This window comes from Nocardia mikamii NBRC 108933 (genome assembly GCF_001613505.1).
Lineage (GTDB): Bacteria > Actinomycetota > Actinomycetes > Mycobacteriales > Mycobacteriaceae > Nocardia > Nocardia mikamii.
This window is the reverse complement of record NZ_BDCM01000009.1, coordinates 230,123-287,793: the sequence shown is the minus strand read 5'-3', so window position 1 is coordinate 287,793 and position 57,671 is coordinate 230,123. Positions and strand designations below refer to the sequence as shown.

Genomic DNA, 57,671 nt, shown 5'->3' with positions numbered 1-57,671 from the left:
AGATTGCTGGCGGCTGCGGCCGCCGCCAGGTAGTCGAAGGCGATATCACCCAACCAGATTCGAAGCCGCACATCGCAGTCCGCGGGCCGCGTCGGTCTATCGCCGGTGATCGTCGCATGCTCGACAGCGCTATGTGTGCACATCGAGAACTCCCCTTCGCGGGCTGGAGCCGCTGCCGATCATTGCCGCCAGGCCGGCCGGGAGAGCTGTGGCCGGGTCATCCGCGTCATCGGGACCGGTGCGCGCCAGCCGCACGGCAAGCCGCAGGTGGCTACTATTTCGTGCTCGGTGGTGCCGTCGGGGTACTCGCGGGTGATCAGCGACGCCGATGCCGGATACCCGCAGTGTGCACATCCACCGAAGTAGTCCAGCAGTTCCTGGACGTGGGTGTGAATGGGTGACGGCATGCTCCGCTCCGCGTGGTTGATCGACCGAGCATCATTCGGTTCGGTGGTGGTGGTCCTGACCGAGGGCGGCGAGGTCGACGACCTCTACGCGGCGAGAAGGCGCGTTCTGTCGGTCACGAATTCACGGTATGCCTCGATCCGGCGGGTTGCCTGGGAGAGTTTCCTCCCTGCCTCCGGTTCGTGATCGCCCGGACGAGGTGGATGAATGCGTTTCGCGCACCGGCCTCGTGACCCCGATGCCAGGGAAAGATCTCTCCCCTCCACAGGGGCGGTGTGCGCTACGAGACTGGACGTGCACGGGCTCGCTGACTCAGTCATCACAACCCGGCTGCGGGGCTCGTCACGACATCGGAGGAGTCGCAACACCAGAGGAGTGAACACCATGGTCAATCACAAGATCGAGCACGTCAGCTTCCGCAATCGCGATATGTATTGGGACATCGCGGCGGATCTGCACTTCCCGCCCGACTTCGACGAATCACGGACCTATCCGGCGATCGTCGCCGCGCATCCGATCGGCAGCTGCAAGGAGCAGACGGCCGGCAACGTCTACGCGCCTGCGCTGGCCGAGGCCGGCAACGTGGTCATCGCGTTCGACGCGAGCTTTCAGGGGGAAAGCGGCGGCACCCCGCGGTTCCTGGAGGATCCGGCCCAGCGCGTCGAGGATTTCCATCGGGTGGTGGACTACCTGGTCACGCTGCCGTATGTCGACGCCGATCGTATCGGTGTGCTCGGCATCTGCGGTGGTGGTGGATACACCTTGGCCGCGGCCAAGACGGAAAAGCGGTTCAAGGCCGTCGTCTCGATCACCGGTGTGAACTTCGGCCGGATGCAGCGAGAGACCTCGGGGCAGGACGGCGGGCCGATCGCGGCGTTACGGGGCATCGCCGAGCAGCGCACCGCCGAGGCCCGCGGCGCGGACAGCGTCGCGAACGACATCCTGCCCAGCTCGGCCGAGCAGGCCCAGCAGGTGGGTGACATCGACATCATCGAGGCGTACGACTACTACCGCACCGATCGCGGCCGGGCAAAAAACGGCTGTACCACCTTCGAGGTCGCGCATGGTTCCACCGCGCTGGGATGGGATGCGTTCCACCTGGCCGACGAGCTGCTCGACCAGCCGCTGCTCATCGTCATCGGCGACAAGCAGGGCGGTTTCGGCGCCTACCGCGACGGTCACGAGATCTACGAGAAGGCCGCCTCTGCGGACAAGCAGCTCCTCGAACTTCCGGACGTCTCCCACTACGACCTCTACGACCGGCCGAAGGGCGCGGGCGAGGCGTTGAAGAAGGTCGTCCCGTTCTTCGCCGACAAGCTCTGATCTTCCGATGCCCTGACAACGCCGATTCACCCGGTCCGGGCCGACGAAGCGGCCGGCCAGTCCCGAGACTGCCGCCAGCGGTTCCGACGTGGTGTCAGCGCAGCGCCGCCGCGAGGTAGGGGGCGGTGGCGCTGTGTGGGGCGGCGGCCGCCTCGGCCGGGGTGCCGGTGGTGACGACACGACCGCCCTCGTTGCCGGCGCCGGGGCCGAGGTCGATGACATGGTCGGCCCGGACCACCACGCGCATGTCCAGTTCGGCGACCACGACGGTATTGCCCGCGTCCACCAGTTTCTGCAGGTGCAGCATCAGCCGGTCGGTATCGGCCGGATGTAGTCCGGAGGTGGGTTCGTCGAGAAGGTAGAGCGCGTCGCCGCGGTGGGCCCGCTGCAGTTCGGTGGCGAGTTTGACCCGTTGGGCCTCACCGCCGGACAGTTCGGTCGCCGGCTGCCCCAGCCGGAGGTAGCCGAGCCCGACGTCGTCCAATACGGTCAGTGAGCGGAGGATGTCGGTGTCACCGTCGAAGAACTCCCGCGCCTCCTCGACACTCATCTCCAGCACCTCGGCGATATTGCGTCCGTGCCAGGTGATTTCGAGTGTGCTCGCCTGGTAGCGGGTGCCGTGGCAGTCCGGGCACGGCGTGTAGACGCTGGGCAGGAACAGCAATTCGACCATCACCCAGCCCTCGCCCTCGCATGTCGGGCACCGCCCGGACGCGACGTTGAACGAGAACCGGCCCGCGTTGTAGTGCCGACGCCGCGCCTTCGGTGTACTGGCGAAACGGCGGCGGATGTAGTCGAACATTCCCGTGTACGTGGCGACATTCGATCGGGGAGTGCGCCCGATCGGCTTCTGATCGATGCACACCACCCGGCGAAGATCACCGACTCCGCCGACGATCGTGCCGTCGACAGGCTGCGACTCGGCGGACAACAGCAGGTCGTCTCCGATGTCGTCGGCGGCGGTGCCGACGGGATGGCCCAGGTGCTCACCGACCAGCGCCGGGAGTGCCTGACTGACCAGGCTCGACTTCCCGGAACCCGACACCCCGGTGACAGCGGTCAGGCACTTCAGCGGAAGCGACACCGACACATCGCGTAAATTGTTGCGGCGCACCTTCTTCAGTCGCAACCATTCCTCCGCGGGCCGCGGCGGCCGGGGTGCGGGCCGTTCGTGGTCGAACAGGTACCGACGCGTCGCCGATTCGCCGACGTCGTTCAAGCCCTCGGGCGGTCCGCTGTGCAGAATCCGGCCGCCGTTCTCGCCCGCGCCGGGACCGAGATCGACCAGCCAGTCGGCGGCGCGAATGATGTCGAGCGAGTGCTCGACGACGAACACGCTGTTGCCGCGGCGCTTCAGCCCCTCCAGGATGCCCAGCAGGGCGTCGCGGTCACGCGGGTGTAGCCCCGCCGACGGTTCGTCGAGGACGTACACGACTCCGAAGAGCTGCGAAGAGAGCTGCGTCGCCAGCCGCACGCGCTGCAACTCGCCCGACGACAGGGTCGGTGTGCTGCGGTCCAACGACAGATAACCCAGGCCCAGGTCGGTGACCGGACGCAGCCGCTCCAGCAGTTCGCTGACCAAACGCTGTGCGGCAGCGCGCTTTTCGATCGACATATTCGGTGTGCTGCGCACGTCCGGGGCCGCATCGTGTGCGGAACCTCCGGCCGCTACACGCTTGTCGACCGCCGTTCGCCGGGCCGACTCGTCGAGAACGGCGTCGGATCCGATATCGGTCGGGCGCCAGTTCTCGGCGAGTACCGACGACAACAGTTCGGCGAGGCGGGCCAGGGGAAGCGCGGAGAATTCGGCGATATCGAGCCCTTCGAACGTCACCGACAGGGCCTCCGGTTTGAGCAGTTTGCCGTCGCAGGTGGGGCACACCGCACTACTGATGAATCGGGACACCCGCTTCTTCACCGAGGCGCTCTTGGTGTTCGCGAACGTGTCGAGGACGTACCGGCGCGCACTGGTGAACGTGCCCTGATAGCTGGGCTCCATCTTCTGCTTCAGCGCGCGGCGTGTCTGCGCCGGGGTGAACCCGGCGTACACCGGCACCGTCGGGTGCTCGTCGGTGTAGAGGATCCAGTCGCGGTCCTTCTTCGGCAGGTCTCGCCAGGGCCGGTCGACGTCGTATCCGAGCGACACCAGGATGTCGCGGAGATTCTGACCGTGCCAGGCCGGCGGCCAGGAGGCGATCGCCCGGTCCCGGATCGTCATCGACGGGTCGGGCACCATCAGTTTCTCGGGCACCTCGTACACCCTGCCGATACCGTGACAGGTGGGGCAGGCACCCTGCACTGTGTTCGGCGAGAAGTCCTCGGCGTAGAGCATCGGTTGCTTCGGAGGGTAGTTGCCGGCCCGCGAATACAGCATGCGGACCAGACTCGACAGCGTTGTCACACTGCCGACCGAGGATCGCGCGCTACCGCCGGCGCGGTGTTGCTGCAGGGCGACCGCCGGCGGCAGCCCCTCGATCGAATCGACATCGGGAACACCGACCTGATCGATGAGGCGTCGCGCGTACGGTGCCACCGACTCCAGATACCGCCGCTGGGATTCCGCGAACAACGTGCCGAAGGCCAGCGACGATTTCCCGGAGCCCGAAACACCGGTGAAGACGACCAGCGCATCGCGGGGAATGTCGACATCGACGTCGGCGAGATTGTGCTCCCGCGCGCCGCGCACCTGGACACGGGCGGGAACGGCGATCGGGGCGTCCCCGCCGGGCGCCCGCTTCCGCGCGGAAGTACCTGTCATCGCCTCGCCTCCCGTCTTCGGTTGTCGATCCGGTGCCGAAAGGGTGCTCTGATTTCATCGGTTACCCGGGACCGGTCGCTTCTATCGTCGGCAAACCGCCCGTACGAGGCGCAGCCGTGAATCTCCGACACCAGCGCGGAATCGCCACGTCCGGATGGTTGCGTCACCGGCCGCGTGGTGCCCGTCGCTCTCCTGGCACCGGTGACGGGTGAGTGGTGCATCGCTGGGGCGAGCCGGAATGGGATCGCCGCGATGTACCACTCGTCGTGTCGACGGCCGGGTCAGGCCATGACGGAGACGCGGTCCGTGTCGGTGACGGGTCCGGTCCGAGAATCCGTGCGCGCGGCCAGCCGGACCGGCAGGCTGGTCAAGCCGTGAATCAACAGGCTCTTTCGCCACGTCAGATCGGTGAATTCGCCGTCGAGCGACAGATCCGGGAAAGTGGCCAGCAGCCGCGAGATCGCGGTCGTGGCCTCCATCCGGGCCAGGGCGGCGCCGAGACAGTGGTGGATGCCGTGGCCGAAGGCGAGGTGCCGGCTCTCGGGTCGTTCGAGGTCGATGCGGTCCGGCTCGGCGAACCGGGCGGGGTCGCGGTTGGCGGCGGCGAGCGAGATGAGGATGAATTCGTCCGCGTCGATGTGCTGATCGCCCAACGTGATCGGGGCGGTGGTGTAGCGGGCCGTGGCCAAGTGCAGCGACCCCTGGCAGCGCAGGATCTCCTCGACGTAGGCGGGTATCGCTTCGGGGTCCGCGCGCAACCGCTCGGCGATCGCGGGCTCGCGCAGGAGCTCGAGTACCGAGTTGCCGATCAGGTTGACGGTGGTCTCGTGCCCCGCTATCAGCAGCAGGAGCAGCATGGCGATGAGTTCGTGCTGGTCCAGGCGGTCGTCGTGGTCTTTCGCGATGATCAGTTGGGAGAGCAGGTCGTCACGGGGGTCGTCGGTGCGTTCGGCGATCAACGCCGTCAGGTAGGTGAAGTATTCGACCCCGGCGGCGGCGCGTTCCTCGTTGGTGGCGGTGTCGCTGACCACGTCGGCGGTCCAGGAACGGAAGTCTGCCTTGTCGTCGTCGGGCACCCCGAGCAGTTCGCAGATCACCGCGATCGGCAGCCGGAACGCGTAGCTGTCGATGAGGTCGACAGTCGTTCGCGGGCTGATGTGGTGGAGCAGGGTGTCGGCGATCGCGGTGATCCTCGGTTGCAGATCGCGGATGGCGGGGCCCGCGAACGCCTTCGCCACGAGACGGCGCAGACGCGTGTGCTGTGGCGGATCGGCGAACAGCATATTGTCGTTGATGGCGGTGTTGAACATCTCGGCCGCACCGTTTTTGGCCAGCACGGCCTGTCCCTCGGGCGACCCGATGCGCTTGCTGATGGTCGGTTCCGCGAAGGCTTGTTTCGCCACGTCGTGATCGACGATCAACCAGCCGACCACACCGTCCAATCGAATGCGATGGAGGGGACCGCGCTCGCGCAGCGCCCGATAGGTCGCATGCGGATCCTGGTAGAAATCGTCTGTCAGTTCGAGGATTTCCATCTCGGCTGTCACCGGCCACCACCGGCCGACGACACCATGGCCGAGCTCGAACATAGGTAGTGCACTGTCCCTCAGTCCTTTCGACGAACGTTCTGACTTGCGTCCGATGCGGTCCGGACCGAGTAGTCGGTCAGGTGTGCATCAGTGAGAGGTCGAGCAGTTTCGATCGGGTGAAACAGGGAGGCCCCGGCCACGGATTAGCCATGGCTACCGTCCAGTAAACATCTGAGTGCCCGAGTGGCTTCCGCGTGCACATCGCATCGAAATGCGCTGCTCGCACGCCAGGGCTGTTCGGAAGTCGTTGAAGCGGAGTCTTATTCGGAACCGGAAAGCGAAACAGATGGTAGCTCGGCGGCGTCGGCGAACGCCTCCTCGCCGCGACCTTCGATCAGCACGGTGTGATCACGGCTTCGCGGCGAAACATCACGACGCCCGTATGTCGGGGAGGACCGTATCGGTGTGCGTCGCATCAGTCGGGAAGTTCTTACCTGCGCATGCGTGGGGAAGAAGGGCATGGCTCCACTCCGGCGATTCACGAACCGGGCCGTGGTGAGGCTGCGCGCTCACGGCGCGCAGCTCCCGCCACTGTTGTTCCCCTTGGTTTTTCGCTCCAGGTATCAGGCTTCGGCAGCCGCGGGCAACAGGCCGAGCTGAGTCAGGAATGCGGCGTTGTCCCAGTAGCCGCGGTGTTCGACGACCTTGCCGTCCTTCACGGCGAAGGTGTCGATGAGGGGAAAGCGCACCGCGCGGCCGGTCGGCGGGACCTCTCCCTGCGGCGTGGCCAGCGGGCCGGTGTGAGTGCCCGAGAACGACACCTCGGCGACCGCCCCGTCACCGTCGTGCCAGATGTTGCGCACCGTGATGGTCAGATCGGGAAACGCCGTGATGAAGGTCTGGATCATGGCGCGCAGCTCGCCGATGCCCGACAGCGGGCCGGACGGGAATTCGCACGCCACGTCCTCGGAGAACGGGCTCGCGGCAAGGTCCACGTCGCCGGTGTTCAGTCCCTGGTAGTGCGCCTCGATGAAACCGCGTAGCAGCTCGCTCATATACATGCCTCCGTATCGGAAATGGTCGGCCGGAATCCGGACATCACGCACGATATTTCACATATTCCAGATATGGTGTCCGAGAAATTGGACACTCGGCCCGGTTCGTTCGGGCAGGTGTCTCGTCCGTGGAACGCACTCCGGTTCGGTACATTTCACACCTGTTGGCGGCCAGTGCCGATGCCGGCCGACGGCAATGACGCCGCGGCGGAAGACGTTCGGCGCCCCGGCGGCGAATCCGGGGTTCCGATCAGGTCGAGAGCGACCGTAAAGCGTTGGGGCGGTGGCGGTTCGACGCAGGCGAAAGCGCCTTCAACGGTTACGGACATGTCCAAATTCCTGGACACCCTGCATCCATCGTGCTGCGTAGCGTCGCCGAAAGCAGGGGCGCCATCACAGTTTTCGGCAGTCGGCGTATCGAGTCATTCGACGACGTCACCGCGCCGGGGGCATCGCATCCACCGACCGGTCGTGATCGCGGATTCCCGTACCTCCGGCTCCTTCCGCTGGTGGTCCTCTGCGCCCTGTGGGCGGTGCCGCCCACCGGAAATATGGAGGTAGAAGTTGTTCCACAAGGCAGTTCACGCGGCGCGCGGTGCGGCGGTGGGAGTGGCGGCGGCCGTCGCCGTCACCTGCTGTGGCTGGTCCGGTTCGTCCCTGGCGATGGCGGCCACGCCCGATCGCTATCTGATCATCGCCGGTGCGGCGTCATCCAATGTCGAGGTCCTACGGGTCGACGCCGCCGGCACTCTCTCGAATGTGGCGGGCTCCCCGTTTCCCGCGGGCACCGGCGCGCTGTCGCTGACCGCGACCCCGGACGGCCGCACCGTGTATGTCGCACATACGGTTTCGGGCACGATCAGCGGTTACCATCTGAACGCGGACGGTACCCTGTCCCGCATCCCCGGTGCCCAGCTCGACCTCGGCACGCCGGCCGTCGGCTTCACCATCAGTCCCGACGGCTCGCGCATGTTCGCGACCATCGGCGGCGCGACGAACGAAGTCCGCTCGTACCGCATCGACGCGTCGGGGGCGCTGAGCCCCACGGGAGCCCAGGCGACTCCGATCCCCGGGATCAGCGGCCTGACCATGCCGACCCTGTCACCCGACGGCCGGTTCCTCTTCCTGGCGAGCTGGCTGAACATGACCGTCTCCAGTTTCGCGGTGCAGCCCGACGGCGGCCTGCGCGCGATCGGCGGCCCGGTCTTCGCCGGCATGCAACCCACCCTGCACGGCGTCACACCCGACGGCCGGTTCCTGTACGTCAGCAACGAAGCGAGCGACGGGGTGGCGGGTTTCGCGATCGCTCCTGACGGGCGCCTTACGCCGACGCCGGGATCGCCCTATCGCGCCGGCTTCCTTCCGCACGGTGTCGCGATCACCGCCGACAGCCACCGGCTGTACGTACCCGCATCGATGGGCGGCGTGATCGGCGGTTTCACGATCGGTGGCGACGGCGCGTTGATTCCCCTCCCGGGCTCGCCCTATGCGGCTCCGGCGGGCACGATCCCGGGGCGGGTCGTCCTGGACGAGGCAGCCGGGAAGGTGTTCCTCATCGATGCCCTGACAGTGCACGGGACCACTCAGCTCCACTCGTACGCCATCGCGGGAGACGGTAGCCTGGCACCCTCCGGCGCCCCGGTGACCGACACCGGGCTCGTGTTCTCCGACGGCCCCGACGCGATTCTCACTGCGCCACAATAGAAACGGCGTCCGATACGGGCGGACCGCGGTGTGTGACGACAGCCACCCGCGGTCACCGCCCGCCGGGCGTCGACAACCGATAACATCAAATGCTGGATATATTTAATTCTCCACGCACATCGCGCTTCTCCGGATAGCATCCCGACCGGACGCCGCCGTCGTACTCGACCGGCGGTCCGCATCGGTTGCTCTACAGTCCGGAGTACGTTCATGACCACCTCGTCGCAGATCCCCGGTCCGAGCCGCTACGGCTCGCCGGTCGACAGCAGCGGCCCTCGAATCCCCTTGTACACCGCGGAGTTCGCCGCCGACCCGCATCGGATCTACCGTGAGATGCGTGAGCGGTTCGGTGCGCTCGTGCCGATCGACCTCGCGCCGGGGGTGCCCGCGACCCTGGTGATCGACTACCAGGTCGCGCGGCGGATCCTCAACGACCCCGATCACTTCCCGGCCGATCCGCGTCACTGGCAGCAGCAGATACCGGCCGACTGCCCGGTACTTCCGCTGATGGAATGGCGGCCCAACGCCTTTCGCAGCGCCGGAGCCGAACACGCCCGCTATCGCACTCCCACGGTCGCCGCGTTGCACGAGGTCGAGATGTTCTCGCTGCACCATACGGTCGAGCAGATCGCGGTGCCACTGATCAACGCGTTCTGCGCGACCGGCACCGCGGAGATCATCACCGAGTACGCCTATCCGCTCACCTTCCAGGTGGTCAACACGCTGCTCGGCTGCCCCGCCGATATCGGCCGCCGCGCGGCAGACGCCTTCACCGCGATCTTCGACGGCGCCGAGACCGACGAGGCCGACGCGCTGCTCGTCGCGGCACTGGCCGACCTGATCGCGCTGCGCCGCAAGGAGCCGGGCAACGACATCACCTCGCGGCTGCTGCGGCATCCGGTGCAACTGGACCAGGACGAGATGATCGCGCAGTTGGTGAGCTTCTACGGTGCGGGGATCGAACCGCTGCACAATCTGATCGTCAACACGGTGCGCACGCTGCTCACCGAAGACCGGTTCGCGGGTGGGCTGCTCGGCGGCAGCATGACCACCCGCGCCGCGGTGGACGAGGTGCTGTTCACCGATCCGCCGCTGGCCAATATGTGCACGACCTTTCCCCGGCAGGCGGTGCTGATCGACGGCGTGTGGCTGCCGGCGCACCAGCCGGTCGTCATCAGCATGGCCGCGTGCAACAACGATCCCGCGGTCGCGGTCGGCGAATACGTCGACAACAGTTCCCATCTGTCGTGGAGTGTCGGGCCGCACGCCTGCCCGGCGCGGTCGGTGGCCTATCTGGTCGCGCAGGACGCGGTCGACCAGCTGCTCGACGCCCTGCCCGAGATGCGGCTCGCGGTGCCGGCGGACGAACTGACTTGGCGCCCCGGCCCCTTCCATCGCGCGCTGACCGCGCTTCCCGTCGTGTTCCCGCCGTCACCGCCACTGCGCGTCGGCTGAATTCGACCGCCCGGGTGTGCATATTTCTGGACAGCCACGATCCGCGTCGCTGCCTACAGTCGAACAGCGTGCCCGGCCGGAAGGTTTCGCCGGGTGCCCGGAACCAGCTGTGCGGCAATGGATTTGTCCCACATCGAGGCTGTGTCACTTCACTCGGAGGAAATGATGGGTAAGTTCGGGAATACGCCGGTTCGGCGAAGGCGGCGACATCGCGTATTCGACGGCATCGCAACGAATGTCGGGGCGGTCGTGTGCACGGCGATCATCGCCCTCGCCGGCCCGGTACCGCATGCCTCGGCGGCGCCCGAGGAGCATCCTCGTTTTCTGATCACTGCCGGCACCGCGTCGATGGGGATCAGCGTGGTGAAGGTGGGCGGCAACGGTGCGTTGTCGACGGTGCCGGGCAGTCCGTTCCCGACCGGATTCGGCATCCTGTCGCTGGTCGTCGCGCCGGACGGGCGCACTGTATACGTTCCGCACGCCGGTGATCTGGGGGTCAGTGGTTTCCGGCTCGACGAGGCCGGTGCGCTGCATTCGATTCCGGGTGCGAACATCACGCTCGGCGGTCCGCCGACCAGCGCGGTACTCGCGCCCGACGGGACGCATCTGTTCGTCGTCGTCGGCGGTCTCCCGGGGCATGTGGAGTCGTTCGCGGTCGCGCCGTCGGGTGCACTGACCCCGACCGGCGCGCCGCCGGTCACGGTGGACGGGCTCAGTGCGGTGGCTATGGCTCGCGTCGATCCGAGCGGCCGGTTTCTGCGGGTGGCTCCCTATATCGGAAATACGATGTCCAATTTCGCGATCGGTCCCGATGGCGCCCTCACCCCGATCGGGGTCACCAGCGTCGAACTCGGCCCCGTCGCCCCCGGGTTCACACCCGATGGCCGTTATCTCTACGAGAGCAACGAATTCGGCTTCGACCTGTCCGGCTTCGCTGTCGGCGCCGATGGTCGTGTGACCCCCACGCCGGGCTCACCGTATCCGACCGGGGGAGTGCCGCACGGGGTGGTCGTCAGTGCGGACGGGCGTCGCCTCTACGTGCCCAATGCCGTCGGCCAGTCGATCGCCGGTTTCGACGTGCACCCCGACGGCGCGCTCACTCCGCTTCCCGGCTCGCCCTATCCCGCCCCCGCGGCAACCATGCCCGGCCAGGTGGCGCTGCATCCGGATGGGCGGCACCTGTATCTCGTGGATGTGCTGACCGCGCACATCACCAACCTGGTGCACACCTATCTGATCGGTGACGACGGACGCTTGACGCCGTCGGGACAACCGCCGATCGATACCGGGGTGGTCATGTCCGACGGTCCGGTGGTCGCGATGACACCGTAGACGGCGACAGCTCCGAGGGAGTCCCTACTTGCCCACCGCGCTGAGGTCCTGCTCGTCGATGGTCTTGAACGGCACATGCGTTGCGGGATCCAGGATTTGATCGATGTGCTGCTGCACCAGCTCCGGGGTGAGGTCCTTGCTCGTGAAGCCCTCGTTGAATCCGAGTACCAGCCGTTGCACTTCGCCGCCCTGGGCCTGCAGCACCTCACCGCTGATCGCGCACTCCTGGTGCGCCAGATACGCCACGACGGGGCTGACCAGCGAGGTCGGCAGATTGTCGCGCATGAACTGCTTGAACTCCTCCGGCAGATCCGCCTCGTCGGACATCCGGGTCGCCGCGGTGGGAGCGATCGCGTTGACCTTGATGCCCACCTCCTGCCCCTCGAGGGCCAGAGTCCGGGTAAAGGCGAAGATCGCGCCCTTGGCGGCGACGTAGGGAGTCTGCTCCGGGAAGCCGATCAGCGTGGGGGAGGTGGTGCTCACGACGCGTCCGGCTCCGCTGTTCACCAGGTGCGGCCACGCGGCCGCGGTGACCCCGGCGGTGCCGAAGAAGTGCACCTCCATGTGCTTGCGGATCGACGGGAGGATATCGGGGCCGAAGGGCTGCGCCTGGTTGATGCCGGCGTTGTTGACCAGGATGTCGAGGCGGCCGAACGCGTCGATCGCGGACTGCACGATGCCTTGCGGATTCTCGGTGACCGAGTCGAAGTTCGCCACCGCGCGACCGCCGGCGGCGACGATCTCGGCCACCACATTCTCGGCCGGAGTCGTGTCGGCCCCGGTGCCCTGAGCGGAACCTCCCAGATCGTTGATCACCACCGCCGCACCTCGCGATGCCAGGAACTTGGCGTGCGCGGCGCCGAGGCCACGCCCGGAGCCGGTGACGATGGCGACGCGTCCGTCGAATGACAACATGAAATCTCCTCAGTCCTTCGCCGGAAGCATGACCGCGACCATGGTCACGGGTTTATCGGTGCGGTTGCTCCAGGCATGTTTGATGCCGCGGTTGATGACGGTGTCGCCGGCGCGCAGCAGGGTCTCGCCGGTTTCGTAGAGCGCGTAGATCTCGCCGTCGAGGATCGTCGCGATATCGATGGTTTCGGTGGCGTGCAGGCCGACGATGCCCTCGCTCTCGGCATTGGCGTCTTCACCGTGCAGATTCCCGATCGACTCCGCGTACACCGCGGGATCGATCTCGCTGTCCGGTGGGAAGGTTGCCAATCGGACCACGAGTCCCTGAGCGGGCGGGTCGAGTTCCACGTCCGGCCGCAATGTGTCGTCGTCCTGGTACCGGCCCGGCAGCGAGTCGACCCGCCAGACATCGTTGACCGTGAACGCGGGGAGGGCCACCCGGGTGGCGGTGTTCTCGTCCATGACGACGGTCGACTTGCCGTCGGCGTCCAGTCCCGCGATGACTCGCCGTGCGGTCTTGTTCAGATGTTCGCCACTCATGACGTTCCTTCCCTGCGGATACGACCGTGCTCTCCATCACAAAATACTATATAAAATATGTAAGGCAAGTGCGTTGCCGGGGCGCCGTGGGCGCGCCTTCCTCGGAAGAGGGTGGCGGACTGCGGGGACGCGAAGTGTCCAAATATCTGGACATTCGGCGCGCCGGCGCGCGGACATCATGAGTGACGCAGGCCACCTGCACCACTCGATAGGAAGGCACCGACCACCGATGAGCACCACACCGGACCAGGCAACCGTCGAACTCGCGGAGAACTGGGTCAAAGCCCTGAAAAACATCGACCTGTTCCTCGAGATCAGCACCGAGGACTGCCAGGTGTGGCACAGCGCCGACGACAAATGGGTGTCGGTGGCCGAAGCGGTCGCCGCCGTCTACGAGCGTTCCGGCGACAACGGCGTGCCCGATTTCCAGGCCGAGGGCGTCACCTTCACCGAGAAGGGCTTCTTCAACGAGGCCACGACCGAGGTACAGATCAGCGGTCAGAAGATGAAACTGCACCTGATCCAGCTTGTCGAGGTACGCGACGGAAAGGCCGCGCGGGTCCGCGAGTATATCGGCCCGGAAATGGGCGTCCAGCCGTAAACGCAAGTCCGAGAACGGAAACGGCGCGTCGGCATCCTTCCCCAGCCGACGCGCCGTTCGCCTATCGCTGTCGCGGTTGCGCTACAGCGGCCACCGCGCGTGCACCGGCCCCGGTCATCTCACCGATCGCGATTGTTCTCTGCGACCCAGGCTGCGATCTGTGCGCGAGAGGTGAAGCCGAGTTTGGTGAGAATGTGTTCGACGTGGCCGTCGGCGGTGCGCGAGGAAATCACGAGTTCGGCGGCGATCTGCCTGTTGGTGAGGCCGCGGGCGACCAGGCCGGCGACCTGCCGTTCGCGTTTGGTCAGGGTCGCCGGCGAATGCGACGACGAGGCGACGGACTGCTCGCCGAGGGCATAGGAGACCACGTCGTCCATATCCATCTTCTGGCCGCGCCGGAATGCCGGATCGAATTTCCGTCCACCGAGAACGCGACGCGCTGTTTGCTCGCATTCTCGGTGGAAAGGCGGGATCGCGGGAAAGATCGTGGTGCCACTGCTCCTGGCCGGCCAGAGGTTGTCGACGGCGCCCAGCAGCACGGCGGCACGCTCGGCGTCGTCGTCGGCCACCACCCATGCCAGTGACTCGAGCATGAACGCTGCCACGATGGGGCTGTTCAGTCTGCGATTGAGCTGCAGTGCGGAGCGAATCAACTGTTGTGCGCGATGGTTGTCGCCGCGCTGCCAGGCGGCCACACCGAGTCCTCGAAAGGCCCCACAGCGATAAGACAACTCTCCGGACGATTCGGTCACGGACAGCAGCGTGCGGCAGCTGGCGTCCATGCGTGCCATATCGCCACGCACCTCGTAAGCCCAACTGAGGTAGGCCAGTGCGTTGACGTACGCGACCGACATTTCCTCTGAGCGCAGCGTGTCCACCGCGCTGTGCAGCGATGTGCAGGCGCGGGCGATATCGCGGCGAGCCAGGGCGACAAGGCCGTCGGCGTGGTCGATGTGCGCCCGGAGCATGGGGAGCGAGCTGTGTTCGAGGAGAGCGCGCGCCTTCTGCAGCGAACTCTCCGCGGCCGGCAAGTCGCCGTGTACCACAGCGAGTTGGGTATCGGCCCGTAATGCTTTGGCGCGGTCGAGGATCGACCCGGCATCCGAGCGGGCGAGGGCACGGTCGAGCCAGGACCTTCCCTCGCCGTATTGGCCACGAAAGAACCAGAATTCATACAGGGCCGCGGTGGTGCGCAGCGCTGTCCCAGCCGTCTCGGCGGTCTCGTCGGTCTCGGCGGAGAGCAACGCATCGAGCGCTTCGCGCAGGTTGGCTTGTTCCCGGCCGATGCGTGCGATCCACTCCGGTTGCCGGTGGCTGAGCCACCCCGCTTCCGCGGCCACGGCCAATCGCTGGTACCAGTCGCGGTGCCGGCGGCGCAGTTGCGGGTATTCGCCCGACTCGCGCAACTTGTCCCGGCCGTAATCGCGCAACGTTTCGAGCATCCGGAAGCGCACGAGCCCGTCGATCTCTTCCCGGACCAGAATCGACTTGTCCACCAGAGCGGACACGACATCGAGTGTGCTGTACGGAGTCAGGTCCCAGCCCGATACCTGCTCGGCGGCGTCGAGTTCGAAGGTACCGGCGAACACGGCCAGCCGGGCCCACGATCGCTGTTCGGCGGGCGTGCATATCTCGTAGCTCCAGTCGATACACCAGCGCAGCGTCTGCTGGCGTGTCGGCGCGGCGCGGCTTCCGTGGGTGAGCAGTGCGTAGCGGTCGTCGAGGTGTTGCACGATCTGCTGGGGCGAAAGCGAACGCAGCCGGGCGGCGGCGAGTTCGATGGCCAGCGGCAAGCCGTCCAGGCGGGCACAGATCTGGGCGACCGAGGACCGATTCTGCTCATCGAGCCGGAAGCCTGGCACCGCGGCCGCGGCGCGCTCGCAGAACAGCGCCACCGCGTCGAAGCGAGCCATTCGATGAAGTGGGGGCTCTTCGTCGCCGGCGGGGGCCGTCAGCGGCGCCACCAGCACCACCGACTCACCGGCGATGTTCAGCGGCTCGCGGCTCGTGGCCAGAATTCGCAGATCCGGGCAGCTGCGCAACAGCGTGTCGGCCAATTTCGCGGCCGCCTCCACCAGGTGCTCGCAGTTGTCCAATATCAGCAGCGTTTCCCTGGAACGCAGGCGGCGGATCAGCACATCGAGCAACACCGCGTCCGGCTCGTCACGGGCACCGAGGGCCGCCGCCACCACGTCGACCAGGAGGGTGGGATCGGACACCTCGGCGAGCTCGGCGAGCCACGCTCCACCGGCGAAGCCGGATTCCCGGCTCGCGGCGGCCCGCAGGGCCAGCCTCGTCTTCCCGACACCTCCGACGCCGGTCAGCGTCACCAGCCGGGATGCCGAGAGCACGTTGCGCACCTCCGCGAGCTCGGCGCGACGGTTGATGAAACCGGTCACCTCCGCGGGCAGGTTTCCGCGGCGCGCGCTCGTGCCCGAAGTCCCCGACTCCTCGGCGTTCAGGCCGGGCCCGGCCCGCAGTGCCATGTTGTCGACCGGGTATCCGAGCCGCTGTTGCACCCGCCGGATCGCCTCGCCGAAGACTGCCGCCGAAGGACGGTCGCCGGGGTCGCGATTCATCGCCGTCGCCACGAGGGCGGCCACCTCCGCGGGCAGGCCGTTGTCCCGGAGATCGGGTACCGGCTGTGTGGTGATCCGCCGGAACTGCGTCACCACGTTCTCGCCGCTGCGGCGTTCGAAGGCGGCATGTCCGGTGAGCGCGCTGAACAGGGTGGCGCCGAGTCCGTACACATCCGAGGCCACGTTCGGTGTGGCGCCTTCGAGTACCTCGGGTGCGGTGAACGCCGGTGACCCGGTCAACGTACCCGCGGCGGTTCGGAACCCGCCGGCGATGTGGGCGATACCGAAGTCGGTCAATGCCGGTTCGCCGTAGTCGGTGAGCAGGATATTTCCCGGCTTCACGTCGCGGTGCACGATATCGAGGTGATGCGCGCTCTCGAGCGCACCGGCGATCTTCACCCCGATCGAGAGTGCGTCGCGCACGGTGAGGGGGCCGTGTTCGCGGATCCAGCGATCCAGTGAATCCGCCGGATGGAAGGGCATCACCAGGAACGGATGCCCACCTGCGGTGGAACCGGCCGCGAGAACGGTCACGATGTTCGGATGCCCGGTCAAGCGGCCCATCGCCTGCTGCTCGCGGATGAACCGCGCCCGGTTGTCGGCGTCGAATTCGGCGGTCAGGACCTTGACCGCGACGGTTCGGTCCAGCGCCGCCTGCTCGCACCGATACACCACGCCGAACCCACCGCGGCCGATCTCGACGGCATCCGCGAAACCGGCGTCCTCCAGTTCCGCCGCGAGAGGTGTGGCCACCTCAGGGCGGGTGTGCAGCGCTTCGTCGTCGGTCATCGGTCACATGCGTGTCCAGCCGGTCCCCGGACGCTGGGCGTCATTCACCTTTCTTCATCAGGGTCAGCGTATCCCCGCGCCCGTGTTTCGTGGCTGCTCCGGCGGCATTACAGCGGCCACTGCATGTGCTTGATCTCGAAGAACTCGCGCAGCCCCTCCTCGCCGCCTTCCCGGCCGATCCCGCTGTATCCCGGTCCGCCCCACGGCGCGTCGGCGCGCATCCCGCCGCCGCCGTTGATGGTGACCGTGCCCGAGCGCAGCCGCCGACCGAAGGCGAGGGCATCGGCGGTCGGACCCCACACATTGGCGTTGAGTGCGTATTTGGCGTCGTTGGCCATGCGGACCGCATCGTCGAGATCGGTATAGGGCATCACCACCCCGACAGGTGCGAACAACTCTTCCTGGGCGATCTCGGCCGCGTTGGGTACCTGGGTCACCAGCGTCGCCTCGAGGAAGAAGCCCGCGTCCAGCCCTGCCGGCCGGCCACCGCCGGTCGGGAACCGCGCACCCGCGTCCCGCGCCCGGGCCAGGAATCCCTCGACTCTGTCCCGGTGCTCGCCGGTGATCAGCGGGCCCAGAATCGTGTCGGGGGACAGGGGGTCGCCGATGGTGAGGCCGCGCAGGAATGCCGCCGATCGCTCGACGTATTCGTCGAAATCCGCCTGCGGCACCAGAGTTCGGGTGGTGGCCCCGCAGGCCTGGCCGCTGTTGCGGGTGAAGCGCAGGGCCGAGGCGGGTACAGCTCGTTCCAGATCGGTGCCGGGCAGCACGATATTGGGGGATTTGCCGCCGAGTTCCAGTACGACCTTCTTCAACGTCGGCGCGGCCAGGGCGAGGATCTTGCTGCCCACCGCGGCCGACCCGGTGAAGGTCACCATATCGACCTCGGGGGCCTCGACCACGAGTGTCGTGGTTCCCGGTGGTCCGAACACCAGATTGACCGCGCCGGAGGGGAATCCGGCCTCCTCGAACAGTCGCACGATCGCCGAGGTGAGCAGGATGGCGCGCGGTGACGTGACCAGTACCGTGGAGCAGCCCGCCGCCAGCGCGGCGCCCAGTTTGTACGCGCACATCATCACCGGCACGTTGTAGGCGACGATGGCGGCCACGACGCCCGCGGGTTCGCGCACCAGCATGCTGCCGGAGACGATCGGATCGTGGTCGAGTGGCAGTGGCTGTTCGTATCCGTCGCGCGGGCCCCGTGCCGCGGCATCGGCGAACCACCGGAAGAATTTCGCCGGCAGATCCACATGCAGGGTGGCCGCACTGCTGACGGGGGTGCCGATCTCGGTGGCGGCCAGGGCGACGATGTCGTCGCGGCGCGCTTCGAGCAGATCGGTGAACCGGTGCAGCAGGGCGCCGCGGTCGGCGGGGCTCAGCCGGCTCCATTCGCCGCCGTCGAAGGCGCGCCGCGCGGCTGCCACTGCGGCGGCCACCTGCGCCGGGCCCGTCGACGGGGTGAGCGCCAGCTGCTCGCCGGTGCTGGGGTTGATCGAGGCGATCGGCTCGCCGTCCCCGGCGATCCAGCGACCGTCGATATAGCTCGCGGCCTCACCAATCAGGGCAGTCATGATCACAATCCTTCGCGAAAAGCGTTCGTGTACAGAACAATTCGGTCAACCCGCCATATATCCACCGTCGACGACGAATTCGCCGCCGGTCGCGTAACCGGCACGGTCGGAGAGCAGCCAGCAGGCCATCTCGGCGATGTCGTTCGGTTGCGCGAGCCGCGCCGACGGGATCCGCGCCATGATCGTGTCGCCGCTGCGGCGCTTGGCGTCCTTCATCAGATCGGTGTCGGTGTAGCCGGGGCAGACCGCGTTGATCCGGACGGTGGGCGCGTACTCGATCGCCGCGGTCTTGGTCAGGCCGACCACGCCGTGTTTGGCGGCCGAATATCCGGCGGTGGTCTTGAAGCCGGTGAGGCCGGCCAGCGACGCGGTGTTCACGATCGCACCGCCGCTCTGGGCTTCCATCTGCTTCAGTTCGGCGCGCAGGCACAACCACACGCCCTTGAGGTTCACGGCGATGGCCTGATCGAACGCCGTCTCGTCCCATTCGCCGACACGACGACCGCCCTGGCCGATCTGCCCGCCGCTGACACCGGCGTTGTTGAAGGCGCCGTCGAGGCGGCCGTAGTGCTCGACCGCGGCGGCGACCATCGCGTCCACGGAGTCGCCGTCGGTGAGATCGGCCGGAATCGCCACGGCCGCACCGCCACTCGACCGCACCTCGTCGGCGACCGCGCGCACGCGATCGTCGGAGATATCGGTCAGCGCCAGCCGCGCGCCTTCGCGCGCCGCGAGCAGAGCGGTGGCCCGCCCGATCCCGCCGGCCGCGCCGGTGATGAGGACGACTTTGCCGTCGAGCAACAGCCCTGTCATGGGTTGGTTCCTTTCGATGTGTCTGCCGCGCCGCATCTTTTGTGTGGTGACGACGCGGCTTGGTTCGCTTGCCCCCCGCGTGGCGCCGCCGCGGACCGCGGGCTTCGTCCGCCACCTGTGCCGGTCGGCGGGTCGCCGACCGGCAGGGGCGTCATCGGTGCCGCCGGGGCGCGCCGATTCGCCGGACGACGTGCCCTCAGCCGACCCGTGAGGCGGGCCAGTCACGAGTCGGTGACCGCCATGCGGGCCAATGGTCTTCGGGCTCGGGGCGAGTCACCGAGACGTGATGCAAGCACTGCTGGCACTTCACCACCATGCGGGCCCCCAGGTAGTTGGCCACGGGATAGCGGGCGAGATCGGCTGCGCCGCAGGCGGGACACTCGCCGTCGACGGGAGTGCGTTCGACGTACACGCGTGGGGTTTCGGGGCGGGGGAAGAGGAGTCGATCGACTGACATGGGGATACCTCTCTCAGATGATCCAGGTGGTGGGGTTGGCGACCGGCACCTGCCAGCGGCCCTGTTCGCGTTCGGCGGCCAGATGGGCCCGCCGTCGCGTGGTGGCAGCCTCGTCCACCTCGCCGTCGGTGATCACGACTCCGTAAGCGGCGGCGGCGAATTCGGCGCTCACCAGCCGCTTGCGGACATCGGCGGCGACCCGAGCGGTGTCGCGTGCGAGTGGATCGCCCCAGCCGCCGCCACCGCCGATGACGAAGCGGATCGCGTCGCCGGCTTTCACCAGCAGGTTGGAGAACTTGCCGGACGTGTAGCGGGCGCCGCGGCCGAATTCGCCGTTGTTCGGGTCGGGACGGCCGTCTTCGTCGAACATGCCGAACAGCGGTTCGGCGCCGCGCAGATCGAGCGGATTGCCGTGCGTGCCGAGATCGAAGTCCGCGATGTACCAGCCGAAGGCAGAGGTGCCCGCGCCGCCGCCCTTCGAGCCGGGCGCGCCGCGGCGCAACCGGTCGGCGACGACGGTGACCAGAGTGTCGGATTCCGCGTAGACCGAATAGACCGACCCCAGGCCGCCGCGGAACTGTCCGGCACCGGCGGTGTCGATGACGATCTCGTGTTGCACCACGACCAGCGGGCTCTCGATCTCGACATGTTCCTGCACCGAGGTGCGGCAGTTGCCGATCGGGACGACGCAGAACGAGACGCCGTCCTCCTTCCACGTGCCGCCCCAGCCACCGCCGGCGAGACCATAAGCGCCCCAAGGGGTTCCCTCGTGTCCCGGCCGGCTGTCGATACCGCTGAAGCCGACGTAGAGCGCGGTGCCGGTATCGGGTGCGAACGATTCCTCCACCGCCTGGCTCAGCGCCTGCGACACCACATTGATGGCGCGGGGTCCGATATCGGCGTGGCTCGAGCAGCTCGACGGCGGCAGCACCTGCACCACACTGCCCGCCGGCAGCAGCACGTCGATCGGGCGCAGGGTTCCGCTGTTGACCGGCGTCGACGGATCGACCATCAACTTGACCGCTTCGATACAGCGTCCCGCCTCACACCAGGCCGTGCCGCAGTTGCCCAGCGGCTGGCGGCCGGAACCGGAGAAGTCGATCTCCATGGAATCGCCGCGCACCCGCACGGTGACGTTGACCGGGATCGGCTCGTCGGTGACGCCGTCCTCGTCGAGGAAGTCCTCGGCAGTGTAGTCGCCGTCCGGGATGCTCGCGATCCCGCGTCGCATACTCGCCTCGGTGGCGTCGATCGCGTACCGTCCCGCGGCGCGCACCTGATCCAGCCCGCCGCGGGTGATCAGCTCCTGCAATTGGCGTTCGCCCACCACCAGGCAGCCGTGCAGTGCGCGCAGGTCACCGAGGACCAGTTGCGGGACGCGGTTGTTCTCGAGCAGGAAGTTGAAGGTCGGGCGCACCGGTACGTCGCCCGCGTAGAGCAACGTGGGCGGTAGCTTCAACTGTTCCTCGAAATGGGTCTGGGCGCCGTTGGAGAAGCCGCCCGGGATCGGCCCGCCGAGGTCCACCAGATGTGAGGTCGACTGCAGCAGGAATTCGACGCGGCCGTCGACGAAGACGGGACGGAACAGGTTCACGTCGGCCTGATGCAGCGAACCGCGCCACGGGTCGTTGGTGAAGATGACGTCGCCGGGCCGCATGGTGTCGATATCCCAGTCGTCCATCACGAAATTCGCGATGTGCGGGGCGATGAAGGCGTGCTGCATACAGCCCTCCCACAGCGCGGCGGCCTCCCAGCCCTCCTCGGTGCGCATGTGGATGACGACCGTGCAGTCGAGGATGTCGCGGCACACCGGCGAAAACGCGCTGCGCATCAGCGAATCCAGCATTTCGCGGGCGACCTCGGTGAGCCCGTACCGCAGGATGTCGAGTTCGACGTCCACGGCGGGACCGGTGGTTTCGGGGGTGGTGACAGTCATGGGATCGTTCCTCAGCTCTGCGGCTCGATGATCAGATTCAGGTCGTCGTCCAGCGACGCGGTCCGCCCGGGCAGCACCAGCGTCGTCGCGTACTTCTCGGCGATGAGCGCGGGACCGTGCACCTTGTCGCCGCGGCCGAGGCGTTCGCGGACGTGGATGGGAACCTCGACGGGTTCGGTGGTGCCCGGCACGGTGAGTTGCGTTGTGCGCAGGAAGGATTCGCCGTCCTCGGGTACGGCCTCCGGCTTGCGGTTCTCGCGGGCGATGATCGCGGTCACCTCGACCGTGGACACCACGACCGGGATCTCGGTCGCCGCGAAACCGTAGGATTCGCGGTAGAACTCGTGGAACGCGGGGACGAGCGCGGCCGCGGCCTCGGCGGTGAGCGTCGCGGCGGGGATGGGCATCCGGTTGTCCCAGGTCTGGCCCCGGTACATGGCGAAGACCGCGCGCTCGAAGCGGATCCGTTCGACGTCGGCGCCCTGGTTCTTCAGCTCGTCGCGAATGCGATCCTGCAGCGCGGTGAACGCGGCCTCGATCGCGTCGGCGTTCGCCGGCTCCAGCGGCGTCATGATCGACTGGGCGCGGGTGACCATCAGATCGCTGCGCAGCAGCCCCAAGGCGGAGAACTGGCCGGGGCTGGTCGGAATGATCACCTTGTCGAGACCGAGAATCTGCCCGACGCGGTCGGCGAGCATCGGCCCGGCCGAACCCGAGGGCTGCAACGCGAACTCCCGCACGTCGAGCCCGCGATAGACCGATATCGTGCGTACCTTCGCGGCGATGTCCTGGCACGCGACTTCGTATGCGGCAGAGGCCAGTTCGACGGCGGACATGTTCCACTGCGCGCCGGTGCGCGCCAGTGCCGCCAGGGAGGCGTCGACGTCGAGGCTGATCGCGCCGTTGGCGAACAGGTCCGGCTGCAGTATCCCGAGCGCGGCGCAGGCGTCGGTGAGGGCGGGTTCGGTGCCGCCGCGCCGGTAGCACACCGGTCCCGGATTCGATCCGGCCGAAGCCGGGCCCACCGCGACGTTGCCGAGTGCGTTGGGCCGGATCAGGCTGCCCGCGCCCGAGCCGATGCTCTCCACATCCACCAGCGGCATGGTCAGCGTCAGCCCGGTTTCCAAGGTCCAGGTGTCGGTGAGCGGGGTCTTGCCCCGCCGGATCGCGGCCACATCGGTGCTGGTGCCGCCCACGTCGATGGTGAGCAGATTCGGTGCGCTGCCCTCGTTGGCCAGCTTCACACTGCCGCTCACTCCACCCACCGGGCCCGAAACAAGTTGGAACACAGGCGCTTTCCCGGCGTCGGCGAAGGTGGCGACACCGCCGTTCATCATCATGATCCACAACGTGCCGCGATAGTCGCGCTCGGACAGGCGGTGCATGAGGCGGTTCAGATAGCCGACGACGGCAGGCCCGACGTAGGCGTCCAGGGCCACGGTGGTGGTGCGCTCGTGCTCCTTGGTGACCGGATACAGCGCGGAGGTCTGGATGTAGGCGTCCGGCATTTCCTCGGCGACGATTTCGGCGGCGCGACGCTCGTGCTCGGAATTGATATAGGAGTTGAGCAGACAGACGGCCACCGACTCGGTGCCCCGCCCGGCCAGCTCGCGCGCGGCCGCACGGACCTCGTCCTCGTCGAGTGCCAGCAGCACCGAGCCGTCGTGGCGCAGTCGTTCGCCGATTCCGTAGCGCGATTCGCGTGCGACGATCGGCCGCTCCTGGTGCGGGCGCACCCAGGTGGGGTCGTAGAAGCGGTCGCCGAATTCGCGGTGCATGCGGCCGATGTCGAGCAGGTCCTTGTGCCCGCGGGTCGAGATCAGCCCGGTCGGAGCGCCGGTGCGGCTGAGCAGGGCGTTGATGCCGACGGTGTGGCCGTGCACGATTTCGGCGATCTCGGGGATCCCGAGGTCGATGGCCGTGATGCTGTCCAGCACCCCGACCTCCTGCTCGGGCGTGGACAAGACCTTACCGTCGCGGATCTCCCCGGTGGTCTGATTCAGGCCGATGATGTCGGTGAAGGTGCCACCGACATCGATGCCGACGATCCAGTCGGCCGCTTGCTCAGTTTGCGTCATATTTGCGCCTCCAGTGCCATGTGCTGCAGCGGCTGAGCCCCTGCGAGGGCGCCGCTTTTGTGGTGCAGCTCACTGTCTCGTGAAGCGCCGTTCACAACATCCGGCGTGGGTAAGGGATTCGTACGACCTTCGGCCGAACCGGCCGGCGGCGGGTCAGACGCACGCTGCCGAGCCCGCCCGGGCGGAGCTGCGCAGCCAGATCGATACGGCCTCGGCCCGATTGGCCGCTCCCAGTTTGCGCAGGATGCGGGTGATGTGGGTTTTCACCGTGCCCTCGGAGATGGTGAGCCGGCGGGCGATCTTCCCGTTCGAGTCGCCGGCTGCCATCAGCCGCACGATCTGCGCCTCCCGGCGCGTCAGAACAGAATCGTCGTCGCGGCTCGCCGCGATGGATTCGATGACCGCCGGGGCCGGGGCGCGCCATCCGGTCAGACCGTCGATCTGCGTGCGGATCGCCGAGAGTCCCTCCAGCACGGTGACTCTCGCCAGGTGCTGGCTCAGTCCGTCGGCGAAGGCCGACAACACCATCCGGTCGACCTCGCCGAGTATCCGCCGCTGGTGATAGCAGTCGCCGTGCACCAGTCCGACCACATTGCCGTCGACCAGCAGCGGTGCGATTCCGTACGACGACGATTTGGTGATCTGTGCGAGGGGGCGGTTGACCCGGGGATTGTCCTGGACTTCGGAGACGAGGACGGGCCGCGCGTCGACCACCGGGTCGTTCTCGACCAGGCCGCGATCCAGCACGGGCGGGTTCTCCCGGCCCACCGCGACGATTTCATCGGCCCAGCGCTGATCGCGCACGACGCACATCGTGTGCAGCCGCCACGTTCCGTCGACGGTGGACACCAGCGCGCGATCGAATCCGAGACCGCATGCCGCTTCGGGAGCACGAGCCAGCAGAGTATCGACCGACCGGGCCGTGCCGACCCGCGCGAGTGCGCTGCGCACGCCCGCCAGGGCGCGAGTCCGGTCGGCGAGTCGCAGCTGAGCGTGCATCGCCTCCGCCTCGCGGATCCGCCCGAGCAGCCCGATCAGGTCGGTGAGGCGATCCGGCGTGGTGGCGCCGCCGCCGGCTTCCCGCAGCGCCTCGGTGGTCACCAGATCCCAGAGGTCGCTCAGGGCGGAAGCGTCCGGTGGTCGTTCGGCGTCGATCGCCGCCTCGAACGGCTCGCGGTCGAGCGCGTCACCGGTGGCGCGGGCGATCTCGGTCACCGCCGCCGCCAACTCGGCGGAACCCCAGTGGATCGATGAACTGCTCATATGCGAACTCCCGTGATCTACCTCACTTCAATATAATATATCCAATATTGGAAGGGGAAGGAGTGCGCCCGGTCGAGCGGTACGTATCGTGGGCGCATGGCGGCATCCCCGAGCGCGGCGCTGGCCCGCAAACTCGGCATTCGGCCCGGCGCCCGCGTGCTTCTGACCGACGCGCCGCGCGGATTGACGCTCGAACCACTCCCGCCTCAGGTGACGGTGCATCGGCGAGCGGGCCGCGAGCCCTACGACGTGATCGTCGGCTTCTGTCCCGACTACGCGTCCCTGAATCGCCGATTCGGCACGTGGCGCACGCTGCTCGCGCAGGCGGGTGGACTATGGATCGCCTGGCCCAAGAAATCCAGCGGAGTCGTCACCGACCTCGGCGATGCCGTCGTCCGCGAATTCGGCTCGGCCGCTGGACTCGTCGACAACAAGGTCTGCGCCATCGACGACACCTGGTCCGGTCTGCGCTTCGTCCTCCGCCTGGCCGACCGGGCCTGAGTGCGGGGGAGCGGACGGTGATGCTCAACCGGCCGGAGGGATCGGCACGATCTGCAGTCCGTCGACGAAGGTGTCGATATCGGGCTGGAACATGTCTCGCTCGGCGGCCGTGACCTCGACCGACATCCGGATCGGATACAGCATGTCGCCCGAAAGATATTCGAATCCGATGAACTCGTGGTAGTGATCGACTCCATCGTCACCGGACGCGGGCAAGATACCGGTGCTTCGGGTGCCGCCCCGACCGCATACCTGGACGGGCTGGGATCGCCACTGCCGCCACTTGCCGGCGATCGATTCGAGCACGATCGTAGTGTCGGTAGCGCTGCGTGGCGGGGAGATGCCGAGGATGACGGTCGCACTGCTCATCCGTCCCGCGTGCCGATCGACGCGACGCAACACCAGATCGTCGCCTTCGACCGGGGCCACCTGCCAGCCACGCAGTTGCGGAAGCCGGAGCGTGAACGGCATATCGGGACGTGCCTCGGTGGTGAAGACGGCTCCGTTCGCCGCACTGGCGTCGCAGGCCGTTCGAATCGTCGGACCCGATGTCGTCTCCGGCGAATCCGACCCTGATTCGCCACATGCCGCCACACTCATCACGACGATGCCGGCCAGAACCAGACGCCGAATCCCCACCACAATCGCCACCCTATCCGGCCGACCGTCCTCTGACGCTGCCCACTGTGGATACAGGACACCGGCGAACGCCTCGGTGGGTGTCGGACGATGCGGACCGAATTGCGTTGTCCCGCAAAAACTGTAGCAGCTCGCCACATCCGTGTACCCCGTCGGCGTCCAATTCGGGGAGTGTATGTTCTTGTCAATTTGTCGGCTCGCGGTCGGTGTGCGGGTTCGGCGTGGGTTGTGCGAGTTCTATCCAGTAGCGTCGCGCGGGTCCGTATCGGGTGTCGCGAACCTGGTCGAAGATGCCGCCGACGCGCTCGATCGTTTTCGCTGATGCGACGTTGTCCGAGGCGCATACGACCAGCACGCGATCGAGGCCGAGTGCTCGTGCGTGGTTGAGCATCCTGACCAACGCCCAGGTGGCAAGCCCGCGCCGTCGCGCTGTCGGTCGAATGCCGAAGCCGATGTGCCCGGCCCAGTCCACATGGTCGTCGAAGCTGTGTCGCAATGCGATCCCGCCGAGTACGCGGTCGTCTTCGACAATCCACCGGTATGTCGTTTGTGCGTCGCTGGTCAGTCGTCGCACCCACGTTGTGAAGCCGGGTTGCGAGTCAACTTCGTCGGCGGGCGTCAACCCGAACCCGTCTTCATGGACGCCGGGGCCCCACTCGGTATGCGCGTCGAGCCAGGCGCGGTGCAGGTGTGTGCTCGGCGCGATCAACTCTGGCATGTGCCGACTCTATCGAGCAGCTGCTCAGGAAGGTTTCATAATCGGATCGCGATAGAGCTCTCAGGTTTTCGGCCTGGCGTAAAGAATGTCGTAGCGTTGCGCAAACGTCCACCAATACGTCGAGAATCGCGAAAATTCAGCGAGGTTCGCACGATTCCTTCGCCATCTCGATCTACGAGGAGCTACCCGATTGTCATCGGCGGGTTGAAATTCCCCACTCGCGGCCCCTTGGCGGGGCGCTATCTGGCCGCCGGGGCTAGCGCGTAGCAAGCTATCGTGTGGCGGAATCTCGCCGAAATCCGGTATTTCGGGATGTCGGCATCGCGTAAAGATGGGGTTTACGCCGTGGGTGTCTCGGCGCGGCTGATTGCGCGGGGGATTTCGAGGGCGGCCAGTTTGTCTGGGTTGCGAATACCGTAGCCGTTGATGATCTTGTCGTCGGCGATGTCGAACACGAGAAGGGCTTCCGGTTTGTCGTCGATGTAGCACGCAAGTGCTGGTTGGCTGTTGCAGTTCACCGTCTCGATTCGTACCTGCGGTCGTCGCTGCGCGTATCGGAAGACCGCCATGAGAATCGCGCCCACCCGTTCGGCGCCGACCATGATCAGCTCCGGTAGCGCGGTCACCTTGCCGCCGCTGTCGGTGGTCCAGGTGATATCGGGCGCGAGTAGCGACAGCAAGCCATCCATGTCCCCGGTGGTCGCGGCCGTGATGAAGCGTTCGGTGACCGCGGCAGTTCGGGCGGTGTCGACGGGGGCGTACCGCTTGCGCCGGGCCTGCACGTGGTTGCGGGCGCGGCGGGCCGTCTGATGCACAGCGTCGACGGACTTGCCCGTCGCGGACGCGATTTCGTCGTAGTCGAAGCCGAATACGTCGCGCAGCACGAAGACCGCTCGCTCGATGGGAGTGAGCGATTCCAGCACCACCAGCATCCCCATCGAGACCGATTCGGTGAGCACCACATCGCTCGAGGCGTCGCCGTCGGTGAGCAGCAGCGGCTCGGGCAACCACGGGCCGACGTATTCCTCGCGGCGACTGGCGCCGGCCCGCAACACATTCAGCGCCTGGCGGGTGACCAGTTGGGCCAGATAGGATTTGGTGTCACGCACGGTGGTCAGGTCCACTCGCCGCCACCGCAGATAGCTGTCCTGCAACACATCGTCGGCTTCGGTTGCCGAGCCGAGGATTTCGTAGACGATGGTGAACAGCAGCGGTCGCAGGTGCACGAAACGCTCGGTGTGCTCGTCGATAGAGGTCACGGCTTCACGATCCCCTCCGGCTCGGCTACACGCAATTCCTTGCGCCTGCCCAAGCCCATGAAGGTGGGGATCGCACCGGGCTTGCGGGCCTCCTTGCGGATGGTCCCGATCGGCCCGGCCAGACCAACCCGCTCCTTGATCTGTCCGGCCACGCGCCCGCCGAGGTACATCGGCACGGGCGTGTCGTCACGACGGCTGAACTGCATCACACCCGCGCGGCCGCCCAAACCCACGGTGCACGCCACGAAGGCCACATCCAGCACGCTGGGCTCGGACCCCGCGATGCGGGCCAGCACGTTGCCTGCGGCCTGCGCGCCCAGGGGCTGAGCGGCATAACAGCTCATCCGCAGCGGCCGGCCCGAGGGCGCGACCGCGTCCCCGGCGGCGACAATGCGATCGTCGTCGATACTGGTCAACGTCTCATCGGTCAGCAACCGGCCCTGTTCGTCGGTGCGCAGCCCGCTGCGCGCCGCCAGCTCGGGCACCCCGAATCCGGCGGTCCAGATCGTGATCGCGCTGGGCAGCACATCGCCGTCGGCCAAGACGACCCCGTCGCCTCGCACCTCGCGCACCCGCGCCTGCTCGCGCATCTGGACTCCGTTCTCGGACAGCCACTTCGCCACCGACCGCCGGGCCGGATCGGAGAATTTCGCCGCCAACATACCGCCACCCACGAGCGTGACGGCGCGGCCCTGCTCGGCGAGTTCGGCGGCGGTCTCGATACCGGTGAGCCCGCCGCCGACGACGACGATCGGCGCCTGCGCGGGCAGTTCCCCCAGCGCGGCGCGCAGCCGCTGTGCGTGTTCGTATTCGGCGATCGGATAAGCGAACTCGGCCGCACCGGGCACCGACACGGGCACCGCGGCGGTGCTGCCGACCGCGTAGACCACATAGTCGTACCCGAGCGTGCGCCCCGAGCCCAGTTCCACCGTGCGAGCGGCGGTATCGATACGGACGGCATGATCCACGATCAGCCGTACACCCGCGCCGAGCAGCGTGTCGTACCCGACGGCGGCCTCGTGGGTACCGGCCACGAACTGGTGCAACCGCATCCGCTCGACAAACTCCGGGCGTGGGTTGACCAGCGTGATCTCGACATCGCGACGCAGCCGCAGCCGATTGGCCGCCACGGTTCCGGCGTAACCGCCGCCGATGACGACCACCTTGGTGATGGAGTTGAAATCAGTCATACCCCCGAGACACGCCCCGCCCGCCAGATCTGACATGAAGTGACACTCGTCACCTTCGCGACCCCGCCGCCACCTACCCCGTCGAGGTCGTCGATCCAGGCCAGGGCATAGTGCACGCACATCGGCTACCGCTCGATCGAAATACATTGCTGACAATGTGCCCGGCCAAGCGAACGGGCCGCCCACGGGGAATCAGAACTGGCCGTCCGCGGGGAATTCCAACTGGCCGCTGTCACCCGATCGGGGCGCCGAGGATGGACATTCGCCGACTTCTTCCGCGCCGGGCTGGTGCGGATGTTGCCCAGTTCGAGGCAGTGCGATCGATCCTGCGTGAGGCGAATCGTGCGGATCCCGAGACCCTGGCCGCTATCGCCACCGAGTTGCGCGCGCAGGCGGCACGTGTCGCGAGGCGTCGCGGCCCATCTTCGTTTTCCGGATTCATATCGGCGGTTTGCGGATAGTGACGCCGGTCTCACCTGCCATAGCGTCGGTGCACCGGCGCAAGAGTGCCGGTCACCGACTCGACAGTGGAGTTGAACGGAATGAGCCAGTACCGGAACGACCAGGCGCCGCGCCTGGAGCGGGAGCTTGTGGACGGGGCGTGCCCTCACTGTGGCGGGGAGTTGCGGCGCTATCCCGTCAATTCGGAGGGCGGCTGGTTCGACGTGGTCAAGTGCCAGAACTGCCTGCGCTCCGTCAGCCGGGTCCGGGGACCGCGACTCGGCCCGATTCAGCTCCTGTCCGACCAACTGTAGTGAAAAGGGATCAACGATGATCGCAGTCGATGTGGGCGGCACGTTCACCGATGTGGTGGCATTGCGCGACGGGCATATTCACACCGCCAAAGTGTCGACGGACTATGCCGATGTGACCAAGCCGGTGCTGCAGGGCGCGGCGCTGCTCGGTGTCGAGAATTCCGCGGTGTTCAATCACGCCAGTACGCACGGTCTGAACGCCGTGATCACCAGACAGCTGCCGAAGATCGGATTCCTGGCGACCGAGGGCCATCGCGACATTCTGGATATGGGCCGGGTATGGCGTCCGGCGGAGGCCATTCTCGACCCACGGTGGCGGCGCAGTTTCGGCGATGCCGCCCGGCCGCTGATCCCGCGGTATCTGCGCCGGGGAATTCGCGAACGGATCACCGCCGACGGCGGCGTGCTGTTCGGCCTCGACGAGAATCAGGCCCGCGCCGAACTCGAGGTGCTGCGCAAATGCGGTGTCGCGGGAGTGGCGATCTGCCTGATCAACGCCTACGTCAATCCGGCGCACGAGCTGCGGCTGCGTGAACTGGTGCGCGAGGTGCTCGGTGACGTCCCGTGCTCGGTGTCGAGCGAAGTATCCCCGCTGGCCAAGGAATACGCTCGCGCCTCGACCACCGTGGTCGACGCCTTGATGAAACTCATCTACGCCGACTACACCGCGAAACTCGAAAAGGGTTTGGCGGAACTGGGTTTCACCGGTCAATTGAATTTCGCCGACTGCGCCGCGACCCTGGTGCCCTCGCAACGGGCGATGGAACATCCGTTCCGCATCGTCTTCTCCGGCCCGGCCGCCGGCACCGTCGCCAGCGCTCATTTCGGGGCGCTGATCGGTGAATCGCAGTTGCTGTGTGCCGATGTGGGTGGCACCTCCTGCGATATCAGCGTGGTGACCGGCGGTGAGCCGTATGTGAATACGACGTTCGAACTCGAACACGATCTGGTGGTCAACGCACTCGCCAACGATGTCACCGCGATCGGCGCGGGCGGCGGCAGCCTGGTGAGCATCGGGCAGACCGGTGCCATCCAGGTGGGCCCGGGCAGCGCCGGTTCGACGCCGGGTCCGGCCTGCTACGGCCGCGGCGGCACCGAGCCGACCACCACCGACACCTGCCTGCTGATCGGCATCATCGACAGTGAAACCTTCGCCGGTGGCCAGGTGAGCCTCGATCCGGAGCTGTCGCGGCAGGCGTTCGAGCGGCTGGACTCGGAATTCACACTGGCCCAACGAGTTCGGTACGCCTACGAGATGGCGGTGCACAATATCGCCGAGGGCGTGTTCAACGTCGCGATCAAGAACGGGGTGGACCCGCGCGATTACAGCCTGGTCGCCTACGGCGCCGCCGGTCCGATGCTGCTGCCCGCGGCGATGGACGCCGTGCACTGCAAACAGGTGATCGTGCCGCCGAATCCGGGCCTGTTCTCGGCGCTGGGCCTGCTGTCGGCGGATCAGGTGTTCACCGTGAACCGCAGCGCGTACACGGTCCTCACTCCCGAGGTGGCGCCACGCATCGACGCCCTGTTCACCGAGATGGAAGCGCAGCTGCGTGAGCGGCTCGAACACGACGCGCAGGTGAGTTTCGAGCGCAGCTTCGACGGCCATCTGGTCGGTCAGAGCTGGGACACCCCGTTCGTGCCGGTGCCGGGCGGCATCATCGACGACACCGCCGTCGCGACCATGATCGCCTCGTTCCACGACACCTACCAGGAGCGTTCCCGCAACCGGTTCGACATGGTGCCGGTGGAGGGGGTGACCTTCCGGGTCCGCGCGGTCCTGGATACCCCCAAGGTGAACTACCCGCCGGTCCCCGAACGTGGCCCCGACGAACCGTTGATTCCGGCGCGGGTCGTCACGCTGCGTTATCTCGGTGATCTCGATACCGACGACCTCGAATCCGGGCAGCAGGCCGCGGTCTACGACCGCGACGCGCTGCGTGCCGGCGATCAGCTGGACGGTCCGATCATCGTCAACGAGGGATTGTCCACCACCCACGTCGGCGCCGGTCAGCGCATGACCGTCGGCCGCTACGGCGAACTCGTCATCCGAAGGAAGTGAAGGCCGTGAGCGCCACCAACCCCATCGACCACGCACGCATCCGCGAGTTGTCCGACGAGCAGTTCCACGACGCCTACGGGTGCGACCGGTTCACCGCGTCGGTGATCGTCAACCGGCTGAAATACGCGGTGGGACATATGTCTACCGCCTTCCTGCGGGAGGCGTTCTCGCCGATCATCCGCGACTGGTACGACTTCGCCTGCACCATCAGCGGGCCGCCGGAGCAGGACTACCGGATGGCGGTGGTCAGCAACAGCCTCACCCCGTTCCTCGGCACCATGCCCGACGCCGGCCGCAACGCTGTCGAGGAGTTCGGGCCGGAGAACCTCTCACCCGGTGATGTGCTGATCTGCAACGACCCCTATCGCGGCGGCACGCACGTCAACGACGTACTGTTCACCCGCCCGGTCTTCGTCGACGGCGAGATCGTGTCGTTCGTGAATATGCGTGCGCACCAACTGGATATGGGTGGCACGGTTCCGGGCGGGTTCTCCGCGACGAAGATGAACGTCTTCGAGAACGGGCTCGTCATTCCACCGATGCTGTTGTGGTCGAAGGATCAGCCGGTGCGCTCGGCGTTCAGCCTGATCTTCGACAACACCCGCTGGGGCGCGATGCTGATGCCGGACTTCAAGAGCATGCACCAGCAGTTGCAGCTGGGGGAGCGGCTGATCCGGGAGAACATCGAACGATACGGCCTGGCAGCCTATCTCGGCACCTTGAGCTATGCCTGCGACACGTCCGCCGAGAAGATGCGGGAGGCGATCGCACGGATTCCCGACGGCGACTACACCGGCCGGGCGAGTGTCGACGCGGACGGGCTCGACGACACCGTGGATTACACCGTACACGTCACGCTGCGCAAGCGGGGCGAGCTGATCGAGGCCGATCTGTCCGGCACCTCGGCGCAGGCCCGAACCTGCATCAATTGCGGTGTGCTGGATGCGAAGACGGCGCTGGGCGTGGCGTTGACGATGCTGCTGGATCCCGAGATCCCGTTCACCTCCGGTACATGGCGCAACATCGATCTCGTCGCGCCGCCCGGCACCTTCCTGACGGCGATGCCGCCCGAGGGTGCGCCGATGATGTTCTGGGAGTCCTCGGGTGCGTTGATCGCGGCAATATTCGACGCGCTCAACCCGATTCTGGGCGCCGAGGGTGTCGGCGGCGACTACGGCTCCACCAATACCCACAATGCCAACGGACTGCGCCCGGACGGCACCCCGTGGACCAGTGCCACCCAGTGCGGCGGCGAGCACGGCCCGTGGGGTGCGACGAAGGAGGCCGACGGCGACAGCTACACGGTGCTGTTCAACCTCAACAACCTCGATCCCGCCACCGAGACGATCGAGCACGATTCGCCGGTGGTGATGCTGCGCAAGGAGCATGCGATCGACACCGGCGGCGCGGGTGCGCACCGTGGCGGCGCGGCGAACCTCAAAGACACGCTGTGGCTCACCGACGCCGATCACTACCTGTCCCCGTTCCGCACCAAGGAACCCAGCGGCGTCGGCGCCAACGGCGGACAGGCCGGGCCGACCGGTGCGATCTGGATCTTTCCGCCCCGAGACGGTGGCGCACCCGCCGATCTGATCGGCATCGGCCCCGACGTCTATGCGGACAGCAATCCTGTTGCGGGCGTGCTGAATCCGCAGATCAAGGCCCTCGATCCCGACAACGGCTCCTACCACTACTTCGCCAGCCAGAAGACGTGGAGGACGAAGGCGGGGTCAGTCCTGCGTTGCCTCACCAACGGAGGCGGCGGCTGGGGGTCGCCGTTCGACCGCGACCCGCAGAAGGTGCTGCGCGATGTGCGCGACGAATACGTCAGCGTCGCCGGTGCGGCGCGCGATTACGGCGTCGTCGTACTCGGCGATCCGCACAACGACCCCGAGGGACTTCGGATCGACGAACAGGCCACCGCCGCGCTGCGCGCCGCCCGCTGAGCCGCACGCCGAGTGCTCGCCCAGCGGCCCGAAACAAACCGCACCTGACGAAACAAGGAGTAATTGATGGCTGCCGCAGCCGTACCCACGCCGAACGACCGGAATCTGTTCTTCGCGTGGAGCACCTACACCACCGACTACGAGACCTACGCCAAGTGGTACGACGAGGAACACATCCCGCAGGTGATGGACGCACCGGGAATGCTCGGTGCGCAACGATTCCTGATCGCCGACACCAAACCCATCCCGGGTTCGAAGGCGCTGGACTTCGGCCACCTCGCGCTCTACGAAATGGAAGGCAGCGCACAGGGTTTCCGCGAGGAGGTCAAGCGCAAGCTGATCTCAGGGGAGATGGTGCTACCCGACTACATGGTGCAGCCGTTCAAGGCGCTGTTCGCGAAATCGGTGAGCAAGCCGCAGCTTTCCGAGCAGTTCGGCAGCACCGAATCGCTCGACGACCGGCATCTGTTCTTCGCGTGGAGCCGCCACACCGGCGACGACGACACCTTTGCCACGTGGTACGACGAGGTGCACATTCCGCAGATCATGGCCGCTCCCGGCGTGATCCGGGCCGAACGGTTCGAGGTTTCGGAGGTGAAACCGCTGCCCGGTGTCGATGCGGTGGATCTGGGGCATCTGGCGATCTACGAGACGATCGGTGATCTCGAGGGCTTCCGGGCCGAGGTGAAACGTCAGCTGATGTCGGGGGAGATGGAGATTCCCGACTTCATGATCAGCCCGTTCGCCACCATGTTCTGCAAGCCGGCCAGCCCGTTCTTCGTCGCGAACGGTTCGTGAGGCGCGTCGTGAGTGCTGTCGATGTCGCGGGAGTGACCGTCGCGCATCCGGATTCGGTGTTCGTGGGCGGGGAGTGGATCGCCGCCGACGGACCGGTGCACGACGTGGTCTCACCCGCCACCGAAGAGTCCGTCGCGCAGGTTGTGCTGCCCTCGTCCGAACAGGCCCGCGCGGCGTTGCGGGCCGCTGACGCGGGACGGGCCTGGGGCCGGGTGCCGGTCGAGACCCGGGTCGAGATCTGCGCCCGATTCTGCGCTGCTCTGGAGGCGCGGTTCGCCGAGCTCGGCACGGTCTGGGCCGCGGAGGCCGGGATGCCGATCCGCTACAGCGCCACCCTGCACAAGTTCGGAGCGGCCGGTGCGTGGTCGGCTGCCCTGGAATGCGCGGTCGACGCACTGCGTGACGACACCCGCAAATCGATGCTCGGCGAGGTGCTGGTCCGCCGCGAACCGGCCGGGGTGGTGCTGGCGATCATGGCCTACAACGGTCCGCTGGTCACGATGGGCACCAAGGTGATTCCGGCTCTGCTGGCCGGTTGTCCGGTGATCGTGAAGGCCGCGGTGGAGTCGCAGCTGATCATGCGGCTCGTCGCCGATTGTGCTGTGGGAGCGGGCTTTCCGCCGGGTGCGTTGAGCATCCTGTGCGGTGATGTGACGATCGGGCGGCTGCTGACCGCCGACCCGCGGGTGGACATGGTGTCGCTCACGGGCGGACGGGGCGCGGCCCAGCAGATCATCGAGGCGACCCGGTCGCGATTCGCACGCACGCATCTGGAACTCGGCGGGAAATCCCCGGCGCTGATCCTCGACGACGCCCCACTCGACCGCGTCCTGAAGACGCTGGTGCCTGGTGCGACCAGCGGGACCGGCCAGGTGTGCGCGGCCCTGTCGCGGGTGCTGATTTCCGAGCGCCGCCACGACGAGCTGATCGACGCGATGCGTGCGGCGTGGCAGGGGCTGCGGATCGGTGATCCGCTCAACGCGGAGACCCGGATCGGACCGTTGGTGAACGAAGCGGCACGGCGTCGCACCGAGGGGTTCGTGGACCGGGCGATCGGCGCCGGTGGGCGCGTCGTCACCGGCGGCCGGCGGCCACGGCACACCGACACCGGCTGGTACTACGAGCCGACCGTCGTCACAGGGCTGCCACCGGAGGCCGATCTGGTGCACAACGAGGTGTTCGGGCCGGTGACGGTCGTGCAGACCTATCGCGATCTCGACGAGGGCGTGTGGCTGGCGAACGACACCAGCTTCGGCCTGGCCGCGTCGGTCTACACCGCCGACCGGGCCGCGGCCCTGGACGTGGCTTCCCGCATCAGGTCGGGGTCGGTGGCGGTCAACACCTTCGGTCCCGCGGTCAGCGCACCGTTCGGCGGTGTGAAGGGCTCGGGGTGGGGGCGCGAATCGGGCCCGGAGGGGATCGCGGAATTCACCGAACTCAAGCAGATCGTGATCGGCCCGGGCGTCTGAGGTGGAGAACGAGGAAATGACGCCGATACGGCGGGCCCGCAGCGTCGCGGGTCGATGGAAGGACGGTACGTCGTGAACTTCACCCGAGTTCTCGACTCGGTAGTCGATCAGATTCCCGCGACCGGGCGGGACCGCACGGCGGTCGTGTTCGACGGCCGGGAGCGGATCACCTACGAGCAACTGCTCGACAGCTCCCGCCGCTATGCGAGCGCCCTGCGCGAACTCGGCCTCGGCAAAGGCGATCGACTCGGGCTGATGCTCTACAACGACGCCGAATATCTGCCGCTGTGCTTCGCGGCGATGCGGCTGGGCGTGATCGCCGTGCGGCTCAACTTCCGGCTCGCACCTGCCGAACTGGGTTTCATCCTGAACGATTCGGGGTGTAAGGCGGTCGTGATCCACAGCAGCCTGCTCGCCAAGGTGGATCCGGTGCGTGCGGAGCTGTCGGTCGAAACATTCGTCGTCCGAGCCGATTCCGCGGACGAGACGCCGGACTGGGCGCATCCGTTCGACGTGCTCGGCGGCCACGCTCCACTGGCCGACGCGCCGGAGGTCGCCGCCGGCGACCCGATGTCGCTGCTCTACACCTCCGGCACGACGGGTCTGCCCAAAGGCGCGGTGTGGACGCACGCCAACACGGTGGCCGCCGCGACCGGGCAGGCACTGCGGTGGCGTTTCTCGCCGCAGACCGTCGCTCTGGTGCCGGGCCCGCTGTACCACGCGGGCGCCGTCGAGGCGGTCACCGCGCCCGCGCTGCTCATGCACGGCCGGGTGGTGACGTTGGCCTCGGGCAACTTCACCGTCGATCACCTGCTCGAGGTGATCGAGCGGGAACAGGTGACCGACTGCCTGCTGTTCGCGTTCATGCTCAACGAGATGCTGCACCTCGACGACCTCGAGCGGCGGCTCCCGGAGTCACTGCGGCACTTCATCATCGGCGGCGACACCATGATGCCGTGGATGGTCGCGGAGGTCCGGCGCCGGCTGCCCGGTATCCGCCTGACCCAGGTCTACGGACTCACCGAGGGGGGAGCCATCGCCACCACCCTCGACGACGAGGACTTCGATTCCCAGCCCGACAGCATCGGGCGTCCGCTGCCGCTGGCCGAGGTGAAGGTGTGGAACGGGGACGGTGACATCGCGGCCGGTGAAGCCGCGGTCGGCGAGGTCGGCGAGATCGTCGTCCGCAGCGGTGCGGTCTGTACCGGCTACTGGAACCGCCCCGACGCCAATCGCGATACCTTCATCGACGGATGGTGTCGCACAGGCGATCTGGGCTACGTCAACGCCGACGGGTTCCTGATCCTCGCGGGGCGGGCCAAGGACATGATCCGCAGTGGCGGTGAGAATGTGTACCCTGCCGAGATCGAGAGCGTCCTGACCGCGCATCCACAGATCCAGGACGCGGCGGTGATCGCTGTTCTGGACCCGAAGTACACCGAGGTCGGCTGCGCGGTGCTGGTCGCCGAAGCGGGTGTACACCTGGACGAGGCGGCGCTGCGCGCGTACTGCCGAGAGCGACTGGCGTCCTACAAGATTCCGAAGTATTTCATCGAACAGGACGAACTCCCGCGCAACGCCTCGGGAAAGATCCTGAAATACACGCTGCGCGCGCGATACGAAAACGTCGGCGCGACAGCCGATTCCCAGCAGGAGAACACAACCCCGCAGACCGGGCGCGGCGTCGCCGAGACCGGTGCGGTGGGAGGTGCCGGCGGCGATGTCGTCCGGGCCGATGACGACAGTGAGGCAGTCCGATGAGCGGCGTACGCAGCAAACCCGAATTCGCACTGGTGACCGGTGCGGCCGGCGGGGTCGGCACGGCGACGGTGCGCCGGCTGGTCGCCGACGGCGCGAAGGTCGCGGTGACCGATATCGACGCCGACCGGCTCGCGGTCCTCGCCGAACAGACCGGCGCGCTGGCCCTGCCTGCCGACGGTACCGACCCCGACGCGATTCACGAGGTCGTGGCGCGGGCCGCCGCCGATCTGGGCGGCATCGATACCGTCATCGCCACGCAAGGCGCCGCGATCTCCGGTACCGCGAATCCGAAACACGCCGCGGCATACCGGAAAGCGCTCGACGTCAACGCGCACGGCTCGTACTACCTGGCCGGGGAGGTGATGCCGCACCTGATCGAACGCCGCGGGTCGCTGGTGTTGTTCGCCTCCACGGCGGGCCTCATCGCCGGCCCACCCGGAACCGTCGGCTACACGGCGGCGAAGGCGGCGCTCATCGGCATAACCCGCTGGCTGGCAAGGGAATACGGCCCGAAGGGCGTGCGGGTCAACGCGGTCTGCCCCGGCTGGATCCGGACCCCGCTCGGCGAGGGGGCGATGGCGTATCTGGCTCAGCGCGAAGGCATCACCCTCGACGAGGCCTATGCGCTGACCACGAAACACGTACCGTTGCGCCGTCCCGCCGAGCCGGAGGAGATCGCCGCGGTGTGTGCGTTCCTGGCCTCGGGGGACGCCTCCATCGTCACCGGGCACGTGCTGGTTGCCGACGGGGGAGGGGCCGCGGTGGACGCCTCCACCATCGTCTTCGACGAAAACTGAATCACATCAGCGCTATTCGCTGTCAACGCACCACAGCTCGACGGACGAGACCGCCGAGCTGCGGTTGCGTTTGCTCAGCTTCCGGCCTCGAGCGGAGCGGCGGGAGCGCGAGCGTTCGTACGCCGCTCGCTTCAGCGCCGCACCCGGCCGAGCGTCTCCGACGGCGTCAGCGCGAAACGCTCGCGGTACTGCTGGGAGAAGCGGCCCAGATGGTAGAAACCCCACTTCGCGGCAACCTCGGTGATCGAGACCGCGGCACCGGAGGCCAGCTCGAGATGCACCCGGTCGAGGCGCACGCCACGTAGATAGGCGGTCGGCGACATACCCACCACATCCTGGAATCCGGCCTGCAGAGCGCGCGGGCTGATGCCGGCGCGCGCCGCCAGATCGGCGGTGGTGATCTCCGCCTCCGGATGGTTGTCGATGAAGTCCATGAGTTCGCGGATCTTCGACCGCCGGGTGTGCGCCGGTTTGCTGTGCAGCAGCGGACTCAGCTGACTGGGCACCGCCATCAGCAGTTGGGTCATCAGCGCGGATTCCAGCTCCTGGCAGGCGCTGGGCACGGTGGCGAGCCCACCCGGCCGGTTGAGTTCGGCATAGAGGAAGCCGGTGGTGGCTATCAGGGCCGAGCCGAGTCCGCTACCCAGATCGAAATCGACATCGAAACGGATCCCGTCGTCGACCGGTACGCCGGTGAGCTTGGACGCGTGGGCCTCGAGCAGTTCCTTGGGAATCTTGACGTGGTACTGCCACGAACCGGCGCTCCACGCGACCATCACCGGATAGCGCGGGACGAACACCGCTCCGGCCTGCCCGCCCGCGATGGTGCGGCGAACGCCGTTCTGGGCGACGACGCTCTCGCCGGTGACGGGAAGATTGACGTGATAGCACAGCTGCATCGGCGGACCATGGATGATCGCCTCGGTGCCGTAGCTCATGCGTGCCACGGTCAGCCGTGGCGCGGGGGCGAGATCGAGCTGGAAATCGAGTTCACGCGCATTCGCCAGCTGTACCTCGTGCCGGGCGAACGTCTTGGTGACCTGCTCGATGGCGGCGTCGACATCGCCGGTGTGGAAACTCAGCCGGGGGTCGGTGTGCAGTTTCTCGGGCACCGTGTCCTCCTCGCGACTCAGCCTACCCGCGCCTCTCGGCGGCTGTGGAGCCGGTAAAATATATTATATCTAAAAATCGGTGTTGTGATCCGAATCATGTGATTCGGCGCCGGAGTCCGCGCGTGCGGCCGACGGCGCGGTGGTCCGCGAAATGACGGCCGCCAGCGTGAGCAGAACGCCGACCAGCACGAGGATCACCGTCCACGCCGGCAGCCAGTACGCGAGCGCCGCCCCGACCGCCAGCGCGCCCGCCCCGGCCAGGCGGGTCCGCCATCCGCTGCCCATCTCCCACCGGAAGAAGATGGCCTGGGCCAGGAGATAGAGCATCGGCCCGGCCAGTACGAGCACACCGGCCGTGCCCGCCGATTCGCTGACCGGCTGTGCCAGCAGCAGTTCACTGCCCGCGGCGAACACCACCAGCCCGGCGACCACGCCGTAGATGGTGTTGATGCCGACGTGCACCGCGCGGATCGGGTTCTCGATTTCGGCGGCATGGCTGACCACGAGTTCTTCGGAGCGGCCAAAATACACCGCCCACAGGCAGACGAGCGCGGTGGCGCAGCCCAGTGCCAGCACGAGCACCACGGGTTCGCCACGATGATCGGAGATCACCCGGCCCAGCGTCAGAACCGTCTCGCCCAGCAGAATGATGAGGAACAGCCGCATCCGTTCCAGCATGTGTTCGGCGTCGAAGGGCAGATGTGCGGTACGCACGGCTCGGCCCCGCACCGGATGCGCCGTCCAGGTGCCGACCAGGTCGATCGCGGCACCCGCCGCCCAGCAGTAGAGCCGGATATCGGGTCCGAGCGCGGCGCCGGCGATCCAGAACGGCGCCGAGACCGCGAACCAGATCAGCACATGGCGGAAATGGGTACGCAGCGGGGGTGTCGGTGCCGCCATCGCGGCACAGGCGGCCGGTCCGCCCAGTGCCACCAGCATGGGCACGACGAAAAGCCACGGCCCGTCGTCGAAGGCGTGGGCGATCCCGGCATTCATGAACAACGCCAGGCCCATCACGGCAAGGGTGATCGTCCGGGTGGCGCGCCGCTCGATATCGAGCAGCGTCACCTCGAAACTGGTGAAGGCCCACACCCCGCACACCGCGACCAGCACCACCAGCGTCTCCGCGGCACTGCGCCAACTCAAATGTGCGGTCAGATGGTGGGTGAGCTGGCCGATCGCCAGCACGAACACGAGGTCGAAGAACAGTTCCAGCGGCGAGACCTCGCGCCGGGTGGGTGTCGCCCGCGTCATCAGTCCTCCTCGGCCGCCGAAGTTCCGTCCGTCGCCGAGCCGGCCGACAGCGGTCGAGGCCACCATCGGCTCCAGAGCAGCGGGCTGATCACGATACTTCGTTTCGTCGGCGCGGCGAACGAGTCTGCCGATACCACCCGCCCGCGGTGCCGTCGTGCGGTAGCTGCTGATCTGCGACTCCTCGGCATTCAGGAAAGCCTCCGCACGCATAGGCGTGCGGAGGCTTCGACGTGAGTTCGGAGGACGCGAGGCCGACAAGTCCGGCTGGATTACCCGGCCCGCAGCAGCGCGGCGAATTCCGCGGCCGGCTGGTCGGGATCGCCCGCGGTGATCGCCCGCAGCAATTCCGCACTGCCGTCGGCGCCCAGGTCCGCGACCGTGAGATCGCGGAACTTGACGTCGAGATCCTGTTGGGACATGGGGTTTTCGGCGGTGCCCAGGGGGCTGTCGACGAAGATCTTCTCGCTGGTGCCGTCGGTATAGGTGACGGTGATGTCGCCGACCCACTTGCCGGGGTAGGCGGTGTCGAGTTCGGGTTTCACCTCGATCTTCACTCGTCGGGCGAGGGTGGCTACCTCGCTGCCCGCGCTCAGGTCCAGGTGTCCGGCCAGGTATTCGTGATGGGCACGGAAGCCGTTGCCCAGGCCCAGGACCGACAGTGCGAACTGGAACGGCAGACTGTACTGGAGATGTTCGATCGTCCGGGGCGCGTAGGCGTTGGCGTTCTTGTTGCCGATGATGATGTCGCCGCCGGTTTGGATGCCGAGCTGGATGCTCTCGATATCGGCGGAGCGGCCGGAGATTCGGCGGGCGCCGTCGATGTAGGCGTGGTTGATGCCGCAGCAGCAGTAGGGCTTGATCCACACCTTGGTGATCTCGTAGGCGCCGTCGGGGGAGAAGGCCGCCGCCGCGCCGTCGGCGACATCGCGGCCGACGAAGGTGCGGTAGAAGCCTTTGCCGCCGCTCAAAAACGTTGTGGGCCCGGTGATTCCGGCGGCCGCCATTTCGGCCGCTCGGATCCCGTTGCGGGTGCCGATTCCCGAGTGCAGGCGCTTCACCGAGCCGCCGGTCGAGGTGTATTCGGTGGTACCCGAACAGTGGCTGAACGCGATCGACAACGCGTGCAGTGTGCGTTCGGTGTCGAAGCCACGCATCTTCGCCACCACCGCCGCGGCGCCGAAATTCGACAGGACGCAGTGGGGGTGGAAGCCGCGTTCGAGCAGTTGCGGTGCGGCCAGCACGCCGAGGCGGGTGTAGACCTCGTATCCGGCGACGATGCCGGTGATCACCTCGCGCATCGTGGCGCCCAGTTCCTCGCCGACCGCGAGTGCCGCGGACACCACACAGCTGCCGGGGTGGCTGGAGCTGGCGCGGTGCGCGTCGTCGTATTCGAATCCGTGCCCGTAGGTGGCGTTGACGAAGGCCGCGTCGGCGGCGCTCATCGCGTCGCCGGACGCGGTGACGTGTGCGCCGCCCGGCGCGTGCGATGCGCGGGTCAGCTCCAGGACCGCCTTGCTCCACGGCAGGGACGCGCTGCCCACCTGCAGGGCCAGTTGATCCTGCATCAACTGTCGCGCACCGGCGAGGGCGTCGGCGGGGATGGTGTCGAATTCGAGGTCGGTGACCAGGCGGGCCACGGCCTGCTCCAGTGCGGGAATGTTCTGCATCGGTGTACCTTTCGGGTCAGGCCAGGGTGTCCAGCAGCGGCTGCGGCAGGCCGTAGGACTTGATCTCGACGTAGGCGTCGAAGCCCTCCGGTCCGGCCTCGCGGCCGATCCCGCTGTTCTTGAATCCGCCGATCGGGGCGTGGAAGCCGACCCCGTTGCCGTTGACTTCGACTGTGCCGGTGCGGATTCGACGCGCGACCGCCAGCGCGCGTTCGGGGTCGGCGGCGAAGACCGAACCGTTGAGCCCGTATTCGGAGTTGTTGGCGATAGCGATCGCCTCGGTCTCGGTGTCGTAGGTGTGCACCGTCAGCACCGGGCCGAAGACCTCTTCCTGCGCGATCTTCGCCGCCGGATCGACATCGGCGAAGACGGTCGGCTCGACATACCACCCGCGGTCCAGACCGGTGGGGCGGCCGCCGCCGATGACGAGATTCGCGCCGGATGCCTTGGCGCCGTTGATATATCCCTCGACGCGGGCGCGATGGGTCGCGCTGACCATCGGGCCGATTTCGGTGGCCGGATCGAAGGGATCACCGACGGGCATGGATTCGATCATCGCGACCATCCGGTCGATCAGTTCGTCGCGGCGCGAGCGCGGCACCACGATGCGGGTCTTGTTGCTGCAGACCTGGCCGCTGTTGCGCAGTGACAATGCGCGGATGGCGGGGAGGACGACGTCGAAGTCGGCATCGTCGAGCAGCACGGCTGCGGACTTTCCGCCCAGTTCCAGGGTCACCCGTCGCAGATCGTGACCGCACAGCGAGGCGATACGCCGGCCCGCTCCGGTGGATCCGGTGAACGAGACCTTGTCCACCCCGGGGTGGCACACCAGATGTTCGCTCACCGCGCGGCCGGCGGGGACGATATTGAACACCCCACTGGGCAGGCCCGCCTCCTGCAGCATCTCTGCCAGCAGATAGGCCGACAGCGGAGTTTCCGGTGCCGGTTTGTGCACGACGGTGCATCCGGCCAGGAGTGCCGGAGCGATCTTGATCATGGTGGTGAGCAGCGGTGCGTTCCACGGCACGATCGCCGCGACGACTCCGACCGCTTCCCGGGTGACCAGGGCGTTTCCGGTCGCAGAGCGCCGGGTGTCGGTCCACGGATAGGACGCGGCCAGGTCCAGGAACGCGTCCAGGAGCAGTCGCGGGCCGATCGCCTGCATGGTGTTCGACAGCGAAATGGGACAACCCATCTCGGCGCTGACCAATTGAGCGATCTCCTCGGCCCGGTCGGCGAACTGCGCGCTGAGTTTGCTCAGCACCGCCATGCGCTCGGCGAGATCGCTCCGCCCCCAGGGGCCGGAGTCGAAGGCGCGGCGCGCGGCACCGACCGCGGCGTCGATATCGGCCTCCACGCCCTCGGGGACCCGCGCGATGATCTCCTCGGTGGCGGGGGAGATCACGTCGATGATCCGCTCCGACGCGGGCGCGACCCAGCCGCCGTCGATGAACAACTTGTCGTACGGCGCCTGCCGGACGGCTGCCTGTCGGCTCATTACTGACTCCTTGTACTGCGCGCGAGCGCCGCAGAAGCGGCGTGGTGCGGACCTGGATCGCGCGAGGTGATGTGGGGCACGGCAGATGGCCCATGTGATCCGGATAATACAAAGTATATGATGCTGACTCGGCTACTCGAGGTCGGGCATCGGATCGTCGCGGTGAACCCGACCGTCGCCGCTCAACTGGGGGAGACGTCGCGAGTTCAGGGGAGCCTCTACCGAGTCTCGAAACAATATATTATATTAAAGCGAACATAGTCTGGAGGCATGACATGCAGCACAAGCCGCTCGACGGGATCCGGATCCTGGAGGTCGGGGGTTACATTTCCCTGCCGTTCGCCACATCCATCCTGTGCGCGCTGGGAGCGGAGGTGGTGAAGGTTGAAAAGCCCGTGGTCGGCGAGGACTTCCGGCGCTTACAGAACGATGGCAGCCCCTACTTCCGGCAGTACAACACCGGTAAGCGCAGCGTGTCCGTCGATTTGAAGAAGCCCGAGGGAGTCGCCCTGGTCAAGGCGCTGGTGCCGCGTTTCGACGTGATCCTCGAGAATCTGCGCCCCGGCAAGCTGGCGGCGATGGGACTCGGTCCGGAGGACTGCCGGGCGTTGCGACCCGATATCGTCTACGGCTCGGTCACCGGCTTCGGCGGTGGTGGCCCCTTGGCCAACCGTCCGGCCTACGACACGATCGGACATGCCTTCGGTGGCCTGTACTCCCTGTTCGGCGATGCCGGGCATCCGCAGCTGGCCGGCGGGCTGAGCGCCGACCTGGTCACCGGCCTGAGCACGGCTACCGGCGTGCTGGCCGCCTTGGTGGGCCGGTTGAAGACGGGCGCGCCGCAGCATGTGGAGACCTCGATCATGGAGGCGGTCAGCTGCCTGACCGTCGACGGCATCACCCAATCCTTCGAACTGGGTGCCGATCCGAGCCGGCAGAGCCGCCATCCGCAGGCGCAGAACTTCTGTGTCGAGACCGCCTCCGGCGAGTTCCTGGCGATTCACCTGTCCTCGTCGCAGAAGTTCTGGCGCGCGCTGTGCACCGCCATGGATCGGCTGGATCTTGCCGAGGATCCGCGCTTCGCCGAGTACCGGCCGCGCGAGGCCAACTACTTCGAGCTGGCGCCGATCGTCGCCGCGGAATTCGCGCGCAAACCCGTCGAGCATTGGGAGCGGGTCCTGACCGCCGCCGATGTGCCCTTCGCGCCCGTGCTCTCGATGACAGGTTATCTCGAACACGAGCAGGTGAAGTGGCTGGAACTGGTGGAGAAACAGTCCGACGGGCTGGCGCTGATGCGCCCACCGTGGAAGTTCGACGGCGAGCGGCCGGATCGGCCGGGCACCGCACCCCGGGTCGGTGCGCACAGCCGCGATGTCGCCGCGGAAGTGTATTCGCCCGAGCGGATCGCGGAACTGGTCGAGGCCAAGGTGCTCTACGCCGAGGACTGATACCGAAAATTCCTGTCTTTCAACAACAGTGAGTGTGTGTATGTCGAGCGATCGTGCGGACGGAGACCTCGTGAGAATGGACGGCTCCGCGGAGTTGGAGAAGCTGCTGGATTCGCGGTGGAGCTGCCGCGCCTATGAGGCGCGCCAGGTGCCCCGAGGCGATATCGAGCGCCTTTTCGCCCTCGCCCAGAGCTCGGCGTCGTGGTGCAATACCCAGCCCTGGCAGGCCATCGTCACCTCCGGGGCGGCCACCGACCGATTCCGCGAAGCGCTCAGTAGCCACGCACGCGACCACAACGCACTCCACTTCGATTTCGCCGCGCCCACGGAATATCGCGGCGTGTATCGCGAGCGCCGGCGCGCCAGCGGCTGGCAATTGTACGAGGCGGTGGGGGTGCGGCGCGGCGATCGCGAGGCTTCGGCGCGACAGGCATTCGAGAACTTCCGCTTCTTCGGCGCCCCGCACGTCGCGATCCTCACCACCGATGCCGAACAGGGTGTCTACGGCGCGGTCGATACCGGCCTGTATGTCGGGACGCTGTTGCTCGCCGCGCACAGTATGGGAATCGCCTCTCTCGCGCAGGCGGCGCTGGCGCAGTATTCGCCGTTCATCCGCGACTACTTCGCCATTCCCGACGACCGCAAGATCGTCGTCGGCATCTCCTTCGGCTATCCCGACCTCGACCACCCCGCCAACAGTTATCGCACCGCCCGCGCCCCGCTGGAGGAGGTCGTGACCTGGCGGGACTAGTCCGCGAGGCGATTTCGGGGAAAGTGACCCGGAACGATGTTCCAATATAATATATAATGTTGTAAGCTGGGTTCGACCGCGGGAAACCGGGGAAGCACCCACATCGAACCGAAAGGACTCGCCATGCCCGGCCTCTACTTCGAGGAGTTCGAACCCGGAACCGTCATCGAGCACCCGACGCGGCGCACGGTGACCGAGACCGACAACGTCCTGTTCAGCACGCTGACCCTCAACGTCGCACCGTTGCATCTGGACGCCGAGTACTCCAAGAACTCCATCCACGGCCAGCGTCTGGTCAACAGCCTGTTCATCCTCGGGCTCGTCTCGGGTATCACCGTTCCCGACACCACTCTGGGCACCACCCTGGGCAACCTCGGCTTCCAGGAGGTGAAGTTCCCGGCGCCGGTCTTCCACGGCGACACCATCCGGGTACGGACCGAGATCGTGAGCAAGCGGGAATCCAAGAGCCGCAACGATTCCGGCATCGTCAACTTCCGGCACCAGGGCATCAACCAGCGCGACGAGGTCGTCTGCGACTGCCTGCGCGCCGGCCTGATGCTCAAGCGCTCCGCCGTGCCGGAGCCCGCGACCGCGTCCTGAATCCGAAGACCAGTCGCGCTCAGAAAGGATGTGCCCGATGCGAGGACCAGGTCCCGCCGATTCGACCCGACCGTCGGTATGGATGCCCACCGACGACGTGCGTGCCCGCAGTCGCCTGTTGACGGCGATGACGACGTGGGGGTACGGCAGCCTCGCGGCGCTGCACCGGGCGTCGATCGATGATCCGGAATGGTTCTGGCGGGCCGCGATCGACGATCTCGGCATCGAATTCGCCGAACCGTTCGAGCGGGTCCTCGACGACAGCGCCGGCACCCCCTTTCCGCGCTGGTTCCCGGGCGGACGACTCAACCTCGCCACCCTGTGCGCGCACCGGCACGCCGCCGGACCGTTCGCGGACAAGACCGCGGTGGTCTACGAGGGTGACAACGGAACCCGCCGGACACTGACCTATGCCGAACTCGACGCGCAGGTGCGGCGGTTCGCGGCACACCTTGCCGCGCTGGGTGTTTCGCAGGGCGACCGAGTGGTGCTGTTCGCACCCGTCGTGCCCGAAACCATCGTGGCGTTCCTGTCCTGCGCGATGATCGGCGCGATCTCGGTCCCGGCCTTCACCGGCTACGGCCCGGAAGCTCTCGCCGCACGGCTCCAGGACTCCGAAGCGGTCCTGCTGATCACCGCCGACGCAACGACGCGCCGCGGAAAAGTGGTGCCGCTCAAGGAAACTGCCGACGAAGCCCTGCAGTCGGCCCCGTCCGTCCGTCACAGCGTGGTGGTCCGTCATCTCGACAACGAGGTCGAGATGCGCGACGGCCGGGACATCTACTGGGACGAACTGCCGGACAACCCGCAACCGGTGCAGACGGTGCAGGTCGAATCCAATGACCCGCTGACCATCGTCTACACCTCCGGAACCACCGGCCGCCCCAAGGGCATCGTGCACTCGCACGCCGGGTTCGCGGTGAAAACCGCTGTCGACTTCGGCTACAGCTTCGACGTGCACGACGACGACGTGATCGCCTGGATCTCGGATATGGGCTGGCTCGTCGGGCCGATGCTGGTCGCGGGCGGGCTGCAGCTCGGCGCCACCGTCGTCTTCACCGAAGGCGTGCCCGATCATCCCGCGCCCACCAGGATGTGGGAGATCATCGACCGCAACGGCGTCACCGTACAGGGTGTGGCGCCCACCGCGATGCGGCTGGTCATGGCCCGAACCGACGGCGCCCCAGCCGGTCTGGACACGTTGCGAACCTTCGTATCGACGGGTGAGGCGTGGGACGAACCGACCTGGCGCTGGCTGTTCGAGACCGTCGGCGGCTCCACGCGGCCGATCGTCAACTTCAGTGGCGGCACCGAGGTGGGTGGCGGACTCCTGGTCGCCTACCCGTTCCTGCCGATCGACCCCGCCTCCTTCAACGCGCCGCTGATCGGTGCGGATATGGCCGTCCTGGACGGTGACGGAAAGCCGGTGGTCGGCGAGGTCGGCGAACTCGCGGTGCTCAACACCTTCCCCGGCATGACGCACGCGTTCTGGCAGGACCGCGAACGGTATCTCGAAACCTATTGGAGCCGTTGGGAAGACGTCTGGGTGCACGGCGACCTGGCTGCCGTCGACGAGGACGGAATCTGGCATATCCACGGCCGCTCCGACGACACCATCAAGGTCTCCGGCCGTCGCGTCGGTCCCGCCGAGATCGAGGCGGCGCTGCTGAAGGATCGCCGCATCGTCGAGGCCGCCGTCATCGGTGAGCCCGATCCGCAGCGGGGCCAGCGGGTCGTCGCCTTCGTGGTGACCGGCGCCGATACCGATCACGAAGACCTGAAGACCACCGCCGTCCACAACATCGGCCGCTCGTTCGCTCCGAGTTTGCATGTGGTGCAAGCACTTCCGAAAACCAAGAACGGCAAGATCATGCGACGCGCCATCCGCTCGCGCTATCTCGGCCTCGCGCAAGGGGATCTGTCGTCCCTGGATCCCGCCACGCCTATCGACGGCATCCCGACCCGATCAGGAGACCAACAGTGACACTCACCGACGCAGACGATCTGGAACTGGTTCGCCAGAACACCCGCGAACTGGCGCGCAAATTCGGCTACGACTACTGGCGTGAGAAGGACAAGAAGGGCGAATACCCCTGGGAATTCGTCAAGGCCTTCGCCGCCGCCGGGTGGCTCGGCGTCATGATTCCCGAGGAGTACGGCGGCCTGGGGCTGGGCCTGACCGAGGCCGGCATCATGCTGCAGGAGGTCGCCGCCTCCGGAGCGGGAATGAGCGGTGGTTCGGCCATTCATTTCTACGTCTTCCCGCCGGCGCCGATCCTGCGCTACGGCTCGGAGGAGATGAAGCGCGAATGGCTGCCGAAGCTGGCCTCCGGTGAAATCCTGATGGCCTTCGCCGTCACCGAACCCACTGCGGGCGTGGACACTTCGCGGATCCGTACCAAGGCCACCAAGACCGAGGGCGGCTGGGTGATCAACGGGCAGAAGGTGTTCATCACCAATGCCCAGAACGCGCACAAGATTCTCATCGTGGCGCGCACCTCGCCCCGTGACGAGGCCAAGCCGCTCGACGGCATCACCCTGTTCTTCACCGATCTGGATCGCAGCAAGATCACCGTGCGCGAGATCGAGAAGCTGGGCCGCTCGGCGATCGACTCCAACGAGCTGTTCATCGACAACCTCGAGGTCCGCGACGACGAGGTGATCGGCGAAGTCGGTCAGGGTTTCAAATATCTGATCGACGGTCTGAATCCGGAGCGCATCGTGGTCGGCCTGGAAGGTGTGGGCCTGGGCCGCGCCGGTCTGGAGCTCGCGACCCAGTACGCCAAGGACCGCGTGGTGTTCGACCGGCCCATCGGCAAGAACCAGGCCGTCGCGCACCCGCTGGCCGATTCCTGGATCAGGCTCGAAGCCGCCGAACGCGTCTGCATGCACGCCGCCGAACTGTTCGAGGCGCACAAACCGTGCGGTAAGGAAGCCGCGGCCGCGAAATACCTGGGCGCCGAAGCGGGTTTCGAGGCGTGCGACCGCGCGCTGTCGACCTTCGGTGGGTACGCCTACTCGAAGGAATACCACGTCGAACGGCTGTGGCGTGAGGTTCGCCTGCTGCGCAACGCGCCCTTCTCGCAGGAGATGGTGCGTAACTACATCTCGCAGCAGGTACTAGGACTCCCGAGGTCCTACTGATCACCCCTGCAGGGATCTCGGGCACGACGCCGGCCGCCGTCAGTCACAGGTCGCGGCCGGCGTCGTCTTCCAACGAAACAGGAGTGTGTGGTGATGAGCGGACCGCTGGCCGGAGTTCGGGTGCTGGTCCTGGCCGGGATGGGCCCGGTGCCCTTCGTCGGAATGTTGCTGGCGGATATGGGCGCCCAGGTGGTACGGGTGGTGCGCCCGTCGCATCGGTCCGCGCGGGCGCTGAGCCAGACGGACGGGCTGCGCGAGGAATTCGACGTCGTCAATCGCGGTGGTGAGGCGATCGCGGTGGACCTCAAGGATCCTGACGGTGTCGAGAACGTGTTGCGACTGGTCGCGGGAGCGGATGTCTTCATCGAGGGATATCGGCCCGGGGTGGCCGAAAGGCTCGGGCTGGGCCCGGACGTCGTGTGCGCGCGCAACCCGGAGATCGTCTACACCCGGCTGACCGGATACGGCCAGAACGGCCCGCTCGCCACCGAAGCCGGACACGACATCAACTACGTCGCGCAAACCGGCGCACTGCACGCGATGGCGCGAGTGGGCGAGGCGCCGCGGCCGCCGATCAACCTGCTCGGCGACTACGCCGGCGGGGCGGCGATCGGCGCCTTCGGCATCGTCTGCGCGCTGCTCGAGGCGTGGAAGTCCGGGCGCGGGCAAGTCGTCGACGCCGCCATGATCGACGGGGTGGCGCTGCTGACCGCGAAACTGCAGGGTCTGCGCGCGGCCGGGCTCTATTCCGATGAACCCGGCACCAATTACCTGGACTCCGGCGCGCCGTTCTACGACACCTACGAGTGCGCCGACGGCAACTACATCGCGGTCGGCGCGCTCGAGCCCGACTTCTATGCCGAATTCCTGTCCCGGCTGGGCGTCGACACCACACAGTGGCCCGCTCAGGACGATCGGGAACACTGGCCGCGGCTGCGTGAGCTGATCGCCGCCACCGTCGCGACCCGGACTCGTGCGGAATGGGCCGGAATCTACGAGGGCACCGACGCGTGTGTCACCCCCGTGCTGCGCTTCGACGAGGCCGCCGATGATCCGCACAATGCCGAGCGCGAGCTGTTCCATCGCGTGCACGGCGTCCTGCAACCGGCTCCGGCCCCGCGGCTGAGCCGCACCCCGGCTCGCGCCCCCTCGGTGCCGCGAACCGAGCAGCTCGAGGTGGCCGAGCTGATCGCCGCGTGGACCGGGACCCCACCGGACGGCGAATACGCTGCCGCACAAGCAGTATCGGAGGAGAAGCGGTGACCGCCCCACTGTCCGGAATTACCGTTGTCGGTTTGGAGCAGGCCATCTCGGCGCCCCTGTGCACTCGGCACCTCGCCGATCTCGGCGCCCGGGTGATCAAGGTCGAGCAGCCCGGCTTCGGCGATTCGACGCGCCACTACGACCGGGTCGTCAAAGGGATGGCCGCCCACTTCGTGTGGCTCAACCACGGTAAGGAATCCGCGGCGCTCGACCTGACCGCGGCCGAGGATCTCGAGGTGTTCGCCGGTCTCCTCGCACAGGCCGATGTGCTGGTATCCAATCTCGGTCCGGGCGCGCTGGGCCGTCTCGGATTCGAGCCCGAGCAATTGCTCGAACGCTACCCGCGGCTGATCGTCGTCGACATCTCCGGCTACGGCCGGGGCGGGCCGCTGGACCACAAACGCGCCTACGACCTGCTGATCCAGGCCGAAGGCGGTTCGTGCTCGATTACCGGAACACCCGGTGCTCCCGCCAAACCCGGGATCCCGGTCGCCGATGTGGGGACCGCGCTCTACGCCTACTCCGCCGTACTCGCGGCGCTCTACCACCGTGAACACACGGGCCGTGGCGCGTTGATCCCGATCGCCATGCTCGATGTGGTCGCGGAGATGATGGGTTTCGCGCTGAATCAGGTGATTCATGCCGGGACCGAACCCGAACCGGTCGGGATGGGCTCGCCGATGATCGCCCCGTACGGCGCCTACCCGACCGCCGACGGGCAGACCGCCGTGCTCGGAACCACCAGCGATCGCGAATGGCGCCGTCTCACAACGGATCTGCTCGGTCGTCCCGATCTCGCGGAGGAGTCGCGGTACCGGCACAACCACGATCGGGTCGCCCATCGCGACGAATTGGACGAGATCGTCGGGGCGTGGTGCGCACAGCGGAATCTGGCCGATATTCAGCGGCTGGCCGATGCGGCCGGGATCGGAAATGCCCGGCTCAACGGTGTGCGGGAGCTGGCCGAACATCCACAGCTGGCCGAGCGTGATCGCTGGCGTGAGGTCGATTCACCCGCGGGCCCGTTGCCCGCGCTGTTGCCGCCGGCGCTGGCGCGGGACTGGCCGGCGCGGTCGGGGAGTGTGCCGGAACTGGGGGCCGATACCGAGGCCATCCGCAAGGAATTCGGCGCTGCGCACTGACCTACCGGACCTGTCACTCCGGAAAGTATGAGGCATAATGCATGAAAGTGCCGACCGGAAAGGACCGGGTTCATGGAACCGACGTCGCGGAGCTTACCGCGCAGCTCGAATTCCCAGCGTCAGCAGCTGTCGGAGGACGTCGCCAGCTATGTTCGTGAACTGATCATCTCGGGACGGGTTCGGCCGGGGGATTTTCTGCGGACCGAACCGATCGCGGAAGCGGTCGGCGTGAGCAACACTCCCGTGCGCGAGGGATTGCTGCTGCTCAGCGGAGAGGGATTCGTCGAACTCGTCCCGCGGCGGGGCTTCATGGTCTCGGCATTCAGCCGCCAGGATGTGCGCGACATCTTCTGGGCGCAGGCGGCGCTGGCCGCCGAATTGGCCGGGCGCGCAGCGAAATTGATCACCCCGAGCCAGCTCGATCATCTCGCCGATGTCAACGCTCGCCACGCCGAGGCGGTAGCGAGCGGTGACAACCCGGATCTGGTGGTGAAACTCGGACACGAATTCCATCGCACGATCAACCTGGCCGCCGACTCCCGCCGCCTGGCGATGTTGCTGCGCTCGATCGTGCGCCAGCTGCCCAACCGCTTCTACAACGACATCGAAGGCCACAGCGCCGACACGATGAAGCAGCATCCGGCGATCCTGGAAGCGCTGCAGAAACGCCGCGGTAAGGCCGTCAGCACCTTGATGCGCGATCACATCATGGAAGGCGCTGACGAGTTGGTGTCCATGTTGGAGGCACAGGGCCTGTGGGCCGAGGAAGAGAAGTCCACCGCCTAGCGCGACCGGTCTGTCTGCCGAGGCGACGAGAAATCCGGTCGGGGGAGCTCGAGGTCGGCCCGACGCCGCCGGCTGATTGACTCGACGGATGAGCCTTTCGACGCATCTCGAAGAAATCGGGCTGCCCCTGCTCCGGCAACAGCTCGCGCACCCCACCGTGGCCGGTATCGCCCGGGGTGATCTTCCGGAACAGGTCTTCCGGGCCTGGCTCGAGCAGGACTATCTCTTCCTGCTCGATTACGTCCGGGTTTTCGCGCGACTCGCCTGGCAGGCGCCGGCGTCCCAGCTGGGCGATCTCGTGGATCTGGCACACGCGACCTATCACGACGAGTTGTCGTTGCATCGCTCGCTGGCGGCCGAATTCGGAGCCGATCTCGACGGTGCGACGAAAGGCGAGACGTGCGCGGAGTATTCGGCCTTCCTGCTGGATTCGGCGGCGTCCTACGCCGACGGTCTGGCGGCGCTGTACCCGTGCATGTGGGGCTATTCAACGCTCGGTGCGATCCTGGCACGGACCATGCCGGACGAGCCGCGCTATCGGCGATGGATCCAGACCTACGCCGATCCGGAATTCGCGGCATCGACTCGCCGCTGTGCTCGGATGCTCGACGAGGTCGTCGTCGACCCCGCCCGCGCGGAACGCCTGTTCCGGCAGGGTCTTCGGTTCGAGCTCGAGTTCTGGGATGTCCCGGCGGCGGCGTGATGCGGTGATCGTCATGGGCGCGGACTGCGTGGCCGGTACACGTCGAGCCGCCGGGAACTATGCCGTGCGCCGATTCGAGAGATTCCGGCGACGAGCCCAGCGGTACTCCATCCGTTCGCCCGGCGTCAGACCACCCCAAATCCCGTGGGGTTCATGGGAGGTGATGGCGTGATCGCGGCAGCGGGTGAGTACCGGGCAGCGAGCACATACGCGCTTGGCGGGCTCGGGTGCGTCGTCGGTATAGAAGATGTTCACGTCGGCGGTGCGGCAGGCGGCGTGTAGTTGCCAGTCCCAGGCCTCGGTGTGCGGCGGTGGGAGGTCGAGGGGTTTCTCGCGGGCCAACGGTGGTCCTTCAGAGTCGGCGCAGTGCGTAGCGCCCTACGGTGCGTTGGGCATTGGCCAGGGCGGAAGCGGTGACGGAGCCGAGGACGCCGCGGCGATCGAAGACGACCGCGGTGCCGACCGCCAGGCCCTGCTGCTCCACTCGCTCGGTGAGTGCCAGGCCCAGGCCGGTGGATTCCGGAAGCCGCGCGATGGCCAGCGTGACGTCCGGGTTGATGTATTCCAGGCCCGCACTGCCCAGGTTGGCGATCAAATTCGTCACATCGGCGACCGAGGCGGCCAGCTGGAACGGTGTCACGGTTTCGCCTTCCACGACGGGAATCGGGAAGTGCCAGATCTGTTTACGTTCGCTGTGCTGGAAGCCCTCGGTCCATTCACCCCAGCCGCGGCCGGGGTCGAAATACAGGCGCTCCCGATCCGGCGGCGGTGTGCGAGCCTCCGGTGGGGTGGGGGAGGCGCCGCCGGACCAGACCGTCCCGTCCGGTGTCGCACTCGGTCGTAGATACAGCGCGCTCGCCCGCGCGACCGGCTGCCCGTCTTGGTTCAGCACCGCATCGATCAGGCACAGTCGTGGTCCGTCGCGCACGACGGTCGCCGAGGTCACCGAGGGCCGCATCTTCGCGGGCCGGAACAGGTCCACGGTCCATCGCACCGGCCGCAGATCATGGTGTCCGATCGTGTCGATCGTCCGTTCGGCTTCCCGCGCCAGCGCGCCGCTGACGGCCAGACCACGCATGTGCTCGGTTCCCCATCCGCTGGCCGCGCACGGTTCGGGATGTAATTCCTCGGTATCCGCGTATTTCACCCGGAAGAACGCTCGATCCATCCGCGTAGCTCCCTTCCTGCTCGAAAACCGTTGCGGCGCAGCGGCGATGTGCCGACCAGTCCCGAGTGAAAGGTGTTCCGGGGACGAATCGGTCGTGTCACGCGACAGCGGGCGTTCGCCGGTTCGGGCAGCGGTACCCGAATCGGCGACGCGATAGGCTTGCAGTACTTAATATATAATGTTTTTATTGGATTGGGTATCCCGGTCGTCACGGAAGGATGAACATGAGTCGCTACGCGCGCTTCGAACACCTGCGGGTGGACGGGCCCGACGATGCCGGAGTCGCCGAGCTGGTGTTCGACGCCCCCAACCTGAACGCGGTGAGCGAGGGCGCTCACGCCGATCTGGCGGAGGTCTGGCGCGAATTCGACGCCGATCCCGAGGTCAAGGCTGTGGTGATCCGGGGTGAGGGCAAGGGGCTCTCGGCGGGCGGCGCCTTTTCGATGGTCGAGCGGATGCGTGACGACTACGAGGTCCGCACCCGGGTGATGCGCGAGGCGCGCGATCTGGTCTACAACGTCCTCGACTGCACCAAGCCCATCGTCTCCGCGATCCACGGCCCCGCGGTCGGCGCCGGACTCGTCGCCGCGGTACTCGCCGACGTCTCGGTGACCACCAGGACCGCGAAGATCATCGACGGCCACACCCGTCTGGGCGTCGCCGCGGGCGACCACGCCGCGATCTGCTGGCCGCTGCTGTGCGGGATGGCCAAGGCCAAGTACTACCTGATGACCTGCCGCCCGCTGTCCGGCGAGGAGGCCGAGCGCATCGGTCTGGTCTCGCTGTGTGTCGACGCCGACGACGAGCTGCTGCCGACCGCGCGGGAGGTGGCCCGTGAACTGGCCGCCGGCGCGCCGACCGCGATCCGCTGGACCAAGCAGTCGCTGAACAACTGGTATCGCCAGGTCGCCGGATCCATCTTCGATGCTTCCCTGGCGCTGGAGTTCTACGGCTTCGGCGGCCCGGAGGTGCGAGAGGGCCTGGCCTCTCATCTCGAGCGCCGCAGCCCCCGGTTTTGAGCAAACCCGAACAAGGAGAAGAACTGTGAAGCCGTATCGCTCGATGCTGTTCGTGCCCGGGCACAAACCGACCTGGGCGGAGAAGGCGGTCGCCGCCGGAACCGACGCGCTGATCCTCGATCTGGAGGATTCGGTCCCGGCGGCCGACAAGGCCGCCGCCCGCGTCACCGTGCGTGAGACTCTGGGCCGCCTGCGAGAGCAGAATGTGCGCCCGGATGTGTGGGTGCGTCCCAACAGCTACGACAGCGGGCATTTCGGCGCCGACGCCGAGGCCGTGATCGTGCCGGGTGTGGCCGGGCTGTTCCTGCCGAAGGTCTACAACGCCGAAGAGGTGCGCCGCATCGACGCGGTGGTCTCGCATATCGAGGAGCGGGAGGGACTCGAGCCCGGTTCGGTCGGTCTGATCATCAGCTTCGAGACCGCGGTATCCGTAGCGCACTGTGAGGAGATCGCGGCGGCCTGCCCGCGGGTGTGGAGCCTGCTGGGTGCGACCGGTCCGAATGCCGATGTCGGCCGCGAACTGGGCTTCGAATTCACCCTCGAGGGCCTGGAGACGCTGTACCAGCGCAGCCGCATCGTGGTCGCGGCGCGTGCGGCCGGTCAGACTCATCCGGTCACCGGTGTGTGGCAGGACATCAAGGATCTCGACGGCTTCCGGCGTTTCGCCGAGGATTCGCGGCGGCTGGGTTTCCGGGGCATGGTGTGCATCCATCCCTCGCACATCGCCATCTCCAATGAGGTGTTCACACCCTCGCAGGAGACGGTCGATCACTACCGCCGTATGATCGCGGCATTCCGCGCCGCGGAGGCCGCCGGCAGCGGTGCCGTCGATTTCGAGGGCGTGCACATCGATCTGGCGCATGTGAAGACCGCCGAGGCCGTCATCGAACTGGCCGACGCGATCGGCGTATAGCGAACCACCGCAACGGGTTCGACACGACCGGCTCCGGGAGTTCGCTCTCCGGAGCCGGTTTCACATGTCCGGTCGTACGCATACGCCGACTAGGTGCTTTCGGGGACGGGCCAGGGCCCGCCGCGCTCCAACATCCCGAGCACGCCCTTGGCGCCGTCGAGGATGTGCTTTTCCGTCAATTCGCGGACCCGGTCGGTGTCACGCTCGC

Annotated in this window: 49 protein-coding genes (2 of these 49 running past the window's edge); 24 read left to right on the top strand and 25 right to left on the bottom strand. The window is 67.1% G+C overall.

Annotated elements, in window-relative coordinates; translation table 11 throughout:
* Both NMI01S_RS12830 and NMI01S_RS34795 read right to left on the bottom strand, forming a co-directional pair.
* Positions 1-143, bottom strand: partial view of a hypothetical protein gene (locus tag NMI01S_RS12830; RefSeq protein WP_157126151.1) — the 5' portion only. 109 nt of this gene lie to the left of the window's left edge; only the first 143 of its 252 coding nucleotides appear in the window; the start codon lies at positions 141-143; its stop codon lies off the left edge, out of view.
* Between the two features lie 36 nt (positions 144-179).
* Positions 180-407, bottom strand: a complete 228-nt coding sequence (locus NMI01S_RS34795) for a hypothetical protein (protein WP_157126150.1) — start codon at positions 405-407, stop codon at positions 180-182.
* A 382-nt stretch (positions 408-789) separates the two neighbouring features.
* Here NMI01S_RS34795 and NMI01S_RS12820 point away from each other — a divergent pair, with 382 nt between their 5' ends.
* Positions 790-1,728 carry an alpha/beta hydrolase gene (locus tag NMI01S_RS12820; RefSeq protein ID WP_084512920.1) on the top strand — a complete coding sequence of 313 codons (939 nt, stop codon included), beginning with the start codon at positions 790-792 and terminating at the stop codon, positions 1,726-1,728.
* A gap of 94 nt (positions 1,729-1,822) precedes the next feature.
* Here the strand turns inward: NMI01S_RS12820 and NMI01S_RS12815 are convergent, their stop codons facing one another.
* From NMI01S_RS12815 to NMI01S_RS12805, 3 genes are all read right to left on the bottom strand, one after another.
* Positions 1,823-4,486, bottom strand: a complete 2,664-nt coding sequence (locus tag NMI01S_RS12815; RefSeq protein WP_174554510.1) for an excinuclease ABC subunit UvrA — start codon at positions 4,484-4,486, stop codon at positions 1,823-1,825.
* A 281-nt stretch (positions 4,487-4,767) separates the two neighbouring features.
* Entirely contained in the window at positions 4,768-6,033 is a 1,266-nt protein-coding gene (locus NMI01S_RS12810; protein WP_167669899.1) for a cytochrome P450 family protein, read from the bottom strand.
* Positions 6,034-6,638: 605 nt separating this feature from the next.
* Positions 6,639-7,070, bottom strand: coding sequence for an ester cyclase (locus NMI01S_RS12805; protein ID WP_167669898.1), 432 nt, complete (start codon positions 7,068-7,070; stop codon positions 6,639-6,641).
* A 564-nt stretch (positions 7,071-7,634) separates the two neighbouring features.
* On the opposite strand from NMI01S_RS12805, the gene NMI01S_RS12800 reads away from it, so the two are divergent.
* The 3 genes from NMI01S_RS12800 to NMI01S_RS12790 all read left to right on the top strand — a co-directional run bounded on the left by NMI01S_RS12800 (position 7,635) and on the right by NMI01S_RS12790 (position 11,561).
* Entirely contained in the window at positions 7,635-8,774 is a 1,140-nt protein-coding gene (locus NMI01S_RS12800; protein ID WP_062996847.1) for a lactonase family protein, read from the top strand.
* Positions 8,775-8,984: 210 nt separating this feature from the next.
* Positions 8,985-10,229, top strand: coding sequence for a cytochrome P450 family protein (locus NMI01S_RS12795; protein ID WP_062996845.1), 1,245 nt, complete (start codon positions 8,985-8,987; stop codon positions 10,227-10,229).
* 249 nt (positions 10,230-10,478) lie between these two features.
* Positions 10,479-11,561, top strand: coding sequence for a lactonase family protein (locus NMI01S_RS12790; RefSeq protein ID WP_062996843.1), 1,083 nt, complete (start codon positions 10,479-10,481; stop codon positions 11,559-11,561).
* A 24-nt stretch (positions 11,562-11,585) separates the two neighbouring features.
* Here NMI01S_RS12790 and NMI01S_RS12785 read toward each other — a convergent pair whose 3' ends face one another.
* Positions 11,586-12,476 carry an SDR family NAD(P)-dependent oxidoreductase gene (locus NMI01S_RS12785; RefSeq protein ID WP_062996841.1) on the bottom strand — a complete coding sequence of 297 codons (891 nt, stop codon included), beginning with the start codon at positions 12,474-12,476 and terminating at the stop codon, positions 11,586-11,588.
* Between the two features lie 9 nt (positions 12,477-12,485).
* Complete coding sequence (locus NMI01S_RS12780; RefSeq protein ID WP_062996840.1) at positions 12,486-13,013, bottom strand: cupin domain-containing protein; 528 nt, start codon at positions 13,011-13,013, stop codon at positions 12,486-12,488.
* A 229-nt stretch (positions 13,014-13,242) separates the two neighbouring features.
* On the opposite strand from NMI01S_RS12780, the gene NMI01S_RS12775 reads away from it, so the two are divergent.
* A complete protein-coding gene (locus tag NMI01S_RS12775) occupies positions 13,243-13,614 on the top strand; it encodes a nuclear transport factor 2-like protein (RefSeq protein ID WP_062996838.1) in 372 nt (123 codons plus the stop codon).
* A 119-nt stretch (positions 13,615-13,733) separates the two neighbouring features.
* Here NMI01S_RS12775 and NMI01S_RS12770 read toward each other — a convergent pair whose 3' ends face one another.
* From NMI01S_RS12770 to NMI01S_RS12740, 7 genes are all read right to left on the bottom strand, one after another.
* Positions 13,734-16,982 (bottom strand): protein kinase domain-containing protein, encoded by a 3,249-nt coding sequence (locus NMI01S_RS12770; RefSeq protein ID WP_062996836.1) that lies wholly within the window; start codon positions 16,980-16,982, stop codon positions 13,734-13,736.
* A 107-nt stretch (positions 16,983-17,089) separates the two neighbouring features.
* Positions 17,090-18,553 carry an aldehyde dehydrogenase family protein gene (locus NMI01S_RS12765; protein WP_062997044.1) on the bottom strand — a complete coding sequence of 488 codons (1,464 nt, stop codon included), beginning with the start codon at positions 18,551-18,553 and terminating at the stop codon, positions 17,090-17,092.
* A 45-nt stretch (positions 18,554-18,598) separates the two neighbouring features.
* Positions 18,599-19,366: an SDR family NAD(P)-dependent oxidoreductase gene (locus NMI01S_RS12760; RefSeq protein ID WP_062996834.1), complete on the bottom strand. Its 768-nt coding sequence runs from the start codon at positions 19,364-19,366 to the stop codon at positions 18,599-18,601.
* A gap of 196 nt (positions 19,367-19,562) precedes the next feature.
* A complete protein-coding gene (locus tag NMI01S_RS34070; RefSeq protein WP_084512893.1) occupies positions 19,563-19,823 on the bottom strand; it encodes a hypothetical protein in 261 nt (86 codons plus the stop codon).
* Positions 19,824-19,836: 13 nt separating this feature from the next.
* Positions 19,837-21,759, bottom strand: coding sequence for a hydantoinase B/oxoprolinase family protein (locus NMI01S_RS12750; protein WP_062996830.1), 1,923 nt, complete (start codon positions 21,757-21,759; stop codon positions 19,837-19,839).
* An 11-nt stretch (positions 21,760-21,770) separates the two neighbouring features.
* Positions 21,771-23,837, bottom strand: coding sequence for a hydantoinase/oxoprolinase family protein (locus NMI01S_RS12745; RefSeq protein WP_062996828.1), 2,067 nt, complete (start codon positions 23,835-23,837; stop codon positions 21,771-21,773).
* 153 nt (positions 23,838-23,990) lie between these two features.
* On the bottom strand, positions 23,991-25,100 hold the full coding sequence (locus NMI01S_RS12740) for a LuxR C-terminal-related transcriptional regulator (protein ID WP_062996826.1): 1,110 nt from the start codon (positions 25,098-25,100) through the stop codon (positions 23,991-23,993).
* A gap of 96 nt (positions 25,101-25,196) precedes the next feature.
* Between NMI01S_RS12740 and NMI01S_RS12735 the strand changes: the two genes are divergently transcribed.
* On the top strand, positions 25,197-25,601 hold the full coding sequence (locus NMI01S_RS12735; RefSeq protein WP_062996824.1) for an AbrB/MazE/SpoVT family DNA-binding domain-containing protein: 405 nt from the start codon (positions 25,197-25,199) through the stop codon (positions 25,599-25,601).
* Positions 25,602-25,625: 24 nt separating this feature from the next.
* Here NMI01S_RS12735 and NMI01S_RS12730 read toward each other — a convergent pair whose 3' ends face one another.
* The 4 genes from NMI01S_RS12730 to NMI01S_RS12715 form a co-directional block, all read right to left on the bottom strand.
* Entirely contained in the window at positions 25,626-26,240 is a 615-nt protein-coding gene (locus NMI01S_RS12730) for a hypothetical protein (RefSeq protein WP_062996822.1), read from the bottom strand.
* A gap of 184 nt (positions 26,241-26,424) precedes the next feature.
* A complete protein-coding gene (locus tag NMI01S_RS12725) occupies positions 26,425-26,958 on the bottom strand; it encodes a GNAT family N-acetyltransferase (RefSeq protein ID WP_062996820.1) in 534 nt (177 codons plus the stop codon).
* A 338-nt stretch (positions 26,959-27,296) separates the two neighbouring features.
* Entirely contained in the window at positions 27,297-28,217 is a 921-nt protein-coding gene (sigJ, locus tag NMI01S_RS12720; protein WP_062996818.1) for an RNA polymerase sigma factor SigJ, read from the bottom strand.
* Positions 28,214-29,407 (bottom strand): NAD(P)/FAD-dependent oxidoreductase, encoded by a 1,194-nt coding sequence (locus NMI01S_RS12715; RefSeq protein ID WP_062996816.1) that lies wholly within the window; start codon positions 29,405-29,407, stop codon positions 28,214-28,216. The genes sigJ and NMI01S_RS12715 overlap by 4 nt, the downstream gene beginning before the upstream one ends.
* Positions 29,408-29,949: 542 nt before the next feature.
* On the opposite strand from NMI01S_RS12715, the gene NMI01S_RS12710 reads away from it, so the two are divergent.
* The 7 genes from NMI01S_RS12710 (at position 29,950) to NMI01S_RS12680 (ending at position 38,995) form a co-directional block, all read left to right on the top strand.
* Positions 29,950-30,162 (top strand): hypothetical protein, encoded by a 213-nt coding sequence (locus NMI01S_RS12710; protein WP_062997043.1) that lies wholly within the window; start codon positions 29,950-29,952, stop codon positions 30,160-30,162.
* A gap of 16 nt (positions 30,163-30,178) precedes the next feature.
* The gene (locus tag NMI01S_RS12705) at positions 30,179-32,224 is read left to right on the top strand and encodes a hydantoinase/oxoprolinase family protein (protein ID WP_062996814.1); all 2,046 of its coding nucleotides are present in this window, start codon (positions 30,179-30,181) and stop codon (positions 32,222-32,224) included.
* 5 nt (positions 32,225-32,229) lie between these two features.
* A complete protein-coding gene (locus tag NMI01S_RS12700; protein ID WP_245716833.1) occupies positions 32,230-34,170 on the top strand; it encodes a hydantoinase B/oxoprolinase family protein in 1,941 nt (646 codons plus the stop codon).
* 66 nt (positions 34,171-34,236) lie between these two features.
* Entirely contained in the window at positions 34,237-34,968 is a 732-nt protein-coding gene (locus NMI01S_RS12695; protein WP_062996812.1) for a hypothetical protein, read from the top strand.
* Positions 34,969-34,976: 8 nt separating this feature from the next.
* Complete coding sequence (locus NMI01S_RS12690; RefSeq protein WP_167669897.1) at positions 34,977-36,437, top strand: aldehyde dehydrogenase family protein; 1,461 nt, start codon at positions 34,977-34,979, stop codon at positions 36,435-36,437.
* 72 nt (positions 36,438-36,509) lie between these two features.
* Positions 36,510-38,198, top strand: coding sequence for a class I adenylate-forming enzyme family protein (locus NMI01S_RS12685; RefSeq protein ID WP_167669896.1), 1,689 nt, complete (start codon positions 36,510-36,512; stop codon positions 38,196-38,198).
* Entirely contained in the window at positions 38,195-38,995 is an 801-nt protein-coding gene (locus tag NMI01S_RS12680) for an SDR family NAD(P)-dependent oxidoreductase (protein WP_062996806.1), read from the top strand. The genes NMI01S_RS12685 and NMI01S_RS12680 overlap by 4 nt, the downstream gene beginning before the upstream one ends.
* Before the next feature lie 131 nt (positions 38,996-39,126).
* Here NMI01S_RS12680 and NMI01S_RS12675 read toward each other — a convergent pair whose 3' ends face one another.
* The 4 genes from NMI01S_RS12675 to NMI01S_RS12660 form a co-directional block, all read right to left on the bottom strand.
* Complete coding sequence (locus NMI01S_RS12675; protein WP_062996804.1) at positions 39,127-40,107, bottom strand: AraC family transcriptional regulator; 981 nt, start codon at positions 40,105-40,107, stop codon at positions 39,127-39,129.
* A 69-nt stretch (positions 40,108-40,176) separates the two neighbouring features.
* The gene (locus NMI01S_RS12670; protein ID WP_245716832.1) at positions 40,177-41,571 is read right to left on the bottom strand and encodes a low temperature requirement protein A; all 1,395 of its coding nucleotides are present in this window, start codon (positions 41,569-41,571) and stop codon (positions 40,177-40,179) included.
* Between the two features lie 59 nt (positions 41,572-41,630).
* Positions 41,631-43,028, bottom strand: a complete 1,398-nt coding sequence (locus tag NMI01S_RS12665) for an MmgE/PrpD family protein (protein ID WP_062996802.1) — start codon at positions 43,026-43,028, stop codon at positions 41,631-41,633.
* 16 nt (positions 43,029-43,044) lie between these two features.
* Positions 43,045-44,526: an aldehyde dehydrogenase gene (locus NMI01S_RS12660; RefSeq protein ID WP_062996801.1), complete on the bottom strand. Its 1,482-nt coding sequence runs from the start codon at positions 44,524-44,526 to the stop codon at positions 43,045-43,047.
* 275 nt (positions 44,527-44,801) lie between these two features.
* Between NMI01S_RS12660 and NMI01S_RS12655 the strand changes: the two genes are divergently transcribed.
* The 9 genes from NMI01S_RS12655 (at position 44,802) to NMI01S_RS12615 (ending at position 54,363) form a co-directional block, all read left to right on the top strand.
* Positions 44,802-45,974 carry a CaiB/BaiF CoA transferase family protein gene (locus NMI01S_RS12655; RefSeq protein ID WP_062996799.1) on the top strand — a complete coding sequence of 391 codons (1,173 nt, stop codon included), beginning with the start codon at positions 44,802-44,804 and terminating at the stop codon, positions 45,972-45,974.
* Between the two features lie 76 nt (positions 45,975-46,050).
* The gene (locus tag NMI01S_RS12650; RefSeq protein WP_062997041.1) at positions 46,051-46,725 is read left to right on the top strand and encodes a nitroreductase; all 675 of its coding nucleotides are present in this window, start codon (positions 46,051-46,053) and stop codon (positions 46,723-46,725) included.
* A gap of 123 nt (positions 46,726-46,848) precedes the next feature.
* Complete coding sequence (locus NMI01S_RS12645; protein ID WP_062996797.1) at positions 46,849-47,325, top strand: MaoC family dehydratase; 477 nt, start codon at positions 46,849-46,851, stop codon at positions 47,323-47,325.
* 82 nt (positions 47,326-47,407) lie between these two features.
* Entirely contained in the window at positions 47,408-49,309 is a 1,902-nt protein-coding gene (locus NMI01S_RS12640; RefSeq protein WP_245716831.1) for an AMP-binding protein, read from the top strand.
* Positions 49,306-50,469: an acyl-CoA dehydrogenase family protein gene (locus tag NMI01S_RS12635; RefSeq protein WP_062996793.1), complete on the top strand. Its 1,164-nt coding sequence runs from the start codon at positions 49,306-49,308 to the stop codon at positions 50,467-50,469. The genes NMI01S_RS12640 and NMI01S_RS12635 overlap by 4 nt, the downstream gene beginning before the upstream one ends.
* A 93-nt stretch (positions 50,470-50,562) precedes the next feature.
* Positions 50,563-51,732: a CaiB/BaiF CoA transferase family protein gene (locus NMI01S_RS12630; RefSeq protein ID WP_062996791.1), complete on the top strand. Its 1,170-nt coding sequence runs from the start codon at positions 50,563-50,565 to the stop codon at positions 51,730-51,732.
* A complete protein-coding gene (locus NMI01S_RS12625) occupies positions 51,729-52,874 on the top strand; it encodes a CaiB/BaiF CoA transferase family protein (protein WP_062996789.1) in 1,146 nt (381 codons plus the stop codon). The genes NMI01S_RS12630 and NMI01S_RS12625 overlap by 4 nt, the downstream gene beginning before the upstream one ends.
* A gap of 72 nt (positions 52,875-52,946) precedes the next feature.
* Positions 52,947-53,660 (top strand): GntR family transcriptional regulator, encoded by a 714-nt coding sequence (locus NMI01S_RS12620; protein ID WP_062996787.1) that lies wholly within the window; start codon positions 52,947-52,949, stop codon positions 53,658-53,660.
* Positions 53,661-53,748: 88 nt separating this feature from the next.
* Positions 53,749-54,363: a TenA family protein gene (locus NMI01S_RS12615; RefSeq protein WP_062996785.1), complete on the top strand. Its 615-nt coding sequence runs from the start codon at positions 53,749-53,751 to the stop codon at positions 54,361-54,363.
* A 57-nt stretch (positions 54,364-54,420) separates the two neighbouring features.
* On the opposite strand, the gene NMI01S_RS12610 is transcribed toward NMI01S_RS12615, so the two are convergent.
* Both NMI01S_RS12610 and NMI01S_RS12605 read right to left on the bottom strand, forming a co-directional pair.
* Complete coding sequence (locus NMI01S_RS12610; RefSeq protein WP_062996783.1) at positions 54,421-54,705, bottom strand: WhiB family transcriptional regulator; 285 nt, start codon at positions 54,703-54,705, stop codon at positions 54,421-54,423.
* A 10-nt stretch (positions 54,706-54,715) separates the two neighbouring features.
* Entirely contained in the window at positions 54,716-55,531 is an 816-nt protein-coding gene (locus tag NMI01S_RS12605; RefSeq protein ID WP_062996781.1) for an acyl-CoA thioesterase domain-containing protein, read from the bottom strand.
* Between the two features lie 224 nt (positions 55,532-55,755).
* Here NMI01S_RS12605 and NMI01S_RS12600 point away from each other — a divergent pair, with 224 nt between their 5' ends.
* Positions 55,756-56,550 carry an enoyl-CoA hydratase/isomerase family protein gene (locus NMI01S_RS12600; RefSeq protein ID WP_062997039.1) on the top strand — a complete coding sequence of 265 codons (795 nt, stop codon included), beginning with the start codon at positions 55,756-55,758 and terminating at the stop codon, positions 56,548-56,550.
* 25 nt (positions 56,551-56,575) lie between these two features.
* On the top strand, positions 56,576-57,463 hold the full coding sequence (locus NMI01S_RS12595) for an HpcH/HpaI aldolase/citrate lyase family protein (protein WP_062996779.1): 888 nt from the start codon (positions 56,576-56,578) through the stop codon (positions 57,461-57,463).
* Between the two features lie 89 nt (positions 57,464-57,552).
* Here the strand turns inward: NMI01S_RS12595 and NMI01S_RS12590 are convergent, their stop codons facing one another.
* A protein-coding gene (locus NMI01S_RS12590) for a GntR family transcriptional regulator (protein ID WP_062996777.1) crosses the window boundary here: on the bottom strand, positions 57,553-57,671 show its final stretch. The gene runs 580 nt beyond the window's last position; 119 of the gene's 699 nt are visible here — the last part of the coding sequence; its start codon lies off the right edge, out of view; its stop codon occupies positions 57,553-57,555.

Coding starts and splice junctions, on each gene's coding strand:
- NMI01S_RS12680 (WP_062996806.1), top strand. CDS start 38,195: ATGAGCGGCGTACGCAGCAAACCCGAATTCGCACTGGTGACCGGTGCG.
- NMI01S_RS12815 (WP_174554510.1), bottom strand. CDS start 4,486: ATGACAGGTACTTCCGCGCGGAAGCGGGCGCCCGGCGGGGACGCCCCG.
- NMI01S_RS12660 (WP_062996801.1), bottom strand. CDS start 44,526: ATGAGCCGACAGGCAGCCGTCCGGCAGGCGCCGTACGACAAGTTGTTC.
- NMI01S_RS12650 (WP_062997041.1), top strand. CDS start 46,051: ATGGACGGCTCCGCGGAGTTGGAGAAGCTGCTGGATTCGCGGTGGAGC.
- NMI01S_RS12735 (WP_062996824.1), top strand. CDS start 25,197: ATGGCGGCATCCCCGAGCGCGGCGCTGGCCCGCAAACTCGGCATTCGG.
- NMI01S_RS12765 (WP_062997044.1), bottom strand. CDS start 18,553: ATGACTGCCCTGATTGGTGAGGCCGCGAGCTATATCGACGGTCGCTGG.
- NMI01S_RS12820 (WP_084512920.1), top strand. CDS start 790: ATGGTCAATCACAAGATCGAGCACGTCAGCTTCCGCAATCGCGATATG.
- NMI01S_RS12615 (WP_062996785.1), top strand. CDS start 53,749: ATGAGCCTTTCGACGCATCTCGAAGAAATCGGGCTGCCCCTGCTCCGG.
- NMI01S_RS12785 (WP_062996841.1), bottom strand. CDS start 12,476: ATGTTGTCATTCGACGGACGCGTCGCCATCGTCACCGGCTCCGGGCGT.
- NMI01S_RS12600 (WP_062997039.1), top strand. CDS start 55,756: ATGAGTCGCTACGCGCGCTTCGAACACCTGCGGGTGGACGGGCCCGAC.
- NMI01S_RS12705 (WP_062996814.1), top strand. CDS start 30,179: ATGATCGCAGTCGATGTGGGCGGCACGTTCACCGATGTGGTGGCATTG.
- NMI01S_RS12740 (WP_062996826.1), bottom strand. CDS start 25,100: ATGAGCAGTTCATCGATCCACTGGGGTTCCGCCGAGTTGGCGGCGGCG.
- NMI01S_RS12795 (WP_062996845.1), top strand. CDS start 8,985: ATGACCACCTCGTCGCAGATCCCCGGTCCGAGCCGCTACGGCTCGCCG.
- NMI01S_RS12715 (WP_062996816.1), bottom strand. CDS start 29,407: ATGACTGATTTCAACTCCATCACCAAGGTGGTCGTCATCGGCGGCGGT.
- NMI01S_RS12750 (WP_062996830.1), bottom strand. CDS start 21,759: ATGACTGTCACCACCCCCGAAACCACCGGTCCCGCCGTGGACGTCGAA.
- NMI01S_RS12760 (WP_062996834.1), bottom strand. CDS start 19,366: ATGACAGGGCTGTTGCTCGACGGCAAAGTCGTCCTCATCACCGGCGCG.
- NMI01S_RS12665 (WP_062996802.1), bottom strand. CDS start 43,028: ATGCAGAACATTCCCGCACTGGAGCAGGCCGTGGCCCGCCTGGTCACC.
- NMI01S_RS12780 (WP_062996840.1), bottom strand. CDS start 13,013: ATGAGTGGCGAACATCTGAACAAGACCGCACGGCGAGTCATCGCGGGA.
- NMI01S_RS12655 (WP_062996799.1), top strand. CDS start 44,802: ATGCAGCACAAGCCGCTCGACGGGATCCGGATCCTGGAGGTCGGGGGT.
- NMI01S_RS34795 (WP_157126150.1), bottom strand. CDS start 407: ATGCCGTCACCCATTCACACCCACGTCCAGGAACTGCTGGACTACTTC.
- NMI01S_RS34070 (WP_084512893.1), bottom strand. CDS start 19,823: ATGTCAGTCGATCGACTCCTCTTCCCCCGCCCCGAAACCCCACGCGTG.
- NMI01S_RS12630 (WP_062996791.1), top strand. CDS start 50,563: ATGAGCGGACCGCTGGCCGGAGTTCGGGTGCTGGTCCTGGCCGGGATG.
- NMI01S_RS12620 (WP_062996787.1), top strand. CDS start 52,947: ATGGAACCGACGTCGCGGAGCTTACCGCGCAGCTCGAATTCCCAGCGT.
- NMI01S_RS12710 (WP_062997043.1), top strand. CDS start 29,950: ATGAGCCAGTACCGGAACGACCAGGCGCCGCGCCTGGAGCGGGAGCTT.
- NMI01S_RS12645 (WP_062996797.1), top strand. CDS start 46,849: ATGCCCGGCCTCTACTTCGAGGAGTTCGAACCCGGAACCGTCATCGAG.
- NMI01S_RS12770 (WP_062996836.1), bottom strand. CDS start 16,982: ATGACCGACGACGAAGCGCTGCACACCCGCCCTGAGGTGGCCACACCT.
- NMI01S_RS12775 (WP_062996838.1), top strand. CDS start 13,243: ATGAGCACCACACCGGACCAGGCAACCGTCGAACTCGCGGAGAACTGG.
- NMI01S_RS12805 (WP_167669898.1), bottom strand. CDS start 7,070: ATGAGCGAGCTGCTACGCGGTTTCATCGAGGCGCACTACCAGGGACTG.
- NMI01S_RS12670 (WP_245716832.1), bottom strand. CDS start 41,571: ATGCGTGCGGAGGCTTTCCTGAATGCCGAGGAGTCGCAGATCAGCAGC.
- NMI01S_RS12605 (WP_062996781.1), bottom strand. CDS start 55,531: ATGGATCGAGCGTTCTTCCGGGTGAAATACGCGGATACCGAGGAATTA.
- NMI01S_RS12695 (WP_062996812.1), top strand. CDS start 34,237: ATGGCTGCCGCAGCCGTACCCACGCCGAACGACCGGAATCTGTTCTTC.
- NMI01S_RS12640 (WP_245716831.1), top strand. CDS start 47,408: ATGCCCACCGACGACGTGCGTGCCCGCAGTCGCCTGTTGACGGCGATG.
- NMI01S_RS12745 (WP_062996828.1), bottom strand. CDS start 23,837: ATGACGCAAACTGAGCAAGCGGCCGACTGGATCGTCGGCATCGATGTC.
- NMI01S_RS12725 (WP_062996820.1), bottom strand. CDS start 26,958: ATGCCAGAGTTGATCGCGCCGAGCACACACCTGCACCGCGCCTGGCTC.